The following is a 56,344-nucleotide window of genomic DNA, read 5'->3' on the forward strand; positions in this document are numbered from 1 at the left end:
CCTCCGCGCGCAGTTCCTCCGCTTCCGTCTCGTCTCCGGCCGCCACCACGTCGCGGTAGTGCGCGGCCAGGTCGGCCCGGTAGGTCAGCAGCTCGGTTTGCGTCTCCGAGGGCTTCTCGCGGGTGATCACCGGCTCTTCGGTCAGGTGCCAGCCTTCCCGGCACTGGGTCTGCCGCAGCGCCTTCGCCTTCCGCGCGCAGGGCAGGCACACCGATTCCACCGTTGAGCCGCACGGGACGGGGACGTAGCGGACTTCGCCGGTTTCGGTGTCGCCGACCTCCATCGTGAACGGCCGGGTACACACCCCATACTTCTCCGCCGTGGCCTTCACGACCTCTGCCGACAACGCTCCGCGGATTCGCCCGACCGGGTTGGCCGGCGGGGCCTGCACCTGCGGATCTTCGGTTATGGTGGTCATGCCGACCTCCCTTCGCCCGTGCGTCGATCGGCCAGGCTGATCACCTGGGCGCCGCCGTTGGTGACGTAGTGCTCCAGCTGCTTGATCGTCTGATCGGGCACCCACCCCGCCCGCACACGCAGGGGCTCGCGGATGCCTTCGCCCCACACGTAGCCGACACCGGCCGCCGACTCCGGGATGCGGTTGGCCCACGCGCCACGTTCGTATGCGCCGTCACCGAGGACCATCGGGACCTGTGTCTTGGAGGTGAGCCGCATGGCGATGCGCCGGGGCAGCAGCTCTCGCACCGGCACCGTGTCCTTGGTCGGTTCCTGGACATATCCGCGCACGGTGAAGCCGAGCGCCCGGCCCTGCGTGGTCAGGATCGCCAGCTTCTCCACGATAAGATCGCGGGTTTTGCGGTCGGTGTACTTCGTCAGCGCGCCGATCTCATCGAACTCCAGCAGCTCGACCGGATACTCCGTAGAGATCGACACCTCCCGCGTGTTCCCGGCAAAGACGCGCTTGCGGTTCTCCAGCTCCTCCAACAGCGCGTCGAGGACGTCGAGGGCCTCTTTTCCGGACTGGCCGTAGCGGGCGAAGATCCCGCGCCCGTAGGACAGCTCCATAGCCTTCGGGTCAATCCCCGACACCCGGATAACCCCGGCCCGGATCGCCGACGCGGCCGCCACCAGCGGGCACCACATGACCGAGTTCTTGCCCGACCCGGTAGCCCCGGCGACGAGGGTGTGCGACCCGGTACCGACCAGCGGGAGCCGCCACGGCTTGCCGTACTCCGTCGCTCCGGCGAACACCGCCCGCAGATCCACCCCGGTCCCGTCGACGGCGACCAGGTCCGGCACCGGCAGACACGTCACCGGTGAGGCCAGCAGATCCCGGCGCATGAAGTCGATCGACACCACGTCGGGCTCGAGTTCTCGAATCTGGCAGCGGGTGACCTTCCGGGCCACCGCCAGCGCGCGGGCCGCCTGGTCAAACTCCTCCGGGGTCTGGCCGGCCACCAGCCGCACCCGCACCTCATCCCACGAGGCACCGGACCGCACCGAAAGCAACTGGGGCACCGCGACCGCGTCCGAGCGGTTCTCACTGCGCGACACCGAGTTACGCCGACGCCCGACCAGGGAGACCGTCACGTCGACCGGCACCGACGCATCCCGGACTACCAACCCGCAGGCGGTCAGCCAGCCGCCGAGCTTCTGTCCGTAGAGCGCCCAGCGCAGCCACCACGAGCGCACCCACCGCCCGCACCACTGGTCATAGCCGACCGCGTCCAGCCGCCACCAGACGAGCTGGACCAGGCCCAACATCCCGACCGCGACAGTAAGCGAGACCCAGCCCAGCCAGTTCCACCACGCCCAGACCGCCACCAAGGTCAGGCAGGTTCGCCAGCGGGTGACCAGTTGCCGAACAATCCAGACCACCGCCCGCAGCAGCCCCCACAGGGCCACCGCCACGAACGCGAGCGCGGCCAGTAGCTCCGCCATCCGCGCAAGGGCGTGACCGACCTTGGCCAGCACCCACAGCAGCACCGCCAGGCCGCCGCCGACGAGCGTCGTCATCATCACCGCGTGTGCGTCCATCAGCGGCCACCTCGCACACCAGCGGTCGGCAGCGTCAGGACCAGCGGCAACATCCCCAGGCACGGGGCGCAGCGATCCTCACCCGGCAGCAGCCGAGCGAACTTCTTACATTCTGTGCAGCGCATCCGGGTGACCCCGGTTGACTGCCGTTGGTTGTCATCATTTATCGTTTGCATTGTTCGCTGACTCCAGTGGACAGACGCGGAACCGGCCCGTAAAGGTTTCCAGGCCCAGGTGGGCCGGTTCTGCGTGTGAATGAGAGACATTTTTGGCACGCAGGGACGCGTTTTATCTAACACGCGTCCCCACGTGCGAAGCTGTTGCCGATATTGAGTTAGTGCGCCGTGTTCAGTTCTCCGGCGTACTCACTTCCCCGCTCTCCGTCTCGCCTGTGCTGTAGTCGTTCTTCCACTCTGGACGCTTCGTCAGCCGCTCCACGCAACGCAACTGAATCCCATGATTGGCCAGGGCCTCCCACTTGTGATCCGGGTCCGTCTCCGACATGGACTTGAACATCCGCGCGTTGTGCCGATGGAACTCCACCCATGTCTCAACCGGCGCATTCCGCCCCGGCATCCGCGCGAAGATATCCATCTGCGCATCGCGCAATTTCACCGGATACAGCGGAGTTTTCGCCGCCGAACCGCGCTTGCCGTTCCCGCTCATCCCCTTTCGTCACCTGACTCTTCTTGCTCGACCTCGGCCACCACCCAGCCGAACAACTGCTCACGCGGGATGTCCAGCACATCCGCCAGCCGCATGATCGTCGGCACCCGACGCACCGGCCGCGAACCCGCCTCCACCCCGCCGACGAACGACGGCGAAAAGCCCGACCGGTCCGCGACGTCGTACTGCTTCCAGCCCCGGCGATCACGCACGCGCCGCAGCAAGACACCCACCGGCACGAACACCCCGGCGTCGACGTCGTCGAACCGAACCGGCTCCAGCTCCGCCATCACGCACCCCGCCCACGACGCGGCCGGATAGGAGCCGGGTGCAACCGCCGACCCTGCACAGGCACCGCCCGCAGACCAGTCGCCGTCTGCTCCGCACTCCCCTCCGCGATCGGCTGGCCGGCCAAAATCGCCCACTCCTGCGCAGCGTCACTCATCGCTTCCGACGCAGCGGCCAGCGCCGCCAACGCCCACCACTCCAATCCCGGCACCGTCGACAGCTCATGCCACAAGCGGGCAACCCGCCGCGCGGCAAACGACACCTTCTCCGCCAAGTCCCACCGCGACGGATCAGCCACCGCCTCCCGGTACGCCATGTGGTACGCGGCATAGGCAATTTGCCATTCGTCATTCAGCCGCGAGTACACCGCCGGGTCCGGCTCGTTCCCAGTAGCCACTTTCAGCACCCCTAGGCCGCCTTCGAGCCATCAGCGCTACCCGCCGACGAACCCGAGTTCGACCGCGATGACTTCCCCGCCGTCCCAGACCCGGCGGCCGCGAAACCGGTCGCCCGGTACACGTAGGTCTGGTACTTGAACTCACCCTGACCGCCGACGCGCGGTTCCGCGGTCAAGCCCTCCAACTCGATCGGCCGCATCCCCGGCAGTACCTCCGCCGTCGTCGGCACCGGCTGCACGTCTGCCAGCAAGATCAGCTCGAACGAAGCCCGCTTCGCTCGGCTCTCGCCAAGGTCGGTCACGGCGACCTTCCACTGACGCTTGCCCGTCTGCTCATCTACGTTCTGCCGGGCAACCTGCCCCTTCGCCATCGCCTCGCGAGACTGGTACTCCGTGTCCGCTCGAACCTCACCCGTCATCACAAGACCCTGAGGAAACGCCTGGTCAAACGCGATTTCGAACCGAAAACCCTTATCGATTGCCACTGTGATCACCTCGTCACTACGTGTTGCCCGCCCAGTGCGAGCCCCTATCGCCACGATAGAGCTATCTCTATTAAGCCACGGCGCGTTACAGGTGTCAATAGAACCATCTCTAACCAACCCTCTAGACCGTCGTACGTCCCTAGCGATAGCGTTATTGGGGTTGACAGATGGAGGAGGACCACGTGAGCACCGGCTACCGCGAACTGGCGGCGATCCTGCGGGACGCCATCCAGCGCGGCGACTACCAGCCCGACTCGACCTTGCCCAAGCAAGACGAGCTGGCGGCCGAGTACGGGGTGAACGTCAACACCGTTCGCAAGGCAATCGGGGTCCTGGACGCCGAAGGTCTCGTAACGCCTATCCGCCGACGCGGCACCGTCGTCCGAGCACGGCCCCCGATGAAGCGGCTCGGCGCCGACCGCTACGCCAAGAGCAAGTGGAAGTACGGAGACGTGGTCGCGTTCATCGCCGACCGCGAGGCGTCGGGCCGCGAGTGGAAGCCGACCGACCAAACCCAGACGATCAACAAGGTCGAAGCCGATCCCGAAGTCGCCGAGGCCCTGGGGGTCATGGTCGGCTCCCCCGTCTACGAGCGCGCGCGGATCGTGAAGGACGCTGGCAAGCCCACACACACGCTGACCAGCTACTACCGGCCCGCCGACGTCGAGGGAACCCGCCTCGTCGACCCGACCCCAGGTCCCGCCGGCCGAGGTGGCGGATTCCTCGTCTTGACACTCCAGGGCCTGGAGCCCGACACCATGACCGAGACGTTCTACTCACGGATGCCGACGCCCGACGAGGTCGATCAGCTCGAACTACCGGCAGGTGAGCCGGTCATGATCTTGCAGCGACGCACCTTCACCGAAGACGGGCGAGTCGTCGAGTTCGCGCGTGGGGTACATGCGGCCAGCCGCTTCTCGTGGTCGTATACGTTCAAGATTCCCGACTGACCGGAGAAGCCATGCCCGAGCGAGCCGCGTCCCTGCCCGATTCCCTTCGCGCGGACGTCGAGACGCTCTGGGACTACCACGACATGCACCACGAACTGCGTCCGGCAGATGTCGGGATCGGTCTCGGCAGCCACGACCTCAGCGTTGCCACCTGCGCGGCCGACCTCTTCAAGACTGGCTTGTTCCCGCTGATCGTCTTCACCGGGGCGAACGCACCGACCACGATCGAGCGGTTCCCGCGCGGCGAAGCCGTGCACTACCGCGAGCACGCGATCGAGCTTGGAGTTCCAGCGAGCGCCATCATTGTTGAACCCAGGGCGCGGAACACCGGCGAGAACATCACCTTCACGCGCGAAGTCCTCGCCGACCACGGTGCAGATATTCGCTCCGTAGTTCTGATCTCCAGGCCGTACCAGCAGCGCCGCGCATACGCGACGTGTAAGAAGCTCTGGCCTGAAGTCGAGGTCACCTGCGCGTCGACGCCTATGCCGCTGGATAAGTACGTCGCCAGTATCGGAGACGTCGACCGCGTAATAAACATGCTCGTCGGCGACACTCAGCGAATTTCAGTCTATGCCAATAAAGGGTTTGCGATTCCTATGTCGGTCCCAGCCCCAGTTCAAGAAGCTTACGCTCGTTTAGTTTCGGCAGGATTCACACAGCGTCTCATCTGAGGCAGTAGGTAAATCTATAGCACTTCAAACAGCGAGTTCGCCCTGACCTGCCTGCTTAGCCCAATCGCTACGCGCTCGCGTCCTATCTCCACAGCTTGAAGTGATACCCCTTCCGACTGAATTGAAATAATCGATCCCACACGCGGGGCACCGTCGCCTACAGGTACCAGACATACGTGATCTCCGACAGAAACCGCGACATCCAACTTCTTGATAGCAACAGTAGAAGGCCCTAGCGTCACCTTTTCGTCCACCTCGCCCAGGTGCCGACAATCAAAAGTTCCAAATCTCTCAACGAAGTGAGCCTGCATAGCACAAATACAACGCTCGAAAAACGATCGAGCATCGTCTATCCATCCACACATCAGGTCCGCCCCCAGCAAGTTCTCCGGCACCTCCCCGTGGGCAATACTGTTTCGTTCCGAAACTAGCTTGTCGAGACGCGATGCCGCCGACTCACTACTGTCGCCAAATGGCGCTTTCATCCAACTGATTTTTGCCTCAGCAACCATCAATCGGTCACACCACTCACGAATAACATCGGACCATACATTGCGATCGATCGCCGTAAGGCGACTGAACTCGGCCCAGCGAACTGAATCGAGATGCGAGATCGCATCCTGAAAATTGCTATCTTTTCGCTCCGAAGTCGCCTGAGCCGAAAGATATGCCAGAGTACGCTTTTGATGAGCAGCCATAAGTTGCGGCGGCAGATCACCAGGAACGCCTGCCGCAACCTTCAGTGTTTGCAGCGAGGCATTTCCAAGCTTCGTAAAAGCGGCCTCAGTCGCCGCATACGCCAACAGAATCCAACTCGAATACAAGTTAACCCGATAGTCAACGTCACCACGAGGTATAGTCTCGAAAGATGCGTTGACATAGAGCTTCAATTGATCGAAGCGCTCAGCCGACGCGCGCCACGCTTCTTCAATATATCGATCGCCCACTTACGCCGCCATAAATGAGCGCAGATACTCTTCGAACAGGATTTCTCGGCGCATGACATCCGCGCGAGTCTGACCACGCAGATTGAAAACACTCGAATTCATTGAATAGAATCCAGCCAGGCCTTCCACGATAGCATCGCGTTTCCCGACAAGCACATCGGCATCGCCTAGAAGTCGCGAAAGTACATTCATACAAGCATCGTAGATAGACTTTGAAGGTACCGCCGTCCAACTCTCCCTACGAGTACGCCTAAAGGCTTTATCTCCAAAGATCTTTTCAGCCAAATCTAGCGTGCGCAGGAATATACTGCGAAGCTCCTCGATAACTTCTTCTTCAAATGTATTCGCGGCCTGCAAGTATTCATCAAGGTAATCCTTGATGCTCGACCTGTACTCGATCATCCTTTGCCTGTTGGCAAAGAACCTCAGAACTAATTCAACATCGGTCATATCGCGCCAAGCGGGAGGAATCTCAGCAGCCTCCCCTTGACTCCGATCAGCAATTTCCGCCAGACCGGCCTCTTCGATCTCGTCATACTCGTCACCGCTGGGCTGGTCCGAGTCGACTAGCGATTCGACATCGACGGGAATTTGCCACAATCTACGCAATGCCGGAGTACGAGCAAGCTCCTTGCAAAGCCTATTCATCGGTCCGTCATACAGGGCGTTTCGCAGCTCCTGAGGAGAAAGGTGGACGCCGCCCGTATTGATTCGACCGAAGACAAACCGCTTCAGAATATCCGGCTCTTCGGCACCGTGACTTGTTTCCTTGAGGAGGATAATCGACGACAAGTACCTACGGTTAATACCCGCTCGAATCTTCTTAGGCAATGCGTCGTAATTGAGGCCGTCGAGTTCCTTCCAGTACTCAAGGCCGGTCAATTCGAACTTGTTAGCGTAAAATTCTCGAACGGCAGTCATGCGCTGAAGACCGTCCATTACTTCATATTGATTATAGTCCCACTCGTAAAGAAACACCGGAGGAACTGGAACGTTCATAATAAATGACTCAATCAACCGACTCTGTTGCACCCTACTCCAGCGATGCCGACGCTGATAGTCGGGATCCAACTTGTAATTCCCCGAGTCAAGCAGGTCCGTAACCGACTCAAGAGGGTATCGAGCCTGCTCGGTGACGATACGAATCTCACCGCGCGAGTACTTCTCGTCGATTTCGTCGTCACTCGGCCGCTTCCCTGGTTCCGCTGGCGCGAGCTTCTCGCTGATCAGTTCGCCTTGCCTTAGCTCAGCACGCTGCCTCGTTACTAGCTGCTGAAACTCTGGTTCCCTGTCCGAAGCTTGCGGCACGACCGTGTCCTTCTAGTTGAGCGGCTATACACGGCTGAACTTACTCCCTAACTGCTACTCGGACCATCTGCATTTGCCGAATTTGGCTCTATGGGATCAAGGCGCCGCCTGCGGCGGCGCGCACAGATCACCTTGCGTACGTCGGGCGCTGCCCTTGGCGGACCGGCCTCCGCTCCGCTCTGGCCGGCCGCCGGGCGCGCCCGCCGAACAGCTCGGCACCGCACACGCGCCGCCGCCGACCTCCAACCCCATCGAGCACCGTCATCACCGTTCGGCATCGAGACTCGATGCGTCACGGTAGGGCGCTCATCGGGTGCTGCATCCAGACGTTCCACTCCTCGTACATGCCGAGGTCGCGTTCACGGTCGATGTCCACCAGGTCGAGCGCTCCGGGGACGACGTACCGGCCGGTCTGGGGAAAGGCCATGCCCGTCCATTGCTCCCATTGAGCGATGGTTCCGGACACAACCATGGACCGTGGGACAGGGGCCACGATGTTGGCCCCGAGACGTTGATGCGTGCGAATCCAGGGGTCCAGATGCAGCCCGTCCTCGCGGGTCCAACGCAGAAAATCCGCCATCGACGTCAGCGGATAGCTCGCCTTCAACGTCGGCCGCACCGGCACGATAACTCGTTGGAGACCGGCGTCCGCCGCGCGTTCGCGGAGAGCGGTCAGCACCTGTCCGGCCAGGCCGCCGCCCGAGTGGTCGGGCCGGACCGTGGCAGACATGATGCACAGCGTGTCAGGTTCCACCTGGCCTTCATATCCTGTCACCGCAGCAACGAGGGCACCGTCGTAACCGTCCGGGAGCGTGTCCGCTTCGCCGTCCCAGTGCAGCGTCACCGCGACCGCGCTGGCCAGCACCTCCCCATCGTCGACTAGGAGCACGTCGAACTCCGGAAAGTACTGTTCTGCGGCTTCACGGTGGGCGCCGGACACCGCATCGTGGAGAACGAACTCCGGCCACGCTGCACGCAACGACGCCACGGCGCCAGCTTTGAGATCACGATTCTCAGCGGTGGTGACGATCTTCAATTTCCGCACCAGCAGAGCCTAAACCGCTCCGCCGTCCCACGACGACGCACCTATTCAAGGCGGGCCGTTCCCTCGCAGGCGATCGTTTAACACCGGCCTACCGGCATCAAGAGCGCCTGACGGCGTCGCTGCGCGATGAGCTCCGCTCACTCTTGACACCGGCAGTCCGGTGCTAACCAGCGGCAGGGGCGAGGAAGACGGGGGCGGAGAGCCCACCGCGCAAGCCAGCCACAGAGAGGGTCGCGAAGATGCCAAGCCGACAGCTCAGCCCGAATCAGACGGCCCTGTTCAGCCCGTACCAACTCACCCTCTGGACCAAGCAGGCCCGCTCCGCCAGGCCGTCACCAGGCCGTCAGACGTCCGGACCAGACCGGACCCAACCGGACGCAACAAGCACAAAGCAGCAGGTCAACGGCACGTCACGCCGCCGACCCGCTGCTAGGTCGCGCAAGGTCGCAGAACGAGATCTTCTACCAGAAGGACGCGCAGGCGCTGGTGGCGTTCGCGAAGACGGTCCACCTGGGCATGCTGTCGTTCTGGGAGGCCGGCCGCGACGCCAACGCGTGCACCGGCGCGCTCTACAAGTGCACCAACGTGCCGCAGTCGAAGTACGAGTTCGCGAAGATCTTCGCCGGCTACACCGGCTGAGTCACCACCGGGCGGCGTCCGCGAGCAGTGCGTCCCGCACGGCCGCGGGCCCCGCGCGGCAGGGTTCCGCGCGGGTGACCGCGAACAGCGTGTTGATCGGCGGCTCCACCGGGTCCAGCAGCGCCACCAGGTCACCCGATGCCAGCTCGGCCGCGCACAGGTACCGCGGGAGCACGCTGACGCCGAACCCGGCCAGCACGCACGTCAGCACACCGCGCAGGTCCGGGACGACGACGGACGGCCCGGCGGGCGGCCGGACACCCAGCACCGAACGCCAGTACCGGCGGATGATCGGCAGGTCCTCGGCGTAGGCCACGAGCGGCGCCGTCCGCGGGTCGCCGTCGAAGCCGCGCTGGCCGACCAGGACGAACTCCTCGTCGGTCAGCGGTGTTGCCGTGAGGCCGCGGCCGCGCGGGCGGATCGTGGAGACGACCAGGTCGAACCGGCGCTGCGACAGGCCCGCCAGCAGGTCGTCGGCCAGGCCGAACGTCACCCGCAGCTTCAACCCGGAGGCGACCAGGCCGGCCAGCGCGGGCAGCACCCGCACCGTCGTCAGCTCGGCGGGCCCGGCCAGGTGCACCGGCGCCGCGAACGGGTCGTCGCCGACCGCCACCGCGGCCAGCGCGTCCACGTGCGGGGCGATCCGGGCCGCCAGCTCGTCGGCCGCCGACGTCGGGGTCACGCCCCGGGCGCGCCGCACGAACAGCTGCTGCCCGAGTTCCACTTCCAGGGCTCTGACCTGCGCGGTCACCGTCGGCTGGGACAAGCCCAGCGACGGTGCCGCACCGGTCAGCGAGCCCGCGCGGTGGACCGCGAGGAACGTCCGCAGCAGGTCGAGGTCCAGCTCAGTCCTCGATCAGCTCGATCGAGTCCACGACGTTCGGGTAGAACGCGACGTGGTCCTTGATCGGCGCGACCGCGTCGTACGGCTTCTCGTACGTCCAGATCGCGTTTTCGGCCTGCACGTCACCGACGTTCAGGCTGTAGTAGCTCGCGTCACCCTTGTACGGGCAGTAAGTCTCGTGGTCGGTCCGCTCCAGCACCTGGAAGTCGACGTCCGCCCGTGGGATGTACTGCGCCGCCGGGTAGTTCGACTCCTGCAGCGTCAGCGCGCTGCGGCTGTCGGCCACGACGCGCCCGCCCGCCTTGACCACCACGCGCGCCCTGGTCGGCTCGACGGTGATCGGGTGGTCCGGCCCCGGGACCAGCACCTTCTTCTCCGGCATGTCAGCTCCTCGAAAAGGTCGTGTACAGAGGAGCAGCACCCCGGGCCCGGCGGTTATTCCACCTCAGGGCAGGTAGTACATCGGGTTCGGCAGCTTGATCGGGCGCAGTGCGTAGCCGCCCTCGAGGTCGCTGAACTGGTCGCCGACGTTGAGGACGATCTTCGCGCCGGTCGCCTCGATGTGCGCGCGCGTACCCGACTTGTACTGGACCGTGTTGCAGGTCAGCCCGCACGGCAGGTAGTCCGGCGCGGTCACCTTCGGCTTGAAGAACGCGCCCGCCGGAGCCGGGTAGCCCTCGTTGGCCAGGTTCTTCAGCGACTGCGGGCCCTGGAACTCGTTGCGGCCGGTCAGGAAGTACACCTCGACGCCGTGCTGCGCGGCCCAGTTGGACAGCTCCAGCACCGGCTTGTTGGCGACGAACGTGCCGTTGTCGATGGCCTGCTGCTGCTTGACCGGGTCGAAGCCGAAGTCGTTGTCGGCCTCCCAGCCGAAGGTGACCTCGGAGGTGTCGTCGACGTCGAGCACGATCGCCGGGTTGGCGACCTTGCCGAGCTGCTGCTGCAGGTAGCGCTTCGCGTCGGCGACGACGTTCTTGGTGTCCTTCACGAACCGGCTCGTGTCGGAGTAGTGGTGCTTGCCCGCGGCGTCGAGGTAGTCGCCGTAGTAGGCCTTGACGTCGTTCTTGACCTGGCCGATGTTGGCCGGCTCCTTCGAGCGGGCCGCGGTGGCGTCGTCCGAGCCGGCCAGCGCCGTCGCCCCCGAGGCGATGGTGGCACCGATGGCCGCGGCGGCGGCGAGCTTGACGAGACCTGACCATTTTCCGGACACGGCGACCCTCCAGTGAAGACTTGACGACTCGGGGAACCTACGTCACGTTCACCCCGAGTTCCACCCCTCAAAAGTTTCCGTTCACCTCTCGGCGCGGCAGAGGAAAGCCACCGGAGACCGTCCGATCCGCGTGAGCACGACCGACGCTTCCGCGGCGCCCCGCGGTTTCAGCCGCCGCCGCAAGGCATCCGGATCGACGTCGAGGCCACGGACGAGGATCTCCAGCCGTCCGACGTCGTGCCGCTTGAGGACGCCTTTGAGCGCTTTCTCCGTGTAGGGCCCGTGCTCCAGGACGCGGAAGGCCCGCACGCCCGGCGGCGGGGTGTCACCGGTCAGGTACGCGATGCGTTCGTCCAGCTGCCACAGCCCGTGGCGGGCCGCGTAGTGGCGGACCAGCCCGGCCCGCACGACGGCGCCGTCGGGGTCGACGATCCACTCCCCCGGCTCCCGCGCGGGCAGCTCGTCCGGTTCCGCGTCGGTCACCGTCCACTGTGTCCCGTCCGAGCGCAGCACGGTGGCCCGCCGGGTGACGCCGGTGCCCAGCCCCCGCCAGAGGCAGGATTCCCGGACCTGGCCGTCGAGGGACACCAGCTCGACCTCGTCGGCCCACGGCGTGATCGCGAAGTCGAGGCCGGGCGCGCACTTCACCGACAGCGGACGCCCCGGGTACGCCTCGACCAGCCCGTCCAGCGGCGGGGCGAAGTCCGCGGGTTTCCACGCCCGGCGTCCCGCGGAGTCACGGCGGGCCGGGTCCGCGACGACGACGCCGTCGCGGCTGACCGGGCGCAGCGCGTCGGCCTGCGCGAGCCCGAACGCGACGCCGGCGGCGATCCCGTTGTGCCGCGCCATTTCCAGCCGCACCGGGTCCAGATCGGACCCGACCGCCCGCCGCGCGACCCGGGCGATCTCGACGAGGTCCGCGCCGACCGAGCACGTGACGTCGTGGACGTCGAGGCCCGCGAGCCGAGAGGCCCGGTGCCGCGCGACGAGCGAAGCGCTCGCCTGCTGGAGCGCGTCCGAGGTGAACAGCCAGTCCTCACCGGACAGCTTGCCGACGGCTTTCCGGCGCAGCAGCACGGTTTCCAGGACGGCGGCCGCGAACTCCTCACCGGCGATCCGGCGCACCTGGGCGACGGACGCGATGCGGTCGGTCAGCGGCAACGACGAAACCTCGGCGAGCGCCGCCTCACCCGCGTCGGAGCGCAGGTAGGCGACGTCGCCGAGGCTGAACGAATAGCCCACTCAGGACGGCCGCTTGGTCCCGGTGATCATCACGTTGTAGAACAGCTCGCGCGGGAGCACCTTCGACAGCAGCTTCTTGTCCACGGCGGACAGCCGCAGCCACAGCTTGTAGGCGAACAGCCGCCAGCGGACGGTCAGCTTCTCCTGCGGCACCGCGGCTTCGAACGTCCGGATCGGCCAGCCCGCGAGCGCGGCGGCGAACTCCTCGGTGACCGCGTGGACGTCCTGGGCGCCGGCACCGCGGGCCCACGACTCCAGCTCCGACGGGTCGAAGGTGTGGATGTCGACGACGGCTTCCAGCGCGGCGGCGCGCGAGGACTCGTCGAGCTCCTCCTGCGGACGGCGCCAGCCGCTCAGCGCGGGCAGCTTCGTCACCCGGGTCGTCAGGAACCAGGTGAACTGGCCGAGCTTGCGGGCGTAGAAGTCGCCGACCTTCGTCGGCTCGCCGGCGAAGACGAACCGGCCGCCCGGCTTGAGCACGCGCAGCACCTCGCGGAACGCCGCCTGGACGTCCGGGATGTGGTGCAGCACCGCGTGCCCGACGACGAGGTCGAACGTGTTGTCGTCGTACGGGATGCGCTCGGCGTCGGCGACCCGGCCGTCGACGTCGAGGCCGAGCTTCTCGGCGTTGCGCAGCGCGACCTGCACCATGCCGGGCGAAAGGTCGGTGACCGACCCCTTCTTGGCGACGCCGCCCTGCATCAGGTTCAACAGGAAGAAGCCGGTGCCACTGCCCAGCTCCATCGCGTGCTGGTAGGGCTGGCCGTCGTCACCCGCGACGGCGGTGAACACGTCGGTGGCGTAGGAGATGCAGCGCTCGTCGTACGAGATCGACCACTTCTCGTCGTAAGTGCCGGCTTCCCAGTCGTGGTACAGCACGTTCGCCAGCTTCGGGTCGGCGTAGGCCGCCTGGACCTCTTCGGCGGTGGCGTGCGGGTTCGGCGCCGGGTCGTTCACGTCGGTCAAGGCGTCATTTCCCTTCGAAAGTGGCCTTGCCGGGCCCGTTTTCGATGAACGACTTCATGCCGTTCTGCTGGTCTTCGGTCGCCCACAGCGCGGCGAACAGGTGCGATTCGAGCTTGAGCCCGTTCGCCAGATCGGTGTCGAGACCGCCGTCGATGGCCGCCTTCGCCGCGCGCAGCGCGATGGCCGGGCCGTTCGCGAACTGCGACGCCCACTTGTGCGCGGCCGCGTAGACGTCGTCGGGGGCGACGACCTCGTCGACGATGCCCAGGGAGAGGGCTTCTTCGGCCTTGACGAACCGTCCCGTGTAGACGATGTCCTTGGTCTTGCTCGGGCCGATCAGCCGGGCCAGGCGCTGGGTGCCGCCCGCGCCGGGGATGACGCCGAGCTGGATCTCGGGCTGGCCGACCTTGACGTTGTCGCCGGCGACGCGGCGGTCCGCGGTCAGCGCGAGCTCGAGGCCGCCGCCGAGGGCGTACCCGGTGATGGCGGCGACGACCGGCTTCGGGATGTTCGCGATGGCGGCCAGGGTCCCGGTGAGGGTGGCGCCGAACTTCGCGATCTCCGGGTAGCTGCGGCTGGCCATCTCCTTGATGTCCGCGCCGCCGGCGAAGGTCTTCTCGCCGCCGTAGAGGATCACCGCGCGGACGTCGTCCCGCTCGGAGACCTCCTTGGCCAGCTCGGCGAGTTCCGCGGTGACCTGGGCGTTCAGGGCGTTGACCGGCGGCCGGTCGAGCCGGATCGTGCCGACCCCGTCCTTGACCTCCAGGGTTACGAACTCTCCCACGCCCATCACTCCTCGTTGACGATCTGCCAGCAGGCTACCGGTCGGTAAGCGTCAGCTTAGCGACGGCGGGCGAAGAAGCGATCTCCGGAGCGCTCCAGCACCAGGTCCTGGTCGAACGTCTTCGACAGGTTTTCGCTGGTGATGACGTCGTCGACGAGCCCGGACACCACCGCGCGACCGTCGCGGAGCAGCAGCGCGTGGGTGAACCCCGGCGGGATCTCTTCGACGTGGTGGGTGACCAGCACCAAGGCCGGCGCGTCGGGGTCGAGGGCCAGGGACGACAGCCGCGCCACCAGGTCCTCGCGGCCGCCCAGGTCGAGCCCGGCGGCCGGCTCGTCGAGCAGCAGCATCTCCGGGTCGGTCATCAGCGAGCGGGCGATCAGCGCGCGCTTGCGCTCGCCCTCGGACAGCGTGCCGAAGGTGCGCTCGGCGAGGTGGCCGATGCCCATCGCGTCCAGCAGTTCGGTCGCGCGGGCGGTGTCGAGGGTGTCGTATTCCTCACGCCAGCGGCCGAGCACCGCGTACCCGGCGCTGACCACGACGTCCTTGACCAGCTCGTCGCCCGGCACGCGCTGGGCGATGGCCGCCGAGGTGAAGCCGATGCGCGGGCGCAGGTCGAAGATGTTGACCCGGCCGATCCGCTCGCCGAGCAGGTCGACCTCGCCGGTGGTCGGGTGCAGCTCGGCCGCGGCGAGGCGCAGCAGGGTGGTCTTGCCCGCGCCGTTCGGCCCGAGCACCACCCAGCGTTCGTCCAGTTCCACGGCCCAGTCGAGGTCGGCGAGGAGGTCGTTGGTCCCCCGGCGGACGCCGACACCGGCCATCCGGACCACGAGGTCGTCAAGTTCGCTGGGCTGGATCGGCTCGCTCACGAGGCCCATTCTGTCTGCCGTCGCGCGCGCGTGCGCACCCGCCCGGGCGAGACGGCGAACCGGCTGGTCGGAGCGTGTCCACGACGTGGAACGGCGCACGCCGGAAGTGCTGTGGACCACGCTCCTGTGGCAGGATCGCGCCATGTCCGCCGACGCGCCCGTGACCCCGGTGACCCGGGGCTCGTTCTGGCGCCGTCGCGCGATCGACCTGCTCCTCGTGGCTTCGGCCGGGTGTACGCGAGCGCCGCTCCGCTGATCCCACGCGCCTTCGCGGCGTGTGCGGCCGAGCCGCGCTGCCCCGCGTCCCGATCACCTTCGCGTCCGAGGAGCACCCGCGTTGACCACTTCGATCACCCGTCCCGCCGTCGAGATCCACCCGCAGCTGACCGATCCGCTGCTGCCCGGGCTGCTGCACCCGTCTCGGCTGCTGTGGACCCCGCGCGAGCTGGCGGAGCTGACCGCCACCGTGGCCACCGAGCTGACCGCGAGCGTCCAGCACATCCTGCGCTTCGACGAAGACCGCCGCTGGTGGGCCCGGCTGGCCCTGACCGACGGCGTCGAGCTGTGGCTGCTGTCGTGGCTGCCCGGCCAGCACACCAGGCCGCACGACCACGGCGGCGCGTCGGGCTCGTTCACCGTCCTGCAGGGCGAGCTGGGCGAGGAGTACCGCTACCCCGGCGGCCCGGTCCGGCGGCGCACGCACGTCGCCGGCGAGGGCATCGGCTTCGGCGCCGGCCGCGCCCACCAGGTCACCGGGATCGGCGACGGGCCCGCGGCGAGCGTCCACGCGTACTCGCCGCCGCTGGTACCGACGCGGGAGTACGCGACGCTCGCCGACGTCCCGGCCGAAATCCCGCCGCTGCCGGTTATCGTCGGCGGATGAGCGCGATCGATTCGTTCCTGGAGCAGGCCCGGTCCGGATTGGACCGGGTCGGCCCCGCCCGGGCCCGCGAGCTGCAGGAGGCGGGCGCACTGCTCGTCGACATCCGCCCCTTCGCGAACCGGCAGGCCGAGGGCGAGATCCCGGGTTCGGTGGTCGTCGAGCGGATCCACCTGGAGTGGCGGCTGGCACCGGACAGCGACTGGCGGCTGCCCGGCGTGACGGCCGACTCGACCGTCGTCGTGCTGTGCAACGAGGGCTACTCGTCCAGCCTGGCGGCGGCGGACCTGCAACGGCTGGGCCTGCCGAACGCGACCGACCTCGAGGGCGGCTTCCGCGCCTGGGCCACCGCCGGCCTGCCCGTGCAGACCGGCGGCAGCCCCGCGGTTCCCTAGGCGAGGGCGGGCGCGACCTTCTCGGCGAACAGGTCGATCCCGGACCGGTCGTACGCGGCTTCGGGGAAGTTGAAGATCGCGTACGACATGCCCAGCTCGCCCATCGCGGCGAGCTTTTCGGTGACCTGCTCGGGCGTTCCGGTGGTCGGGCTGTTCTCGAAGTTGCCGGCCCAGCGCGCGACGGCGTCGGCCTCGATGTACTTGGCGAGGTGGGACTTCAGCCAGGCCAGCTTGTCCTGGACGTCCTTCTCGGTCTCGCCGAGGACGATGTTGTGGTTGGCCGAGCGCACGATCGCGTCGAAGTCGGTGCCGACGTCCTTGCAGTGCTGCGCGAGGATCTCCGACTTGCGGGTGAAGGTCTCCGGGTCGGCGGCGAAGTTCGTGTACTTCGCGTACTTCGCGGCGATCCGCAGCGTCTTCTTCTCGCCACCACCGGCGATCCACAGCGGGAGGCCGCCTTCCTGCGGCGGCAACGGGCGCAGGATGGCGCCGTCCGTCTGGTAGTGCTTGCCGTCCAGCGTGGACGTGCCGGTGGTCCAGAGGTCGCGCATGATCTGCACCCCCTCGTCGAGCTGGCCGAGCCGGTCGCCGGCGCCGGGGAAGCCGTAGCCGTAGGCCCGCCATTCGTGCTCGTACCAGCCGGCGCCGATGCCCATCTCGACGCGGCCACCGGAGATGATGTCGGCCGTCGCGGCGACCTTCGCGAGGTAGGCGGGGTTCCGGTACCCCATGCACGTGCACATCTGCCCGAGCCGCACGGTGTCGGTCGCGGCGGCGAACGCCGACATCAGCGACCAGGCCTCGTGCGTGGCCTCCTCGGTCGGGACCGGCACGGTGTGGAAGTGGTCGTAGACCCAGATCGATTCGAAGGGCCCGGCTTCCGCGTGTTTCGCGAGGCCGAGCATGGTCTTCCAGTGGTCCGCGGGATCGATGCCGGCCAGGTCCAGCCGCCAGCCCTGCGGGACGAACATTCCGAAGCGCATGCCCCACAACTTAGCCCTGCTCAGCAGTCACCGCCCCGCGATTTCCGGCACGCGGGCCCCCGGGAGACCAACGGCCGGCCGCAGGTGCCTTCCTGCCCTCCCGGTCACGACGTAAGGCCATGGCGGGCGGCCGCGACCGGGCGCGATCGTGGGTACCGACTGCCACGCGAGATGGGGTGGGCACCATGACCGAGCCACACGACGTTCCGCGCCGGTACCGGCACCGCGATCACACCTGGGTGCTGGGGGCGTGGGTCCTGCCGCTGGCGGTCGCCGCGGCGCTGACCGCGGTGAGCGGCGGCCTGCTGGCGATCACGCTGCCGGTGGCACTGGTCGTCGGCATCGTGGCGACCGTGCTGCACCTGCGCGACCGGGCGTGACCGGCGCGGGTCAGGCCAGGACGACGCGCGCCAGTTCGGCCGGGGCCGCCAGCAGGCCGTGCTTCGGGAGCACCCGCACCGTGTAGCCGATCGAGCCCGGCCGCGGCAGCTTCAGCCGCGCCGCGAACGCGCCGATGCCGTCCGCCGTCATCGGGACCGTGACCGTGTCGCGCAGCTCGTCGTCGTCGCCGACCTGCCCGACCACCGCCTGGATGTCCACTTCGGACGGATCGAGCCCGGCCAGGTCGATGCGCGCCCGGATCGTCACCTCCGTGCCGACGACCAGCGGCTCGGTCGCCTCCACCAGCAGCTCCGAGTCGAAGATCCGCAGCCGCGGCCACGACACCTCGAGCTTGGTGCGGTAGTCCGCCAGCGACAGCGCACCGCGGTAGCCGTCGCCGGTCGCCGCCGCGACCATCCGCGACGCCGGCAGGTAGCCGTTGTCGACGTACTCGCGGACCATCCGGGACGCCTGGACCCGTGGGCCGAGCGTTTCCAGCGTGTGCCACACCATCGACAGCCAGCCGGTGGGCACGCCGTCGGGGGAACGGTCGTAGAACAGCGGCGCGATCTGCTGGCCGAGCAGCTCGTACAGCGCCGCGGCCTCCAGGTCGTCGCGGCGCAGCGGGTCGGTGACGCCGTCCGCGGTCGGGATCGCCCAGCCGTTGCTGCCGTCGTAGCACTCGTCCCACCAGCCGTCGCGGATCGACAGGTTGAGGCCGCCGTTGAGCGCCGACTTCATGCCCGACGTCCCGCACGCCTCCAGGGGCCGCACCGGGTTGTTCAGCCAGACGTCGCAGCCGCGGTAGAGGTACCGGGCCATCGACATGCCGTAGTCCGGCAGGAAGACGATCCGGTGCCGCACGTCCGCGCCGTCGACGAACCGGACGATCTGCTGGATCAGCTGCTTGCCGTTCTCGTCGGCCGGGTGCGACTTCCCGGCGACGACGACCTGGATCGGGCGGTCTTCGTCGAGCAGCAGCGTGCGCAGCCGCTCGGGGTCGCGCAGCATCAGCGTCAGCCGCTTGTACGTCGGGACGCGGCGGGCGAACCCGACGGTCAGCACGTCCGGGTCGAACACCGAGTCCACCCAGCCCAGCTCCAGCGGCGACGCGCCGCGCTGCAGCCAGGCCGCGCGCACCCGGCGCCGCACCTCGAAGACCAGCTTCTCGCGCAGCTCGCGCCGCAGGCCCCACAGCTGCGCGTCGGAGACGCCGTCGCGCAGCGGCCCGTCGCCGGTGTCGAGGCCCCATTCGCGCCCGAGCAGCGTGCTCAGCTCACGGGCCACCCACGTCGGGCCGTGCACGCCGTTGGTCACCGACGAGATCGGGACCTCGTCGTGGTCGAACCCGGGCCACAGCCGGGAGAACATCTTCCGCGTGACGCGCCCGTGCAGCTGGGAGACGCCGTTCGCGCGCTGCGCCAGCCGCAGGCCCATGTGCGCCATGTTGAACAGGCCGGGGTTGTCCTCGGCACCGAGCGCGAGCACGCGCCGCGGGTCGATGTCGGGCACCAGCCTGCCGTCGGCGAAGTAGCGCTGCACCAGGTCCACCGGGAACCGGTCGATGCCCGCGCTGACCGGGGTGTGCGTGGTGAACAGCGTCCCGGCGCGGACCGCGGGCATGGCCTCGTCGAACGCGAGGCCGTCGGCCTGCACGATTTCGCGGGCGCGTTCGAGGCCCAGGAACCCCGCGTGCCCCTCGTTCGTGTGAAACACCATCGGCTGCGGGTGGCCGGTGATCTCGCAGTACTTGCGGACCGCGCGGAACCCGCCGATGCCGGCCAGGATCTCCTGCCGCAGCCGGTGGTCGGCGTCGCCGCCGTAGAGCCGGTCGGTGACGCCGCGCAGGTCGTCGTCGTTGGCCTCGGTGTCGGTGTCGAGCAGCAGCAGCGGCACCCGCCCGACGCGGGCCTGCCAGATCTGCGCGCACAGCTCGCGCCCGCCCGGCATCGCCACGCCGATCAGCACCGGGCGGCCACCGACGGTCAGCAGCTCGAGGGGGAACGCGTTCGGGTCGATCACGGGGTAGTGCTCGACCTGCCAGCCGTCGAGCGAGAGCGACTGCCGGAAGTAGCCGTTGCGGTAGAGCAGCCCGACGCCGACCATCGGCACGCCCAGGTCGGACGCGGCCTTGAGGTGGTCGCCGGCCAGCACGCCGAGACCGCCGGAGTAGTTCGGCAGCGCCTCGGTGACGCCGAACTCCATGGAGAAGTAGGCGACCGCCGGTGGCAGGTCCGCGTCGTCGCGCTGCTGGTACCAGCGCGGCTCGGACAGGTAGTTCTCCAGGTCCTCGGCCGCGGCCCGGGCGCGGCCGAGGAAGTCGTCGTCGACGGCGAGCTCGTCCAGCCGCGACGGCGGCAGCGCGGTGAGCATCCGCAGCGGGTCGCGCACGGCGTCGAACAGCTCGGCGTCCATCGAGGCGAACAGGTCGCGCGTCGGCGGGTGCCACGTCCAGCGCAGGTTGGTGGCCAGTGCGCCCAGGCCGGACAGGGACTCCGGGAGACTGGCGCGGACGGTGAACCGGCGGACTGCACGCATGGGAAGCGACGATATCGGGCCGGGGCCCGGCCTGCGCAGGGAGTAGTTCGGGGATAACGTGCACGCTCCGCGTATGCCCTGGGTATGGTCCTGCCCGTCGGGTACCGGGTGGGCACGAGAGCGAGTGAACAGATGATCCCAGGGGGAGGACGGCGCGCGCTGGTCGCGTTGCTGGCCGTCGCGGCGGTGGCCGTGAGCGGGTGCACCGGCAAGGGCGGCGCGAGCGGGGACCCGGCCAAGGACACCGGCGCCGGGTCGGTCGCCGGGCTGCCGGTGACGCACTTCGAGAGCGGCCTGAAGCCGGACGCGCCCGCGCCGGGCGTCGACGTCAAGAACGCCGACGGCGGCGAGGACGACAAGCTCGCCACCGCCGCGATCGACGACGTCCAGACCTACTGGGGCGAGATGCTGCCGGCCAACTTCGGCCAGCAGTTCGAACCGGTGAAGTCGCTGCTGTCCTACGACTCGCAGACCGACACCGAGAAGACCGGCTGCGGCAGCGTGAAGAAGCTCGTCAACGCGTTCTACTGCTCGGTCGACGACTCGGTGGCGTGGGACCGCGGCGTACTGCTGCCGATGCTGCGCCAGCGGTTCGGGCCGATGTCGGTGGTCGTCGTGCTGGCGCACGAGTTCGGCCACGCCGTCCAGTTCCGGCTCGGCGACAAGGCCGGGATCTCCAAGACCACCCCGACCGTGGTGAAGGAGCAGCAGGCCGACTGCTTCGCGGGCGGCTACTTCCGCTGGGTCGCCGAGGACAAGAGCAAGTTCTACCGGGTGTCGACGTCCGAAGGCCTGAACCAGGTGATGGCGGCGATGTTCCTGATCCGCGACCAGGCGGGCACCAGCGGCGCGGACCGCGGCGCGCACGGCACGGCGTTCGACCGCACCTTCGCGTTCCAGACCGGGTTCGAGAAGGGCCCGAAGGAGTGCGCGGCGATGAACGACCAGAACGTCAAGGCGCGGCTGACCGAGCGCCCGTTCGACAAGGGCGACACCGGCAAGGGCGACGCGAAGTTCAACGACCAGGCCGTCGAGCTGCTGAAGAAGAGCCTCGACGAGGCCTTCAAGGGCGCCGGCGTGGCCGCGCCGGAGATCGCCGACGGCGGCAGCTGCCAGACGACGCCGCCGGCGTCGTACTGCCCGGGCGACAACACGGTGAGCATCGACCTCGCGAAGCTGTCCGACCTGGCGCAGCCGATCGACCGCCAGGCCGAGATGCAGGGCGAGGACCCGGGCGGCATGGGTGACTTCGCGGCGTTTTCAGAGGTCGCTTCGCGGTACGCGCTGGGCATCCAGAAGGGCGTCGGCGCGTCGATCGACAACGCGAACGCGGGGCTGCGCACGGCGTGCCTGGTGGGCGCGTGGGCGGCGTTCACGAACCGGCCGGGCGACCTCCGGCTCTCGGCGGGCGACCTCGACGAGGCGATCGCGGACCTGCTGCAGCCGGAGAGCCTGATCTCCGCCGACGTCAACGGGAAGCGCCCGGACAGCGGTTTCGACCGGGTCGAGTCCCTGCGCCGCGGGTACCTCGAAGGCTCGTCGGTCTGCTCGAAGCAGTACGCCTGAGTCACCTGAAAGCCGTGAAGGCCTCCTTACCGGCTCTTATGGCCGGCAAGGAGGCCTTCACGGCTTTTGCTCAGAAGAGGGCGGAAGCGAGGTCGCGGCGGGCCTTCATGACGCGGTCGTCGGCCGGGTCGAAGAGGTCGAACAGCGCCACCAGGTGCTCCCGGACCTTGTTCCGGTCGTCGCCCGCCGTCCGGCGGACCGTGTCGATCAGGCGCTTGAAGCCCGCCTCCACGTTGTTCTCCGCGATCTCCAGGTCGGCCGCGTCGAGCTGGGCCGCCAGGTCGGACGGGTCCGCGTCGGCCTTCGCGCGCGCCTCCGGGTCGGCGTTCTCCGCACGGGCGGTGAACTTGACCTGGGCCAGGGCGTTCTTCGCCAGCTCGTTCGCCGGCTCGACGTCGAGGATGCGCTCGTACGCGGCCTGCGCGGCGGCGAAGTCACCCCGCTCGAAGGCTTCCTCCGCCTCGGTGAAGCGCGGGTCCTCGGGCTCCTCGACCGGGCCGCCGCCGTTGGCCTCGGCCTCGCGGATCGCCGGCAGCTTGTCGCGCAGGGCCTCGAGCAGCGCGTTGATCCACTTGCGGATCTCGGGCTCGGGCAGCGCGCCGGAGAAGGCGTCGACCGGCTGGCCGGCGCCGATGGCGACGATCGTCGGGATGGACTGAGCACCGAACAGCTGCGCGATGCGCGGGTTCGCGTCGACGTCGACCTTCGCGACGACCCAGGCGCCGCCGGACTCGGCGGCCATCCGCTCCAGCACCGGGGACAGCTGCTTGCACGGGCCGCACCACTCGGCCCACAGGTCGACGATCACCAGCTGGCGCAGGGAGCGCTCCACGACCTCGGCCTGGAAGGTGGCCTCGGTGACATCGATCACGGCCTCGGACGAACCCGGGGCGGGCGGCGGCGGGCCGTCGCCACCGGCCGGGCCGGCGGGCGGGGCCGGCTGCCTCTGCGCCGATTCGGCGCGGGCCTTGAGCGCGGACAGGTCCACCGCGCCGGAAAGGGCGGCGGACAGGGCCGCTGACTTCGCTGCAGATCCGCGTGGTTGTGTCACGCTTCCATCCTGGCACGCGCGCCGGAGCGTTTCACCGGGTGCCCGGCCCGTCCGCTTGGCAGGACGGCGCCGCTGGGGCAGGCTCGGCCGGGTGCACATCCGGCGAGACGTGAAGGTGGGCCTGTCGATCGCGGCCGCCGTCGCCTGGATCGGCGCGGTGACGCTGCTCATCGTGCACGAACCGGCCCCGGGCGCCGCTTCGCCCGCCGAGCTGCGCGACCGGCTCGCCGCGGCGCTCACCGGGCACGACGCCGACGCCTTCGCCGGCCTGCTCGACTACCCGGGGTCCGGCGGGGACGACTTCGCGAAGGACTACGTCACGGTGCTGGCGGACCACGGCGTCCACGACGTGCGCGTGGAGCTGGGCCCGGACGCCGCGGCACCCGCTCACGCCACGGTGACGGGCGCGACGGGCGACGGCCGGCCGTTCAGCTACCCGCTGACGGTGACGACCGAAGACGGCCGCTGGACGGTCGCCTTCACCCCGCCCCTCCCCTGACCCCGCGCCCCAAGGCGGCCTTGGTTGCGCTCAACGCACCGAAGGGCCCCTTGGGTGCGTTCAACGCACCGAAGGGCCCCTTGGGTGCGTTCAACGCACCGAAGGCCACCTTGGGGCGCTGGGGGTCAGGAGTCGCGGAGGTGGGCTTCGATGCGGTCCACCTTGGCCTCGAGCTGGTCGGTGAAGCCCGGCCGGATATCCGCTTTCAGGACCAGGCCGACGCGTGCCGAGCCCTCTCCGGCGGCCTCGACCGCGCGCTTCACGACGTCCATCACTTCGTCCCACTCGCCCTCGACGTTGGTGAACATCGCATTGGTCGAGTTGGGCAGCCCGGAGTCGCGGACCACCTTCACCGCGCGGGCGACGGCTTCGCTGACTCCGCCGTCGGGCTCCCCGCCGGACGGGCTCACGCTGAACGCGACGATCATGTCGGAAGTCCCTTCTTCGGTGTTCTTTCCGCCGGTCGTGCGACACTCGCCGGTACCCGCTGGTAACTTCGCGTGTCATGAACCGTCCGCTGCCGTTCGACCCGATCGCCCGCGCGGCACAGCTCTGGGAGGCCCGGATCGGGCCCTCCGGCACCATGGCCGCGGTCACCGGCGTGATGCGGGTCCAGCAGATCATCCAGTCCGCGGTGGACGGCGCGCTCAAGCCGCACGGCCTGACCTTCGCCCGGTACGAAGCGCTGGTGCTGCTCACCTTCGCCCGCAGCGCCAGCCTGCCGATGCGGGTGATGGGCGAGCGGCTCCAGCTGCACCCCACCAGTGTCACCAACATAGTCGACCGGCTGGAGCGCGACGGGCTCGTGAAGCGCGTTCCGCACCCGACGGACCGGCGCACGACGCTCGTCGAGATCACCGACGAGGGCCGCAAGCGCCGCGAGTCCGCCACCGTCGCCGTCAACGACATCGGCTTCGGGCTGACCGGGCTCACCGAACGGCAGACCGAGCAGCTCACGGACCTGCTGACGAAGGTGCGCCGCGCGGCCGGCGACTTCACGGAATAGCAGAAAGGCCCGCACCGGAGTGCGGGCCTTTCTCACCTACCGGGATCAGACGGCGACCGGCTCCTGGACCTGGAACAGGCCGACACCGCCGTGGGACAGCCGCTGCGGGCCGTCGAGCTTGCCGTTGCGCAGCGCCCACTTCTCGAACAGCCACGTGAACAGCGGCGGGATGCTCGCGAGCAGGGCGAGGACCAGCGTCTTCGGGCGCCAGCCGAGCGGCTTCGCCACGGACAGGGAGACGACCACGTAGAGGACGAAGATCACGCCGTGCACCATGCCGATGACGGGCACGCCGCCCTCGCCGGAGGAGTGCACGACGTACTTGAGGAACATCCCGACAAGCAGCGCCGCCCAGGAAAGGGCTTCGGCGACTGCGGCCACGCGGAACACTAGAGCGGCCTTGCTGGACACTTCTTCCTCCTGTGGGGTCTCACCACGTTGGTCGTGACACGAGAAAACGTCCGACGCACCGTCCAAGGCGGACTGCCTGTGGACGTCAACGGCGCTGTCGGACGTGCTGATACCAGTGTGAGGCGTGACGGCCCTCACGGGAACACCGGGGCCCGTGACGATGCTCACGGCCGTGGTCCACTGTGGTCTGAACCACGGCCGTGAGCGTCCGGCTACTCCGCGCAGGGCGAAACCGGTGCGGACGACGGTGATGTCGCCCACGTCGCCTTCGCGGGGTCGGTGGTGAGGCCGAAGTCGAGCGTCGTGCCACGCTTCAGCTGGTCCACGTTGACGTACACGCGATCACTCGGCTTCGAGCCGACCTCGAGACCCGACACGTACTGCAGCTTCGAGCCGTCCGCGCCCGGCGCCTTGATCGTGATGTCGCGCCCGTTCTGCAGGTGCAGCACGGACTTCGCGAACCGCGGCGAGTTCAGCACGAAGTTCCCAGTCCCTGGGACGGCCGGGTAGAGACCCAGCGCGCTGAAGACGTACCAGGCCGACATGGTGCCGAGGTCGTCGTTCCCGGTGACGCCGTTGGGCGCGTTGGTGAACAGCGTGTGCGCCGCGCGCACGACCGTCGACGTCTTCGCCGGCTGGCCGGTGAGCGCGTACATCCACGGCGAGTGCAGGTCCGGTTCGTTGTTGGGGTTGTAGCGGAACTGGTCGTAGTAGTCGTACGGGCCGACGACCCAGTTCTCGCGGACCGCCGTCGCGGGGTTCTTCACCAGTTCGTCGTAGGCGAAGAAGTCGTCGAGGCGCTTCCCGGTGGCCGCCGGGCCGCCCATCCGCTGCTCCAGCCCGGGGACGTCCTGCTGCACCAGCCACTGGTACTGCCAGGCCGTGCCCTCGTGGAAGCCGTCCTGGCTCTGCGGGCTGTACGGCTTGTCCGCGGGGGAGAACCAGGCGCCGCCCGCGACCTTCGGCCGGAAGAAGCCGGTGAAGCCGCGGTCGGTCTGCGTTTCGTCCCACAGCGTCCGGTAGGTCCGGCCCTTCGCGGCCAGCGCCGCCGCGTCGTCCTTCTTGCCGAGTGCCGCGGCCATGACCGACAGCGAACAGTCACCGAGCGCGTACTCCAGGGTGGCCGACGCGCCGTGGTTCGGGTCGGTGTCCTGCCCCTTCTTCGGGAAGTCCGGGTCGTACTGGACGAACCCGTCGGCCTGGTAGCTCGCGTTGCCGGAGCGGCCCTGGAACGGCGACGACGCGGGCGGGATCTCCCGCGAGTTCTGCAGCAGCGCCTGGTAGGCGTGCAGCTCGTTGCCCGACAGCGCACCGAAGCGCCAGAGGTCGACCAGGAACGGCGTGACCGGGTCGCCGGTCATCGTGTTCGTCTCCTGGCTCGCGTACGCCCACCGCGGCAGCCAGCCGCCCTGGTCGTGGATGGCGAGGATGCTCTTGGCGATGTCCTTCGCGCGGTCCGGCCGCAACAGCGCCAGGAGCTGGTTCTGCGTGCGGTAGGTGTCCCACAGCGAGAAGAAGTCGTAGTACGTCCAGCCGACCGCGCGGTGGATCTTCTTGTCGAAGCCGTAGTAGCGGCCGTCGGCGTCGTTCGCGGTCAGCGGCTGCAGCAGCGCGTGGTACAGCGAGGTGTAGAAGACCGTGCGGTCGTCGGTCGTGCCACCCTTGATGTCCACTGTGGACAACTCGTGGCGCCAGGTGCGCTGGGCCGCGTCCTTGGCCGCGTCGAACGACCGGATCTTCTCCGACGCGAGGTTGACCCGCGCGCCCTGCGCGTCCACCTGCGAGATCGCCGTTGTGGCCGTGACCTGCCCGCCGCCCGCGAAGGTCAGCCACGCGCCGCGCAGGCCCGCACCGCCGCTCGACTCTTTGCTGCCCGGCGTGCCGCCGGTCGGCGACCACGTGCCCGAGGCCTTGAAGGGCTTGTCGAACTTCGTCGTGAAGTACGTCGTGTAGGCCTTGCCACCGCAGAACGCCTGCGACTCCACGGTTCCTTCGACGGTCCGGTCGTCGACGACCCGGATGCTGCTGCCCGTCACCGGTTCCTTGTCGTTGGCCTGCCCGACGTTGACGAAGACGTTGGCGTCACCGGGTTTGGTGAAGGTGTACCGCTCGACGCCGGCGCGGGTCGCCGCGGTCGTCTCGACGTCGACGCCGCCGTAGCCGGTCAGGTGGACCTTGTAGTAGCCGGGCTTGCCGACCTCGCCGTCGTGGGTGAACGGCGCCGCGTACTGCTTCTGGTCGAAAGTGGACGGCTTCGTCGTGTCGAACGCCTTGCCGGGGCCCACTTCGCCGGTCGTCGGCAGCGTCGAAACGAGACCGCCCTGCTCCCAGCAGCCCGCGCCGGAGAGGAAGAAGTGCCCGAAGCCGCGGATGGCCGTGTCGGTGTAGCGGTAGCCGGCGTAGTGCGAGGTGATCGGGCTGACCTGCGTCATCCCGAACGGCGCCGAGGCGCCGGGGAAGGTGTTCCCTTCGTCCTGCGTGCCGATGAACGTGTTGACGGCGTCGAGGGCGTCGCCGCCGGACGCTTCCGCGACGACGGGACTCACCCCCGTCGCCACCACGGCGAGCGTCAAAGCGCCCGCCAGGACCTTGCTCTTCACTGAGCCTCCTGGGAAAGCCGTGAATGGCACATTGAGGGACTTGAAGTCCCTCAATGTGCCATTCACGGAATTGAACTAGGCGCCGATGCCGATGGCGAACACGTGCAGTGCGCCGCCGCTGACGTTGGCCGGCAGCGTCACGCTCGCCACCGTCTTGCCCGCGTCGAGGGTGATCGGGTTGGTGCCGAACACCATCGTGCGGATCTGCTGCGGGTCGCTGCCCGCGGCGTTGCGGTACGGCGTCGACAGCACGATCCGGTTGCCGAACGCCGGCTGGGCGCCGCCGCCACCGAGGGTCCAGTCGGAGAACCCGATGGTCGCGGTCGACTTGCTGCCGTCGGTGTAGGTGATCGTCAGCGTGCCGGACGCGTTGCCGTTGGACGCCGAGCCGAGCAGCGCCAGGCGGCCGGAACCGGACACGTTCACCGTCTGGCCGTTCGCGACCGCGTTGTCGGGGTCGCCGACCGGGAACGACGGCCAGGTGAACTTGATGCCGTCACTGGTCACCGCGGCGCCCGGGGTGGCGCCGGCCGCGGCCAGCGCGTCGGCCGAGTAGCTCCAGCCGCCGCCGTCGAAGTTGGCCGCCGACGAGTCGGAGTCCGGCGAAATCCCGGCGTTGTCGACCGTGGCGAGCCAGCTGTTCGGCTGGGCCACCAGCACCGTCAGCACCGCTTGCGTCGAGGCCACGCCCGGCGCCGAGAACGTCACCGGGATGCGACGGGCGCCGTCGGCCAGCCCCGCCGGAACCGAAACCGTCAGGTCGGCGTGCGCCTTGCCGCCCGCCGGGACGGCGATGCTGCCCGTCGCCGGGGTCAGCGTGATCCCGTCGACGCTGCCCGCGGTGTAGGTCCAGGTCCGGGCGGTACCGGAGAGGTCCTGGACCCCCACCGACGCCTTGGACGTCGACCCCGCGGGCGTCACCGCACGGGCCGGGTCCACAAAGGACAGGCTCGGCTTCTCCTGCTCGCGGAACGACGGCGGTGCGTCGGCCGCCGCGCTGCCCCACGAGGTCGCCGTGGCGGAGCGGGTGTAGTCGAGCGTGCCGCCGCCGGAGATCAGCGCCTCCGGCAGCCACGCCTTCGCAGCCGCGCCGCCGTTGACCTTCAGGCTGCCCACGTAGTCGCCGGTGCCCGGCGCGTTGACGGTGATCTTCTTGCCCGCGCCGGTGGTGAGCACGGCGTGCTCGAAGCGCGGGGTGACGAGCAGCGTCTCGGCGCGGCCCGGGATCTCCGGGTAGAGGCCGAGCGCGGACCAGACGTACCAGGCCGACATCTGGCCGAGGTCGTCGTTGCCGATCAGGCCCTCGGGACGCGGGTTGTACAGCTCGTCCATCGAGCGGTGCACGATCGACTGGGTCTTGGCCGGGGCGCCCGCGTAGGAGTAGACGTACGGCGCGTTGGAGTTCGGCTCGTTGCCCATGAAGGCGTACGGCTCCTGCGTGCCCGCGTTCAGCTGGGTGAAGAAGGTGTCCAGCCGGGACTGGGTCGCGGTGTTCCCGCCGAACGCCGTCACGACGCCGCCGAGGTCGTAGGGCACCATCCACTCGTACTGCGCGCCGTTGCCCTCGACCCAGCCCTGCGAGCTGGCGGGGTCGTAGCTGCCGGCGAACGAGCCGTCCGCGTTGCGCGGCTGCAGGTGCCCGGTCCCCGGGTTGTAGAGGTTCTGCCAGTTCTGCGCGCGCTTCATGAACGTCGTGTACGTCGCGCTGTCCCCGAGCCGCTTCGCGAACTCGGCGATGGAGAAGTCGGCGCTGGTGTACTCGAGCGTGTCCGCGCCGGCGCCGGGCACGTAACCCAGCTTCTGGTAGTCGTCCAGGCCCGGCCGCTCGGTGTAGCCCTGCGTCGGCTGGGTGGCGCCCTTGATCATGAGCAGCAACGCCTTCCGGGCGTCGAAGTCCCGCGCGCCGAACGCGTACGCGCTGGACACGATGATGTGGTACGGGTCGCCGTTCATGACACCGGTGTAGTCGTTGGCCACCGTCCAGCGGTCCCACGAACCGCCCTGCTCGGCGTAGGCCATCATCGACCGGACGATGTCCGACGTCTCCTTCGGGTCGATCGTCGCCAGGAGCGGGATCTCCGAGCGGTAGATGTCCCAGCCGGAGAAGTTCGTGTACATCGCGTGACCCTTGTCGGCCTGGTGGATCCGGCCGTCGAAACCGATGTACTGCCCGTTGGCGTCGGAGAAGACGTTCGGCTGGATCAGCGAGTGGTACAGCGACGTGTAGAACGTCGTCAGGTCGGCGTCGGAACCACCGGTGACGGCGATCTTGCCGAGCTGGTCGTTCCACGCCTTGCGTGCGCCGGCGGCCACGGTGTCGAACGACTTCTTCGTGTTCTCGGCCTTGAGGTTGGCCTTCGCACCGTCGACGGACACGAAGGACAGTCCGACCTGGACGTTCACCTGCGCGCCGGTGAGGTTGGCGAAGGTGACGTACCCGCCGCTGCCCGGGCCGGACACGGTGGTGTCCTGCTGCTTGGCCTTGGCCGGGCGCGCGAGGGACGCGTCGACGCCGTTGGGCTGGGCGACCTTTGCCCTGGCCCCACCGGTTTCGGCGGACTTGCCCGGCGTCACGGCGCCGTTCTTCCACGTGCCGATCGATTCGAACGGCGTGTCGAACTTCGCGGAGAAGTAGACGCGGTAGCTGTTCTTCGCCCCGCAGAAGCGGCCGCTCGTGGCCCAGCCGCTGATGGTGTCCTTGCCGATGGTGATCGACGCGTCGTCGGTGCCGTTGACCGAGCCGGACGTGTTCACCAGCAGCGTCGAGGACGCGCCGGCCGGGTAGGTCAGCCGCGCCGAACCCGTGCGCTGGGTCGCGCTCAGCTCGACCTTCGCGCCGCTGTCGAGGGTGACGTCGTAGGCGCCCGCGGTCGCGTGTTCGTTGGCGTGCGAGAACTTCGACGTGTAGTGCGCCGGGTCGGTCGCCGGAGAAGTCGTCACTTCGCCGACATAAGGGATGAACGGGATGTCTTGATAGGTAGAGCAGCCCGCGCCCGAAAGGTGCGTCAGGCTGAACCCGGTCAGGGCGTTGTCGTCGTAGAAGTACCCGCCGGGCTGGGACTTGACCGTGTCCGGGCTCCACTGGACCATGCCGAACGGCGCGACCGCGCCCGGGAACGTGTTGCCGGCACCGCCCCCGGTGCCGTGGTCGGCGCCGCCGGGACGGGTGCCGACGAAGGGGTTGACCCACTTCGCGAAATCCGTCGCCTGGGCCGCCGCGGCGGGCACAGCGGGAGCCACCGCTGCCGTCACCGCCAAAGTCAGGAACGCCAAACCGGCTCTGAAGCGCGCTCGCGCCATCGCCATCGCCTCTCCACCTCATCAGCGCGACCGGAAACGGTGCAATGACAACCTTGTCGCGCAGTCGGTCGAACCGGGCCACCTTGGGCAGCGCCTCACCAGACAGTCAAGGGTGCCGTCAAGACCTGTCCACTTCGGGACAGCATGATCAGCCGTCTGACCTACGACCTCAGTAGCCGAATCGGCACAATCCGCGCGCAGACCGTTGACAACCCACCGGAGGGTGGCGTTCAATCCCGGTCACTATGACAACGTTGTCTCCTCCCGGCCGGGACCGCGACGGCGCCCCGCGCACCGCGAGCAGGCGGGCCACGATGAGTGACGTGGCCCGGCTGGCGGGCGTGAGCATCAAGACCGTCTCGCGCGTGGTCAACGACGAACCGGCGGTGCACCCGGACACCGCCGAGCGGGTCATGGCGGCCATCGAGCAGCTGGGGTTCCGGCGCAACCTGGGGGCGCGCAACCTGCGCCGCGGGTCGACGACCGGCACCATCGGGCTGATCGTCGAGGACGTCGGCAACCCCTTCTACTCCGAGCTGAACCGCGCGGTGGAACGCATCGCGACGTCGTTCGGCCGCCAGGTGCTCACCGGCTCGTCCGAGGAGAACTCCGACCGCGAGCGCGAGCTCGTGCTGGAGTTCTGCGCGCGGCGGGTGGACGGCATCCTCGTCGTCCCGGCCGGCCTGCAGCACGGCTACCTGGTGCCGGAGATGCGCGCGGGGACGCCGGTGGTGTTCATCGACCGGCCGGCCGGCGACATCGTGGCCGACACCGTGCTGGTGGACAACCTCGGCGGCACCATCGAGGCGGTCACCCACCTGGCGAAGCACGGCCACCGGCGGATCGCGTTCCTCGGCGACAGCCCGGACATCTTCACCGCGGCCGAGCGCCTGCGCGGGTTCCGCGAGGGCTGCGTCCGCAACGGCATCTCCTACGACGAGTCGCTGGTCTCCATGCGGACGCCGACGCAGGAGGGCATCGGCGACGCGGTGAAGCGGCTGCTGCACGGCCCGGACGCGGCGACCGCGGTGATCGCGGGCAACAACCGGGTCGCGGTGCACCTGCTGCGGGCCCTGGCCCACGCCGAGTACCGCCCGGCGATGGTCGGCTTCGACGACTTCGAGCTGGCGGACCTGCTCGACCCGCCGGTCACCGTCGTCGCGCACGACGTGAGCGCCCTCGGCCACGCCGCGGCCGAGCTGCTCTTCGCGCGCGTCCAAGGAGATCAGTCCCCGCCCAGAAAGGTAGTCCTGCCCGTGCATCTCGTCGCCCGCGGTTCCGGTGAGGTCGCCCCGTGACCCTCGAACCCATCCGGCTCCCGGCCAACCAGCCGCCGCAGTTCTACCGCGGGGGCGACGCCATCGCCGCGCTGCGCGGGGCGTCGTCGGACAAGAAGTTCGGCCCGGAGGACTGGGTCGCCTCGATGAGCACCATGTTCGGCCAGGAGACCAACGGCCTGACCCGGCTCCCGGACGGCGCCTGGCTGCGTGACGCCGTCGTGGCGAACCCGAACGGCTGGCTCGGCGCGAAGCACGTCGAGGCGCTCGGGACGTCCACCGGGCTGCTGGTCAAGCTGCTCGACGCGGGCCAGCGGCTGCCCGTGCACTTCCACCCGGACGACGCGTTCGCGAAGCGACACTTCGACTCGCACTTCGGCAAGACCGAGGCGTGGATCGTGGTCGGCACCTACGGCGACGACCCGCGCGTGTACCCGGGCTTCAAGGAGACGCTGTCGAAGGACACCGTCTCCGAGTGGACGCGGGAACAGGACGTGCCGTCGATGCTGGGCGCGCTGAACAGCGTCCCGGTGACCGCCGGCGACACGGTCTACATCCCGGCCGGGCTGCCGCACGCGATCGGCGAGGGCGTGTTCGTCGTCGAGCTGCAGCAGCCGACGGACTTCTCGCTCACCATCGAGTGGCGTGACTTCCTGGCGTCGCCGGAGAAGGGCCACCTCGGGATCGGCTTCGACACGGCCATCGAGGCGCTGGACACCTCCGGCTGGGACGCCGGGCGCCTGGAGACCATCATCAAGCGCACCGCGGGCGACAGCGCGCCCACCGTGGACCTGCTGGCCGGCGGATCGGAGCGGTTCTTCCGAGCCGAGCAGCTGCGTACGGACAAGACGACAACGTTGTCACTCGACCCGTCGTTCGCGGTGCTCGTCGTCCTCGACGGCGAAGGCACCCTGCGCACCGAGCACGGCGGCGAGCACGCGCTGGCGAAGGGCGACACCTACGTCGTGCCGTTCGACGCCGGCCAGACCGAGCTGTCCGGCACGGCGACGGTGATCCGCTGCCGGCCGCCGGCGCCGGAAGAGAGGCACGGATGAGCGAAATCCTGCTGGAAGCGGTCGACCTGACGAAGCGCTACGGGTCGGTCGAAGCCTTGCGCGGAGCGGCTTTCCAGGCCCGCGCGGGCGAGGTGACGGCGCTGATCGGCGACAACGGCGCCGGCAAGTCCACCTTGGTCAAGTGCCTCTCGGGCGCGGAGCAGCCGACGTCGGGGAAGATCCTCCTCGACGGCGCCGAGGTGCACTTCGACTCGCCGACCACCGCCCGGCGGCTGGGCATCGAGACCGTCTACCAGGACCTGGCCGTCGCCCCCGAGCTGGACCCGGCCGCGAACCTGTTCCTGGGCCGCGAAATCCACCGCAAGGGCATCCTCGGCAAGCTCGGCATGCTCGACAAGGCCGAGATGCGGCGCCGTGCCGTCGAGGAGTTCCAGCGCCTCGGCGTGACGCTGCAGAGCACCGACGTCCCGATCGGCTCGCTGTCGGGCGGGCAGCGCCAGAGCGTCGCGGTCGCGCGTTCGGTCGTGTGGGCGTCGAAGGTCGTGTTCATGGACGAGCCGACCGCGGCCCTCGGTGTCGTGCAGCGCGAGCGCGTGCTCGACGTCATCAAGAAGGTGCGCGACAAGGGCATCGCCGTCGTGCTGATCAGCCACAACATGCCCGAGGTGCTGTCGGTCGCCGACCGCGTCGAGGTGCTGCGGCTCGGCAAGCGCGTCGCCCGGTTCACCGGGCCGGACACGAAGCTCGAGGACCTCGTCGCCGCGATGACCGGCGCACTCGTGCAGGAGGAGGCCGCGTGACCGTGTCCACTCCCCCGAAGGACATCCAGGAGACACCGGAAGCCGGCTTCGGCAAGCGCCCGCTGGGCAAGCGCCTGGTCGGTGCCAACACGTTCTGGATCGCGCTGGTGCTGGTGGCGCTGATCATCGTGTTCAGCGCGATCGCCCCCGGGGAGTTCGCGACGCTGTTCACCTTCCAGACGCTGCTCATCGAGACCGCGGTGCTGCTCGTGCTGTCGGTCGGGATGACGTTCGTGATCATCACCTCCGGCATCGACCTGTCCGTCGGGTCGGTGCTGATCTTCGCCGGCATGGTCGCGGGCAAGGTGATGGAGGCGATGTCCGGCGGCAACGCGTCGAGCGCCGGCTGGGGCGTCATCGTCGTCGGCCTGATCGCCGCGGTCGTCGCCGGGACGGTCTGGGGGCTGATCAACGGCTTCCTCATCGCGGTGGCGGGGATCCCGCCGCTGATCGTCACGCTCGGCACCATGGGTGCGGCGCTCGGCGCGGCCTACCTGCTCAACAACGGGTCGGACGTGCGCAGCGTGCCCGTCGTGCTCAACCAGACCCTCGGCTACGGCACCTCGTTCGGCGTGGTGCCGAACCTGGTCATCGTCGCCGTGGTGATCACGCTGATCGGCGCGTGGCTGCTGCACACCACCAAGTTCGGCCGGTACACCTACGCGGTCGGGTCCAACGCCGAAGGCGCGCGGCGCGCCGGCATCGGCGTCACGGCGCACCTGCTGAAGGTGTACACGCTGACGGGCTTCCTGGCCGGGATCGCCGGGTTCCTCTCGCTGGCGTACTACGCGTCGACCACGATCTCGGCGCACACCACCGACAACCTCAACGCGATCGCCGCGGTCGTGATGGGCGGGACGAGCCTCTTCGGCGGCGTCGGCACGGTGCTGGGCACGGTGATCGGCGTGTTCATCCCGGCGGTGCTGAAGAAGGGCTTCAACATCACCCACGTCCAGGACTTCTGGCAGATGATCGCCGTCGGCGCGGTGCTCATCGCCGCCGTCTGGTTCGACCAGCGGCGCCGCCGCCGTCGCAACTCCCGCTGAATCCCCCTGAGTACAAAGAGGTGCTTATGAAGCTGACCAAGACTCTCACCGCCATGGGTGCCGTGGTCTCCGCCGCGGCCCTGCTCACCGCGTGCGGGTCCGGCACGGTGGGGCAGACCGGGTCCGGCGGCAGCCAGGCCGGCTCGGCCGGTTCCAAGAAGCTGGCGCTCATACCGGGCGTGCAGGCCGAGCCGTTCTACATCTCGCTGCAGTGCGGCGCGCAGGCCGAGGCGAAGAAGCTGGGCTACGAGCTGACCACGCAGGCCCCCCAGAAGTTCGACGCGGCGATGCAGACCCAGCTCGTCAACGCCCTCGGCTCGAACCCGCCGGCGGCACTGCTCATCGCCCCGACCGACGACACCGCGATGCTCGCGCCGATCCAGCAGGTCAAGGCGCGCGGCGCGAAGATCGTCGAGGTCGACACCTCGCTCAAGGACACGAGCGTGGCCGCGTCGTCCGTCTCCTCCGACAACGCCTCGGGCGGCAAGCTCGCGGCCCAGACGATGGCCAAGCTCGCGAACGGCAAGAGCGGCTCGGTGCTGGTGCTCGACACGATCGCCGGCACGTCGACCACGGCGGCCCGCGCGAAGGGCTTCGAGGACGAGCTGAAGAACACCCCGAACCTGAAGTCGATCGGCGTCCAGTTCACCCAGAACGAGCCCGACCAGGCGGCTTCGAAGGTGACGGCGGCGCTGTCGTCGACCCCGGACCTGATCGGCGTCTTCGCGACCAACCTCAACACCGGTGAGGGCGCGGCGACCGGCCTGCGCAACGCGGGCAAGGTCGGCGCGGTGAACCTGATCGGCTTCGACGCCAGCCCGTCCGAGGTCGAGGGCCTCAAGAACGGCCAGTACCAGGCCCTGATCGCCCAGGACCCGGCCTCGATCGGCACCCAGGGCGTCCAGCAGGCCGTGGCGGCCGTCGAGGGCAAGCCGGTGACGCGGAACCTGACCGCGGAGCTGCACTCGATCACCAAGGCGGACATGGACGCGAACTCGCAGTACTTCTACAAGCAGTCCTGCTGATCCCCTCATCCAGCGGCGGGGCCGTGCCGAGACCCGGCACGGTTCCGCCGCTTTCACCTTCTGTCCGTCAGCTCCTCCGGTGATGGTTGTCAATCCGCTCACCAGGCGATTTCACCAACGCCGATCGCTCACTGCCGGTCATCGCGGCCCGGGCGCCGCTCACCGCACAGCCGGTTCCCCTGTCCGGGTGGCCCGCGTCACACTCATCTGCACATGCATCGGCACATGCATGATCGCAGGGAGGGTGCGATGAACTACGAGCGGCCGGCGGCACACCGGACGATTCTCGCCGTGGACGTCGAGGGCTACGGCGACCAGCGCAGGACCACCCCACACCGCCTGGCGTTGCGCGAAGGGCTGTACCGGGCGCTGTTCCGGGCCTTCGACGACACCGGCGTCCCGTGGTGGCACTGCCGGAGAGAGGACTGCGGAGACGGCGTCTTCGTCCTCGTCCCGGCGGAGATCCCCAAAGGACCCTTCGTCGAGTTCCTGCCCAACGCCCTCGCCGTGGCGCTGCACCGGCACAACCTGACCCACCACGCCGAGGCCCGGATCCGGCTGCGGATGGCGCTGCACGCGGGCGAAGTCGCCTTCGACGACTTCGGCGTCACCGCGCCGGCGATCAACCAGACGTTCCGGCTCCTGGAGGCCGCACCGCTGAAGGAAGCGCTCCGGGGGTCACGCGGGGTGCTGGCGCTGATCACGTCAGCGTGGTTCTTCGACGAGGTCGTCCGGCACAGCGACGGGCTCGACCCGACGACGTTCCGGCCGGTGCCGGTGGCGGTCAAGGAGACCCGCACGACCGGCTGGATCTCGCTGCCGGACCGGCCGTACCCGGCCGACGCGAGCCTGCTGGGCCGGGAGCGCGCCCCGGTCACCGCGCTCCACGACTACCGCACCTGGCGCCGCTTCCGCCGCCACGCCCAGGTGCTGGCCGACCACGACGACCCCGCGTAGCCGTAGGATCTGGTGCCCTGGACACCGTCGCCGAGGGGAGGCCCGATGACCGTGCACCTGCGCCCGGCCTCCCGTGCCGACCCGCTGCCGGTGCTCGCCGCCGCCCGCCGGATCACCGACGACCTGCGCGACGGCCTCGCCGGCACCCGGGCCCGCCGCGCCGCGCACGGCCTGCGCCGCCTGTTCGGCTTCCCGGGGCTCGGCCTCACCGACCTGTCCGGCTCGCTGCTGTGGTCGGGGCGGCCGGGGCCGGACACGGTCGTCGCGACGGTGCTCGACGGCGTGCTCCACTCCGAGGAAGCCGGCTCCGCGGCGGACGTCCTCGTGCTGCCGTTGCACGTCCACGACGAACTGGCCGGGGCGCTGCTGGTCGTCGGCGACGTCCGGGACGCCGTCGCCGGCCAGGCCGCCGACCTGGTCGTGCAGGCGTTGGAACGCGGGCGGCTGGAGGCGTCGGCGGACCAGGCGGCGCAGGCCGAACTGCGCGCGCTGCGGGCGGAGATGTCCCCGCACTTCGTCTACAACGCGCTGACCGTCATCGCGTCGCTGGTGCGCTCGGACCCCGACCGCGCCCGCGACCTCATGCTCGACTTCGCCGACTACACGCGCTACAGCCTGGCGCGGCACGGCGAGTACACGGTGGTGGCCGAGGAGTTCCGCGCGATCGAGACGTACCTCGCGCTGCAGCGGGCGGTGCTCGGCGAACGGCTGCGCGTCCAGGTGCGGGTCGCCCCGGAGATCCTCGCCGTCGCGGTCCCGTACCTCGTACTGGAGCCGTTGGTGGAGAACGCGATCCGGCACGGCATCGAGCCGCGGTCGGGCACCGGGCTGGTCCAGGTGCACGGCCAGGCGGAAGGGAACGACTGCGTGATCTTCGTCGAGGACGACGGGGTCGGCATGGACCCCAAGCGAGCGGCGGACATCCTGGCCGGGCGCACCGGCGAGGACGATGCCGCAGGTATGGGATTGGCCAATGTGGACAGACGGCTGCGGGACGTCTACGGCGCCTGGTACGGGCTGACCGTCGAAACCGAAGTCGGTGCGGGTACCCGGGTGATCGTGCGGGTGCCGCGGTTCCAGCCGGGGGTGCTGCCGTGACCGGCCTGCGCGTCCTCGCCGTCGACGACCTGCCGCCCGCTTTGGACGAACTCTGCACCATGCTGCGCGATTCGCCCGAAGTCGGCGAAGTCGTCGGCGCGGCCGACGCGCTGAAGGCGTTGAAGCTGCTTCAGGCCGACCGTTTCGACGCGGTGTTCCTCGACATCTCGATGCCGGGCCTCGACGGTCTCGAGCTCGCGTCGCTGCTGGCGAAGCTGAGCGAACCGCCGGTGATCGTGTTCGTCACGGCCCACGACGGGCACGCGGTGACGGCGTACGGCATCGGCGCCGTCGACTACCTGCTGAAACCGGTCCGCGCCGAACGGCTTTCCGCGGCGCTCGCGAAGGTCGCGCGGATGGCGACGCCGTCGGGACGCCCGACGCCCGACGCGATGGCCGCGCTCCCGGTGGAGTCCGGCGGGCGCACCCGGTACGTCCGCCGCGACGACGTCCTGTTCGTCGAGGCACACGGCGATTACGTCCGCCTCCACACCCGCGGCGGCGTGCACCTGGTGCGGATGCCGATCTCGCGACTCGAGGAATACTGGGAGGGCACCGGGTTCAGCCGGGTGCACCGCGGGTTCCTCCTGTCCGTCGGAGCGGTGCTGGAGCTGCGCAGCGACACCGCGGGCGGGCTCCTGGCCCACACTGAAGCCGGCGACGTCCCGGTCAGCCGCCGCCACGCCCGCGACCTGCGGGACAGGCTGCTCGAAGCCGCCCAGCGCGGCCAGCTCGGACCGGGCCCCCGATGAGCCGCCGCCCCGAAGCGGCCTGCCGCCAGGCCGGGCCCACGGCGAACCCCCCACCCGAAGCCGCCCGCCACCAGGCCGGGCCGCGATGAGCAAGATCCGCCGGGTCGCCGTCACCAGCCCGCAGACCCGCCTCGCCCACGCGCGGCGGCGCTCCCGCCACCGCTGGCGCCAGCCCCGCCTGCCCGTGGGTGACACCCAGCGCGCCACCACCCTCTACCGCGCACAACGCCGGCGCGGCGTCCCCGCCCTGGTGCTGATGTTCGCGCTGCTGCTCGGCCTGCCGGGCATCTTCGCGATCTTCCCCGGACTGGACACCGTGCGGCTGCTGGGAATCCCGGTGTCCTGGCTGATGATCGCGGTCCTGCCGTACCCGGCGATGGCCGTACTGGCCCGCTGGCAGCTGCGCCGCGCCGAGCGCCTCGAGGATGACCCATGACCAAAGCGCCCCAATGTGGCGTTGGTTGCGTCCCACGCACCCAATGTGGCGTTCGGTGCGTCCCACGCACCGAACGCCACATTGGGGCGCTCGCAGGCGGAGCGCGCTAGTGGGCGTCGCGCTCGCCGTCGCGCCGGTCGTGCTCGTGACGCTGCTCATCGGCGTCCGCGGGGTCGCCGCCATGCGCACCACGTCGGACTTCCTCGTGGCGTCCCGGCGGATCTCGCCCCTGGTGAACTCGGCCGCGGTTTCCGGTGAATACCTGTCGGCGGCGTCCTTCCTCGGCGTCGCCGGGCTCGTCGTCAAGGACGGCATCGGGGCGCTCTGGTACCCCGTCGGCTTCACCGCCGGCTACATCGCGATGCTCGTGCTGGTCGCCGCCCCGATGCGGCGCTCGGGCGCGCTGACCGTCCCCGACTTCGCCGAAGCCCGGCTCAACTCCCCCGCGCTGCGCCGCCTCGCCGCCGTCGTCGTGCTGGTGATCGGCACCATCTACGTCGTCCCGCAGTTCCGCACCGCCGGCCTGGTGCTCACCGCGGTCGGCCACACGCCGTACTGGGTCGGCGTCGTGCTGGCCGGCGCCGCGGTCAGCGTCACCCTGGCCCTCGGCGGCATGCGCGCGGCGACGTACGTCCAGGCGTTCCAGTTCGTGCTGAAACTCCTGCTGTTCCTCATCCCGGCCATCTGGCTGGTGCTGCAGGCCGGCGCGGTCAACCGCACCGACGCCCTCAACCCGGTCGAGTTCACCCACTTCACCCGCGAGACGCCGGTCAAGTTCGAAGTCGACGTCACGATGGAGATCCGCGAGCCGACCACCGTCCGCCGCAACGGCGTCGCGGAAACCCTGCCGCCGGGCGAGTTCACCGCACACAGCCAGGACGAGGTCGTGTTCGGCGCGGGCACCGCGGTCCCGGCGGTCCGCGGCGGAGCTCCGCTCGGCGGGCACGACTGGCAGCGCCCGCTGCTCGACCTCGGCGACCAGGGCTACCCGCTGCTCGGCACGTGGGCCGTGCTCGTCGCGACCATGCTCGGCACGATGGGCCTGCCGCACGTGCTCATGCGCTTCCACACCAGCCCCGACGGCCGCGCCGCGCGCCGGACCGCCGCGATCACGGTCGCGCTGCTCGGCGTCTTCTACCTCTTCCCCGGCGTCTACGGCGTCCTCGGCCGCGTCCTCGTTCCCGGGCTGTACCTGTCGGGCGCGACCGACACCGTGGTCGTCGCGCTGCCGTACCAGGTGGACAGCGGCTGGGCCGGCGGCCTCTTCACGGCGTTGCTGACCGCGGGCGCGTTCGCCGCGTTCCTGGCGACGTCGCTCGGCCTGCTGCTGGTGATGTCCGGCGCGATCGCGCACGACCTCGTCCCCGGCGGGCTGCGGCGGCTGCGGATCGCCGTGTTCGGCGTCGCCGGCGTGATGGTGCTGCTGGCGCTGCGTTCGGCGGAGCTCGACGCCGGGGTGCTCGTCACGTGGGGCTTCACCGTGGCCGCGTCGACGTTCTGCCCGCTGCTCGTGCTCGGCATCTGGTGGCCGCGGCTGACCGCGGCCGGCGGGATCGCCGGGGTGCTGACGGGGCTCGTCGCCTCGTCCGGCTCGATCTTGTTCGCGCTGGCCGGGCCGCCGCTGCGCGGCTGGGTGGCGATCTTGGTGCAGCAACCGGCACCCTGGTCGGTACCGCTGGCGTTCGGCGTAATGGCGCTGGTCTCCCTGCGGGGCAGGCCACCCGCCTGGTCGACGGCGGCGATGTTGCGCCTGCATCTCGACGAACCCCGTTCGACGGGACCTCGCGACCGTTCGTCAACCGTTCGTCGTCTGGCCCGGCTGTTGAGCCGCTGAATCTTCACGCGAGACTCACACGTCCCTACGGTGTCGCAGGTCACTTTCCGCAACGTCGCAGGGAGCAGCGATGAGCACGACGGACACCGGCGGCGGGCCCCCGGACACGTCAGAGACCATCTGGGAACGCGCGCACGAAAGCACCGAGTTCCGCGAGCTGCGCAGCCGGCTGCGGCGGTTCGTCTTCCCGATGACCGCGGTGTTCCTCCTCTGGTACCTGCTCTACGTGCTCCTCGCGGACTACGCGCACGGCTTCATGAGCACCAAGGTGTTCGGCAACATCAACGTCGGCCTGATCTTCGGCCTGCTGCAGTTCGTCTCGACGTTCGTCATCACCGGCCTCTACGTCCGGTACGCGAACCGGAAGCTGGACCCGGTCGCGGAGAAGATCCGTGAGGACATCGAAGGCGACTCTGCGAAGGAGCAGGCATGACGACGACCATCGCCGCGGGAGTGGAAGGCAGCAACCCGCTCCTCAACATCCTCATCTTCGCCGCCTTCGTCGTCGTCACGCTGGTGATCGTGTTCAGGGCCAGCCGCAACACGAAGACGGCATCCGACTACTACGCCGCCGGCCGCGCCTTCACCGGTCCCCAGAACGGCATCGCGATCTCGGGTGACTACCTTTCCGCGGCGTCGTTCCTCGGCATCGCGGGCGCGATCGCCATCAACGGGTACGACGGCTTCCTCTACTCCATCGGCTTCCTCGTCGCGTGGCTCGTCGCGCTGCTGCTGGTCGCGGAACTGCTGCGCAACACCGGCAAGTTCACGATGGGCGACGTGCTGGCGTTCCGCATGAAGCAGCGCCCGGTCCGGGCCGCGGCCGCGACGTCGACGCTGGCCGTGTCGTTCTTCTACCTGCTCGCGCAGATGGCCGGGGCCGGCGGTCTCGTCGCGCTGCTGCTCGGCGTCGAAGGCGGCGGCGCGCAGGCGCTCGTCATCGCCGTGGTCGGCGTGATCATGATCGCCTACGTCCTGATCGGCGGCATGAAGGGCACCACCTGGGTGCAGATCATCAAGGCCGCGCTGCTGATCATCGGCGCGCTCGTGATCACCCTGTGGGTGCTCGGCAAGTACAACTTCAACTTCTCCAGCCTCCTGCAGGCCGCCGTCGACAAGGCGGGCAAGGCCGGGGAGACGCTGCTCGGCCCGGGCAAGCAGTACGGCGCCACCGGAACGTCCAAGCTGGACTTCTTCTCCCTCGGCATCGCGCTGGTGCTCGGTACTGCGGGTCTGCCGCACGTCCTGATGCGCTTCTACACGGTGCCGACCGCTCGCGACGCGCGTCGCTCGGTGGTCTGGGCGATCGTGCTGATCGGCGTGTTCTACCTGTTCACGCTGGTCCTCGGCTACGGCGCGGGTGCGCTGGTCGGGCCGGACACGATCAAGAAGGCGCCGGGCGGGGTCAACTCCGCGGCCCCGCTGCTCGCGCTCGAACTGGGCGGGCCGGTGCTGCTGGGCCTGATCTCCGCGGTCGCGTTCGCGACGATCCTCGCGGTGGTCGCCGGCCTGACGATCACGGCGTCCGCGTCCTTCGCCCACGACGTCTACGCGAACGTCGTCAAGCGCGGCAAGACGTCGCCGGACTCCGAGGTCAAGGTCGCCCGGATCACCGCGGTGGTGATCGGCGCCCTCGCGATCGGCGGCGGCATCCTGGCCAACGGGCAGAACGTGGCGTTCCTGGTGGCGCTGGCCTTCGCGGTGGCGGCATCGGCGAACCTGCCGACGATCCTCTACTCGCTGTTCTGGAAGCGGTTCAACACCCAGGGTGCGCTGTGGTCGATCTACGGCGGCCTGGCCATCACGATCGTGCTGATCGTGTTCTCCCCGGCGGTGTCCGGGAAGAGCACGTCGATGATCAAGACCGTCGACTTCGCCTGGTTCCCGCTGAGCAACCCCGGCATCGTCTCGATCCCGGCCGCGTTCATCCTGGGCTGGCTGGGCACGGTCCTGTCCAAGGAGCACGACGAGAAGAAGTACGCCGAGATGGAGGTCCGTTCCCTGACCGGCGCGGGCGCCGAGAAGGCCGTCGTCCACTAGAGGCGCTTTTCGGCAGGCGCCACGACACCGAAGGCCGCCGCGAGGGTGTTCCCGATCCCCTCGCGGCGGCCTTCGGCCATCAGTACGGCAGTTTCCCCTCGGCGACACCCGCGACGGCCGCTTCGAACTGCGTGCGGACGTACTGCCAGAGCCCGCCGCCGAGCGAAATCCTCGCCACCCCCAGTTCGGCGAGGCCGTCCAAGCCCGGGCTGCCCGGCCACGCGGGCGCGTTGACGGCGCCGCCGGCCCCCTGCACGAACTCCGCGATCAGCTCGGGCGTGCGCAGGTGGATCGGGTAGACGCAGTCGGCGCCCGCCTCGAGGTAGGCCCTCGCCCGGGCGACGCCGTCGGCGAGGTGGTCCTTCGGATCCACCCCGCGGAAGGAGTCGACGCGGGCGTTGATCACCAGGCCGTCGCCCGCCGCCTCGCGCAGGGCGGCGATCCGCTCCGCCTGCTCGGCGACCGGCCGTACCTCGCCCGTGGCGTGGTCGGTGTCCTCGAAGTTGCAGCCGACGGCGCCGGCGTCGAGCAGCCGGCCCGCCAGCTCGTTGCCGGAGAGGCCGTAGCCCGACTCGGCGTCGACCGTCACGGGGACGCTCACGGCCTTCGCGATGCGCTTCGCCGCGGCGAACATCTCCCCGGCCGGGGCCTTTTCGCCGTCGGGGAAGCCGAGCGCGGCGGCCACGGCGACCGAGCTGGTCGCCACGGCCGGGAACCCGGCGGCCTCGACGAGCTTGGCCGTGTCGGCGTCCCACGCGTTCGGCAGGACCAGGGGCTTGCCGGGGACGTGCAGCGCCTTGAGCGCGGCGGCCGTCACGCGTCGCGCTTCGGGAGCGGCGTGTGGCTGGTGATCGTCATCCGGTTCCAGCTGTTGATCGCGATGACCTCCCACGCGACCGCGCGGTACTGCTCCTCGGTGAACACCCGCGCCGCCTCTTCGTAGACGTCGTCGGGCACGGTCTGGGTCGCGGACAGCCTGGTCATCGCCTCGGTGAGGGCGAGGGCGGCCTGCTCCTGCTCGGTGAAGAGATCCGTCTCGCGCCAGCCGTCGAGCACGAACAGCCGCCGCGGCGACTCGCCCAGCTCCAGCGCGTCGCGCGAGTGCATGTCGAGGCAGTACGCGCAGCCGTTGATCTGGGACGCGCGGGTCTTGACCAGTTCGAGGAGCTTGGGGTCGAGGCCGGCGTTCGCCCCGGCCTTGTTGACCTCGGCCTGCAGGGTGGCCATCGCCTGGTAGAGCTCGGGCGCCTGCCCGAGTCCGATTCGCTTCGTCATGGTTTCCACGCTAGCCCGAACTGGTCCACGGGTATGGTCCAGTCACATGGCTGATTCGTGGTCCAGTTCCGGGATCGACGTCCACCTCGACTGGCTGCCCTCGACCGGCCGGAGCGGCCTCGCGGCGGCGATCCGCGCGGCCATCCGCGAGGGCCGGTGGCAGGCGGGCGCGCCGGTGCCCTCGACCCGTTCCCTGGCGCACGACCTGGGCGTCGCCCGCGGCACGGTGACGCGGGTGTACGCCGATCTGGCCGCCGAGGGGTACCTGCGCACGGCCCAGGGCGCGCCGACCCGCGTGGCGACGGCGGGATCGCTGCCCCAGTCCGCGCCGCGGCAGGCGCCCCGCGACCCGGCGCCGCGCTGGGACCTGCGGCCGGGGCGCCCGGACCTGACGGCGTTCCCGCGGCAGGCCTGGATCACGGCCACCCGCCGCGCCCTGCTGCGGACCCCGGCGGCGGCGTTCGGCTACGAGTCGGAACTGGGCGCGCCCGAGCTGCGGGCCACGCTCGCCGGCTACCTCGCCCGGGCCCGCGGGGTGGTCGCCGACCCGGCGCGGATCGTGGTGTGCCACGGGTATTCGCACGCCATCGCCGTGCTGTCCCGGGCCCTTTCCGAGCTGGGCACCGGCGAAATGGCGTTCGAGAACCCGTCGCTGGCCATGTACCGCTCGATCGCGGCTGCGCAGGGCCAGCGGGTCGTCGGCGTTCCGGTCGACGAACACGGGCTCGATGTGTCCGCTTTGGACAGTCCCGCGGTGGTCGTGACGGCGGCGCACCAGTACCCCACCGGCGTCACGCTGGCCCCGCCCCGGCGGGCGGCCCTGACCCGCTGGGCGACCGAGTCGGGGGCGTTCGTGCTGGAGGACGACTACGACGGGGAGTTCCGCTTCGACCGCCAGCAGGTCGGGGCGCTGCAGGCGCTGGCGCCGGAGCGGGTGGTGTACGCGGGAACGGCGAGCAAGACGCTGGCCCCGGCCCTGCGGCTGGCGTGGCTGGTGCTGCCACGGACGCTCGTGGAGCCGGTCCGCGCGGCGATGGCCGACAGCGGCTCGCGCCCGGCGGTGCTGAACCAGCTGGCCCTGGCCGAGCTGATCGACTCGGGCGCGTACGACCGGCACGTCCGCCGCAGCCGCGCCGAGTACCGCTCCCGCCGCGCTCGCCTGCTGGCGGCGTTGCCGGACTCGGTGCGCCCGCAGGGCATCGCGGCCGGCCTGCACCTGCTGCTGATCCTCCCGCCGGACGGCCCGTCGGAGGCGACGGCCCTGGCGGCCTGCCGCCGCCGCGCGATCGGCATCGAGGGCTTGGACGGCTACTGGATGGACGCCGGCCGCCCGGGCGGCCTGATCGTCGGCTACGCGGCGACGCCGAAGCACGCGTTCACCGGCGCCACCCAGACTCTGGTGGAAGCCCTCTGGGAAATCACCGCCTGACGATCACGCGTGTCGACCCCCCAATCACGCGTGTCGACCCCCTAATCACGCGAGTCGACCCTTCAATCACGCGAGTCGACCTCCCCATCACACGAGATTCCCGAGCGGGCCACCCCCGAGCCGGGAGGTGGCCCGCGGTCGCCGTCAGAACCAGCAGTCGGGCCGGACGCGGAGCAGTTCCGTCCGCAGCACCGGCGTCCCGTCGACCGGTGCCGGATCGTCCGCGGTCGGCTGGATCCCGCCGGCGGCCACCTTGTCGAGCGTCTTCAGCCCTTCGGCCTCGACCGTGCCGAACACCGTGTAGTTCGGCCGCAGCGCGGAATCGCCGTACACGACGAAGAACTGCGAGCCGTTCGTGTCCGGCCCGGCGTTGGCCATCGCCAGCAACCCGCGCGCGTAGACCTTGCGCGCGCCGGTCGGGTCGGTCTGCGCCGGCGGCAGGTCCACCGGCAGCTCGTCCTTGTACTTGTAGCCCGGCCCGCCCTCGCCGGTCGCGCTCGGGTCGCCGCACTGCAGCACCTTCAACGTCGGGTACGCGGTCAGCCGGTGGCACACCGTGTGGTCGTAGAACCGGTGCCGCGCCAGGTGCAGGAAGCTCTGCACGGTGCACGGTGCCTTTGCGCGGTCCAGCCGCAGCGGCAGCGCACCCTGGCTGGTCGGGACGGCGACGTCGACCTTGCCGTGGCTCGGCGTGTGCCGCGGGTCGGGCGGGAGCGGCACCGGCCGCGCGGGCGGTTCGTCCGGCGTCTCGGTGTACTGGCACGGCCCGTGCGTCGTCTTCGGCGGCGGCGCGTCGGCCGCGGTGGCGACGCCGTTGCCTGCGACGAACAACGCGCCGGCCGCCAGCGCGGTGACGAGTGTCTTCTTCATCCTGCACGCCCTCCCAGTGATCGCCCGGTTCCGGAGCGCCCCGCAGTCTAGGGCGCGGCACCGACGGCAAGAACCGGCGAAAGTCGCCCATGTCAGCCGGTCGGGTGAACCTCGGCGGCCGAGCCCGGAAATTGTCGGACCCCTCAGCACGATGGTGATCACGCGGCAAATCCGCCGCACCCGAAGAGAGGGCGTCATGACATTCCGGCGAAGACCCCTTGCCGTGGCACGGTTTCTGCTCACGCGACTCGCGTCGGCGGTCCGGGCCGCACTACCCCCGCAGGTCCGCGATCAGCTCGTCGGCGGCGGCGAACGGATCGATCTCCCGCGCCACCACGCGCTCGGCCACCCCGGCGAGCCGTCCGCCGCCCCGCAGGTCCTCGAGCTCGGCCCGCAACCGGCGCACCGCGATGGCCTCGACTTCGTCGCGCGCCCGCGCGACCCGGCGCCGGGCCAGCTCGTCGTGCGCCACCAGCCAGTCGTGGTGCGCGGCCAGCGCCCGCACGACCTCGTCGATGCCCTCGCCCTTCGCCGCGACCGTCCGCACGATCGGCTGGCGCCAGCTCGCGCCCCGGATCTCGCGGCGCGCCAGCGAAATCATCTGCTTGAGGTCGTGCACCGTCGCGTCCGCGCCCTCGCGGTCGGCCTTGTTCACGACGAAGATGTCGGCGATCTCCAGCACCCCGGCCTTCGCGGCCTGGATGCCGTCGCCCATCCCCGGTGCGAGCAGCACCACCGTGGTGTCGGCCAGCTTCACGACGTCCACTTCGGACTGCCCGACGCCGACGGTCTCGATCAGCACGACGTCGAAGCCGGCGGCGTCGAGCACGCGCACCGCCTGCGGGGTCGCCCACGACAGCCCGCCGAGGTGACCGCGCGTGGCCATCGAGCGGATGAACACGCCGGGGTCGGTGGCGTGCTCGGTCATCCGGATCCGGTCGCCGAGCAGCGCGCCGCCGGAAAACGGCGAAGACGGGTCGATCGCGAGCACCCCGACCCGCTTGCCCTCCGCGCGCAGCGCGGTGAGCAGCGCCGACGTCGAAGTCGACTTGCCGACGCCGGGTGGCCCGGTGAGCCCGACGACCCGGGCCCGCCCGGTGTGCGGGGTCAGCGCCCGGGCGATCTCGGCGACGCGGGGGTGGGCGTCCTCGACGAGCGACAGCAGCCGCGCGACGGCACGGGGCTGCCCGTCCCGCGCGCGGCCGACCAGGTCGTCGAGGTCGAGTGCACCGGCCACTTACGCGGACGGCACCCGCAGCAGGAGGGCGTCGCCCTGGCCGCCGCCACCGCACAGCGCGGCCGCGCCGAGCCCGCCACCGCGGCGGCGCAGCTCGTGGATCAGGTGCACGGCGAGCCGGGCCCCGGAGGCGCCGATCGGGTGGCCGAGCGCGATGGCCCCGCCGTTGACGTTGACCTTCTCCGGGTCGAGGCCGAGCTTCTCGGTGGAGACGAGCCCGACCGCGGCGAAGGCCTCGTTGATCTCGACGAGGTCGAGCGCGTCGGCGGTGAGGTTCGCCTTCGCCAGCGCGGCGAGGATGGCGTTCGACGGCTGCTCGTGCAGGCTGGCGTCCGGGCCGGCGACGACACCGTGCGCGCCGATCTCGGCGATCGGCGTGAGGCCGAGCTCCTCGGCCTTCGCCTTGCTGGCCACGACGACCGCGGCGGCACCGTCGGAGATCTGCGAGGCGGAGCCCGCGGTGATGGTGCCGTCGGAGGCGAAGGCGGGGCGCAGCTTGGCGAGGCTTTCGGCGGTGGTGTCGGCGCGGACGCCCTCGTCGGTGTCGAAGACGACCGGGTCGCCCTTGCGCTGCGGGATGGACACCGGCGCGATCTCGTCGGCGAAGTAGCCGTTCTTGATCGCCTCGGCCGCACGCTGGTGCGAGCGGGCGGAGAACGCGTCCTGCTGCTCGCGGGTGACGCCGTAGCGGGAGTTGTACTTCTCCGTCGAGGAGCCCATGGCGACCTGGTCGAAGGCGCAGAAGAGCCCGTCATAGGCCATGTGGTCCACGAGCGTGGTGTCGCCGTACTTGAAGCCGGAGCGCGACTTGGGCAGCAGGTGCGGTGCCTGGGTCATCGACTCTTGGCCGCCGGCGACGACGAGGTCGAACTCGCCGGCGCGGATCAGCTGGTCGGCGAGCGCGATGGCGTCGAGGCCGGAGAGGCAGACCTTGTTGATCGTCAGGGCGGGCACGCTCATCGGGATGCCGGCGGCGACCGCGGCCTGGCGGGCCGGGATCTGGCCGGCGCCCGCGGTCAGCACCTGGCCCATGATCGTGTACTGCACCGCGTCCGGGGCGACCCCGGCGCGTTCGAGGGCCGCCTTGATCGCGACCCCGCCCAGCTGTGCCCCCGTGAAGTCCTTGAGGGATCCGAGCAAGCGCCCGATCGGCGTACGGGCGGCACCCAGGATCACGGAACCGGACACGGCGTCCTCCAAGCGTCGGCGCATGGGCAGTTTTTCCGACCATACCCGGAGGGCGGCCTTCTTGATGGAGCCAGTGTGAGGCGGGGCACGCGACGATTCTGGCCGGACGCCATGCCCCGGCCGCCTATCCTGCCCCCATGAATGACGCCCTGCGGCCGTTCGTGACGGCCATCGACCACGTCGGCATCGCGGTCCCGGACCTGGACGCGGCCATCGAGTTCCACCGCGCGCACTTCGGCCTGGAAGTGGCGCACGAGGAGGTGAACGAGGAGCAGGGAGTGCGGGAGGCGATGCTGCGCGCGCCCGGCACGGCGGGCACGGAGACCCAGATCCAGCTGCTGGCCCCGCTGCGTGACGACTCGGCGATCGGCAAGTTCCTGGCCAGGAGCGGCCCGGGGCTGCAGCAGCTGGCGTACCGGGTGTCCGATGTGGACGCGGCGTCGGCGGCACTGCGCGAGCAGGGCCTGCGCCTGCTGTACGAGGCGGCGAAGCGCGGAACGTCGAACAGCCGGGTGAACTTCATCCACCCGAAAGACGCGGGCGGCGTCCTGGTGGAGCTGGTGGAGCCGGCCAAGGACGACGCGACGCACTGAGGCGGACCCGTTCCGGCGCACCGACTCCGGCGCACGTGACCCGCACGCCGGTGACAACCGCGGCCCTCAGGCCGGCATCGTCGCGACCCGGCAACGCCGAGGCCGGCCACTCACCCACGCGTCGGGGCCGCCCGTCCGGGCCGAAGCCACGGGCGAGCGTCCCCGGCGTCGGCTAGGCCGGCGCCGTCTTCGAAACGAGGGCGTCGGCGATGAACGTCAGCTCGCCGTCGAACTCGGCGGGCAGGTCGTCGTCCGCGTGGCGGGCCGTGGCGTGCCGGTGGCTGACCGCGCGGGCCAGCAGGCCCGATGCGTGGTCGACGTCGGCCGTGGGCAGGCCGCCGGCCGTCGCCGCCAGGATCACCGCGCGGACCTGGCGCACCAGCACCTGGAACCGCTCGTGGAGGGCGTCGCGGACGACGTGGTGGGTGTCGGCTTCGCGCCACAGGAGGTGCGAGAGCCCGAGCGACCGGCTGAAGCGGTGGTCGAGTTCGCGGACGAGCCGCCGCAGGCTGCCCACGAGGTCGCCGGGGACGACGACCACGGCCGGCTCGATGCGCTCGTCGGGCAGCCGCTCGACGAGCGCGGTGAGCAGGTCCGCCTTGTGCCGGAAGTAGTAGTGCACCAGCCCCTTCGGCACCCCGGCCCGCTCGGCGATGCGCGAGGTCGGGGTGGCGTCGAAGCCGGACTCGGCGAAGAGCGCCTCAGCGGCGCAGAGGATGCGCTCCTTCGCCGAATCCTCGGTCATGCGGGTGCCTCCTGGTCCGTCAGTGCTGTCCTGCCGTGCGGTGCGCGGCGCTCGCGACCGGCATCGCTGCCGCGCCGGCGATGACCGTCAGCACCCCGGCGATCCAGGACGTCCAGGACGCGCCGTTGAACTCGCTGTATCCCATCACCCACGGCGCGATGAAGAGCAACACGCCGAGCGCGACCTGGATGCCTTCGCCGTAGACCATGCCCGGCATCGCCAGCGAGACCAGGCCGTCGAGTGCGACCAAGGCGCCCAAGATGACCATCGTCCACATCGCGGCCGTGTTCGTGCTCAGCCAAAGGGGTGAAAGAGCGGCGACCGCTCCGATGACGACTTCGGCCCAGTCATGGGGCCTGGTCCACGCGCGTGCAGAGACTTCACTCATTCGTGCTCACCTCCGTCGGTGAAACTGCTGGTCGGGTGGCTGTACCCACAATTGATGGTCCCCTTGACTGGCCAGCCGGTCAAGGGACTTCCGTCACAGTTTCGACGTGTAATCGTGCCGCTCGTCTCGTACAGTTGTGCACCAGAGTTACCGGCGAGTAATTTCTGCCGCCAACGCCGTTGACCCCCATCCCGCGGAGGAACCGATGACGCAGCTCGGCGAGATTCAGCAGGCCATCCTGAACGGCGAGTCCGCCACCGTCGGCTCGTTGCCCGTGCCCGAGAGCTACCGCGGGGTGACCGTGCACGCCGACGAGGTCGACATGTTCGAGGGCCTCGAGAGCCGGGACAAGGACCCGCGCAAGTCGCTGCACGTCGACGACGTCCCCGTCCCCGAACTGGGTCCGGGCGAGGCGCTGGTCGCGGTGATGGCGAGCGCCATCAACTACAACACCGTGTGGACGTCGATCTTCGAGCCGATCCCCACGTTCAAGTTCCTGAGGAAGTACGGGAAGCTCTCGCCGCTGGCCAAGCGGCACGACCTGCCCTACCACGTCGTCGGGTCCGACCTGTCCGGTGTCGTGCTGCGCACCGGCGTCGGCGTGCACACCTGGAAGCCGGGCGACGAGGTCGTCGCGCACTGCCTGAACGTCGAGCTCGAAAGCCCGGACGGGCACAACGACACGATGCTCGACACCGAGCAGCGGATCTGGGGCTTCGAAACGAACTTCGGCGGCCTCGCCGAGATCGCGCTGGTCAAGGCCAACCAGCTGATGCCGAAGCCGGACCACCTGACCTGGGAGGAAGCCGCCTCCCCCGGCCTGGTCAACTCCACCGCCTACCGCCAGCTGGTCTCGCGCAACGGCGCGGACATGAAGCAGGGCGACGTCGTGCTGATCTGGGGCGCCTCGGGCGGCCTCGGCTCCTACGCGACGCAGTACGCGCTGAACGGCGGCGCCATCCCGGTGTGCGTCGTCTCCAGCCCGGAGAAGGCCGCGATCTGCCGGAAGCTCGGCGCGGAGCTGATCATCGACCGCAGCGCCGAGGCCTACAAGTTCTGGAAGAGCGACACCGAGCAGGACCCGAAGGAGTGGCAGCGCTTCGGCGCGAAGATCCGCGAGCTGACCGGCGGCGACGACCCGGACATCGTGTTCGAGCACCCGGGCCGGGAGACGTTCGGCGCGTCGGTCTACGCCGCGCGCAAGGGCGGCACGATCGTCACGTGCGCGTCGACCTCGGGGTACATGCACCAGTACGACAACCGCTACCTGTGGATGAACCTGAAGCGGATCATCGGCTCCCACTTCGCGAACTACCGCGAGTCCTGGGAGGCGAACCGGCTGATCTCGAAGGGGCTGATCCACCCGACGCTGTCGAAGACGTACCCGCTCGAAGAGACCGGGCAGGCCGCGCTGGACGTGCACCGCAACGCCCACCAGGGCAAGGTCGGCGTGCTCGCGCTCGCCCCGCAGGAAGGCCTCGGCGTCCGCGACGAGGAGAAGCGCGCGAAGCACATCGAGGGGATCAACGCCTTCCGCGGCGCCTGATCCACGACGACGCCGGGGGCGGCTCCCGCTCCCGGCGTCGGAATCCCCCGGGATACGGCCGGATCCGGCAAGATCCCTTCGCCGCATCACACGGCACGTTCGGCGCACCGCACGGGTGCTCACCCTTCCGTGACCCGGCTGCGACTACGGTAGGCGCATGAGCCTTGGCGATGAACGGGAGCTTGTGCCGCTGGGAGCCGGCTTCGACGTGGCGAAGCGGGGATACAGCCGAGCGCAGGTCGACGAGCACCTCGAACGGCTGGACGCCGACCTGAAGATGCTCACCGCGGATCGGGACGCCGCCATCGCACAGGCCGGTGACCTGGCCCGGCAGCTGGAGATCGCGCGCGGCGAGATCGCGGACCTGCGCGGGCAGGTCGACCGGCTGGCGCAGCCGCCGACGAGCGTCGAAGGCCTGTCCGAGCGGCTGCAGCGGATGCTGCGCCTCGCGCAGGACGAATCGGCCGACACGCGCGCTCGCGCCGAAGCCGAGGCCGGGCACATCCGGGCCAAGGCCGAAACGGACGCGAGCGCCATGCGTGCCCGCTACGAGCAGCTGCTCACCGAGCTCGACCTGCGCCGCAAGGAGATGGAGGCGGAGCACCGCAAGGTGCTGGAGGACGCCCGCGCGCAGGCCAAGGAGATCACCGACAAGGCCGAGGCGGAGCGCACGCGGCTCGACACCGAGTCGGCGGACCGGCGCACCAAGGTCGAAGAGGACTTCGAGATCGCGATGGCCTCGCGCCGCACCGAGGCGATGCGCGTGCTGGCCGAGCAGGAGGCGGCGAGCAAGGCCGAGGCCGCCCGCCGCGTCCAGGAAGCGACGCAGGACGCCGCCGACATCCGCGCGAAGGTCCTCGAAGAGGAGAAGGCCGCGAAGGCCGACATCGACCGCCGTCAGCGGGAGTCGGTCGCGGAGGCGAACAAGCGCCGCCAGGACTCGATCACCGAGGCGAACGCCCGGCTCGCGGAGGCCGCCGACGAGGCGCGGCGCCGCGTGACGACGGCGACCGAGGAGTCGAACCGGCGGATCACCCAGGCCAACGAGCGCGTCGACGCCCTGCGCAAGGTACGCGGCGGGCTGGCCGAGCAGGTCCGCGCGGCGCGGGCGGTGCTGGCCGAGGCGCACACCGTCCTCGGTGACGAGGTCAAGGTGCCCGCGGACGTCACGGCCGACCTGAAGGCCGAAGACCTGAAGGCGGACAAGCCGGCGGCCGACACCGGGAAGACGACGCCGGTGGGCGACGTCGAGGAGACCATCCGGATCAAGGCGTCCGACGTCCCGAAACCGCAGCCGGCCGCCAAGCAGCCGACCCCCAAGCAGGCGGCCAAGCCCGCGCCGAAGCCGACTCCGCGGCCAAGCGGAGCGCAGAAAGCGACTGGCGAGTAACCTTCCACCCGACACGGGCGCGGACGAGCCTGCGCGGTCGGTACCGACGGGCTATCGTCCCTGCTCACGCGGGATCACCTGGAGGTTTGCGCATGGGTGCGGCATATCGGACCGTGGTGGTGGGCACGGACGGCTCGGAGTCCTCGTTCGCGGCGGTGGACCGCGCGGCGGCGGTGGCCGGCGACGCGGGCGCCACGCTCGTCATCGCGTGTGCGTTCTACCCGGCCAGCAAGTCCGACGTCGACAAGGCCCAGGACGTCCTCGGCGACGAGGCGTACCAGGTCGTCGGCTCGGCCCCGGCCGAGGACACCCTGCAGTCGGCGCGGGACCGGGCGGTGCGGGCCGGCGCGGAGAAGATCGACACGATCGCGGTGAAGGGCGACCCGGTCGACTCGCTGCGCAAGGTCGTGCACGAGCGCGAGGCCGACCTGCTCGTGGTCGGCAACCGCGGGCTGAACACGATCGCCGGCCGGATCCTGGGCTCGGTGCCGGCGGAGGTGGCGCGCAAGTCCGGCGTGGACGTGCTGATCGTCCACACGACCTGAGCTCGTGACGGATTCGAGCGAAGAGCTCCAGCAACGGCTCGAACGCGTCCTGCTCGGCGGCCGGCGGAAGTACACGCGGCTCGAAGTGGCCGAAAAGGCCGGCGTGCCCGAAGAACGGTCACGCCGGCTTTGGCGCGCCCTGGGGTTCGCGACGGTGGGCGACGACGAGGTCGTCTTCACCGACGCGGACGTCGAGGCGATGCGGACGGCGGACCAGCTCGTCCAGTCGGGGCTGATCGATCCGAGCATCGAGGTGTCGGTGACGCGCGCGCTCGGCCAGCACCTGTCGCGGCTGGCCGAGTGGCAGGTCGACATGCTCTGGGAGCTGATCAAGGAGCAGCCGGAGCTGGGACGCAGCGAGCGCCAGGTGGCCCGCCTGGTCGACCGGCTGCTGCCGGAGCTCGAGCAGGTGCAGAACTTCGTCTGGCGCCGGCACCTGGCGGCGTACGCGGGCCGGGCGTTCGCGGCGCCGGACGAGAACCTGGAGGCGCGCACCGAAGTGGTCGGGTTCGTCGACATGGTCGGCTACACGCGCCTGACCCGCCAGATCGACGAGGAGGAGCTGAGCCGGGTGCTCGACGCGTTCGAGCTGCTCGCGGCGGAGACGATCGCCGAGCACCACGGCCGCGTGGTGAAGATGATCGGCGACGAGGTCCTGTTCGTGGCGGACGCGGCGGTCGACGCGGCGGAGATCGCCCTGGCACTGACGGAGCGGACGTCGGCGGACGAGAGCCTCCCCGCGGTCCGCGCGGGGATGGCTTCGGGCCGGATCTTGTCGCGCTTCGGCGACGTGTACGGATCGGTGGTCAACCTGGCGGCCCGCCTGACGTCGGTGGCCCGCCCGGGCACGATCCTGGTGGACCGGGAGCTGGCTTCGCAGCTTTCGGAGGAGAAGGCGTACGAGCTGCGGCCGCGTCGACCGGTGACGGTCCGCGGCTACAACCGCCTCCGCCCGGCGGCGCTGCGGCGGGCCGCCGAGGCGCCGGCGGGGATGTTCGCGAGCTCGCAGCAGCTGGCGGCGGAGATGCTGGGTCTCACGGACCCGGCTGCCGGGCCGGCCGCCGAGGAGGAGGCCGAGGCGCGCCCCCGTCGCCGGCGGCGAGGGCGCATCCGCTGACCAGGCGTCAGGCGTCGAAGTCGACCGTGATCGTCTCCGAGACCGGGTAGGACTGGCACGTCAGCACGAAGCCCGCCTCGACCTCGGCCTCCTCCAACGCGAAGTTGCGCCGCAGATCGACCTTGCCGTCCGTCACCCGGGCCCGGCACGTGCCGCACACCCCGCCCTTGCAGGCGAACGGCAGGTCCGGCCGGAAACGCTGGGCGCCGTCCAGCACCGAGGAAGACCGCGGCAGCGTCATCGTGCTCGCGCGGCCGTCCAGGACCACCTTCACCTCGGACGACTCCCCCGCGACCGACGGGTCCTCGTGCGTCACCGGCGCAGGCGGCGTGTCGACGTAGAACAGCTCCTGGTGGATCCGCGCGCGGGGCACCTCCAGGGACGCCAGCAGCTCCTGCGCGCCCGTCACCATCTCGAACGGCCCGCACAGCCACCAGTGGTCCACCGAGGACACCGGGATCAGCGTGTCGAACAGCGTCCGCAGCTTCGGCACGTCCAGGCGCCCGGTGAACAGCTCCGCCTCGCGCGGCTCGCGCGACAGCACGTGGATCAGCTCCAGCCGCGACGGCGCCCGGTCCTTCAGGTCCGCCAGCTCGTCCGCGAACATCACCGTGTCCGTTCGGCGGTTTCCGTACAGCACCGTCACCGTCGCGTCCGGTGTCGCCAGCAGCGACGACACGATCGACAGCACCGGCGTGATGCCCGAACCCGCCGCGATCAGGACGTGGTGGCCGCCTTCCGACAGGTCCGGGGTGAACGACCCGGTGGGCGTGGCCACCTCGATCGTGTCCCCCGGGCGGACCTCGTTCACCAGCCAG

The 56,344-nt window shown here is 69.8% G+C and carries 58 protein-coding genes (2 of these 58 cut by a window edge); 27 read left to right on the forward strand and 31 right to left on the reverse strand.

The features are described from left to right. The 6 genes from QRX60_RS02685 to QRX60_RS02710 all read right to left on the reverse strand — a co-directional run. Window positions 1-418: the start of a replication initiator gene (locus tag QRX60_RS02685; RefSeq protein ID WP_285999209.1), read on the reverse strand. 1,229 nt of this gene lie to the left of the window's left edge; 418 of the gene's 1,647 nt are visible here — the first part of the coding sequence; it begins with the start codon at window positions 416-418; its stop codon lies off the left edge, out of view. Beyond that, complete coding sequence (locus tag QRX60_RS02690; RefSeq protein ID WP_285999210.1) at window positions 415-1,998, reverse strand: FtsK/SpoIIIE domain-containing protein; 1,584 nt, start codon at window positions 1,996-1,998, stop codon at window positions 415-417. The genes QRX60_RS02685 and QRX60_RS02690 overlap by 4 nt, the downstream gene beginning before the upstream one ends. Window positions 1,999-2,346: 348 nt before the next feature. Next, on the reverse strand, window positions 2,347-2,664 hold the full coding sequence (locus QRX60_RS02695) for an AMED_5909 family protein (protein ID WP_285999211.1): 318 nt from the start codon (window positions 2,662-2,664) through the stop codon (window positions 2,347-2,349). Further along, window positions 2,661-2,954: a helix-turn-helix domain-containing protein gene (locus tag QRX60_RS02700; protein ID WP_285999212.1), complete on the reverse strand. Its 294-nt coding sequence runs from the start codon at window positions 2,952-2,954 to the stop codon at window positions 2,661-2,663. The genes QRX60_RS02695 and QRX60_RS02700 overlap by 4 nt, the downstream gene beginning before the upstream one ends. Further along, on the reverse strand, window positions 2,954-3,358 hold the full coding sequence (locus QRX60_RS02705; protein WP_285999213.1) for a hypothetical protein: 405 nt from the start codon (window positions 3,356-3,358) through the stop codon (window positions 2,954-2,956). The genes QRX60_RS02700 and QRX60_RS02705 overlap by 1 nt, the downstream gene beginning before the upstream one ends. Window positions 3,359-3,360: 2 nt before the next feature. Continuing rightward, on the reverse strand, window positions 3,361-3,834 hold the full coding sequence (locus tag QRX60_RS02710; RefSeq protein WP_285999214.1) for a hypothetical protein: 474 nt from the start codon (window positions 3,832-3,834) through the stop codon (window positions 3,361-3,363). Between the two features lie 182 nt (window positions 3,835-4,016). On the opposite strand from QRX60_RS02710, the gene QRX60_RS02715 reads away from it, so the two are divergent. Both QRX60_RS02715 and QRX60_RS02720 read left to right on the forward strand, forming a co-directional pair. Then, entirely contained in the window at window positions 4,017-4,784 is a 768-nt protein-coding gene (locus QRX60_RS02715) for a GntR family transcriptional regulator (RefSeq protein ID WP_285999215.1), read from the forward strand. Window positions 4,785-4,795: 11 nt separating this feature from the next. Beyond that, complete coding sequence (locus QRX60_RS02720) at window positions 4,796-5,458, forward strand: YdcF family protein (RefSeq protein ID WP_285999216.1); 663 nt, start codon at window positions 4,796-4,798, stop codon at window positions 5,456-5,458. 14 nt (window positions 5,459-5,472) lie between these two features. Here QRX60_RS02720 and QRX60_RS02725 read toward each other — a convergent pair whose 3' ends face one another. From QRX60_RS02725 to QRX60_RS02735, 3 genes are all read right to left on the reverse strand, one after another. Then, on the reverse strand, window positions 5,473-6,405 hold the full coding sequence (locus tag QRX60_RS02725; protein WP_285999217.1) for an MAE_28990/MAE_18760 family HEPN-like nuclease: 933 nt from the start codon (window positions 6,403-6,405) through the stop codon (window positions 5,473-5,475). Then, window positions 6,406-7,713 carry a DUF262 domain-containing protein gene (locus QRX60_RS02730; RefSeq protein WP_285999218.1) on the reverse strand — a complete coding sequence of 436 codons (1,308 nt, stop codon included), beginning with the start codon at window positions 7,711-7,713 and terminating at the stop codon, window positions 6,406-6,408. A 292-nt stretch (window positions 7,714-8,005) separates the two neighbouring features. Further along, entirely contained in the window at window positions 8,006-8,758 is a 753-nt protein-coding gene (locus QRX60_RS02735) for a GNAT family N-acetyltransferase (protein ID WP_285999219.1), read from the reverse strand. Between the two features lie 486 nt (window positions 8,759-9,244). Between QRX60_RS02735 and QRX60_RS02740 the strand changes: the two genes are divergently transcribed. Next, window positions 9,245-9,397 (forward strand): hypothetical protein, encoded by a 153-nt coding sequence (locus QRX60_RS02740; RefSeq protein WP_285999220.1) that lies wholly within the window; start codon window positions 9,245-9,247, stop codon window positions 9,395-9,397. Window position 9,398: 1 nt separating this feature from the next. Here the strand turns inward: QRX60_RS02740 and QRX60_RS02745 are convergent, their stop codons facing one another. From QRX60_RS02745 to QRX60_RS02775, 7 genes are all read right to left on the reverse strand, one after another. Next, window positions 9,399-10,241: a LysR family transcriptional regulator gene (locus QRX60_RS02745; RefSeq protein ID WP_286003479.1), complete on the reverse strand. Its 843-nt coding sequence runs from the start codon at window positions 10,239-10,241 to the stop codon at window positions 9,399-9,401. Window position 10,242: 1 nt separating this feature from the next. Then, the gene (locus tag QRX60_RS02750; protein ID WP_285999221.1) at window positions 10,243-10,623 is read right to left on the reverse strand and encodes a DUF427 domain-containing protein; all 381 of its coding nucleotides are present in this window, start codon (window positions 10,621-10,623) and stop codon (window positions 10,243-10,245) included. A 63-nt stretch (window positions 10,624-10,686) separates the two neighbouring features. After that, window positions 10,687-11,451, reverse strand: coding sequence for an HAD family acid phosphatase (locus tag QRX60_RS02755; RefSeq protein ID WP_285999222.1), 765 nt, complete (start codon window positions 11,449-11,451; stop codon window positions 10,687-10,689). Between the two features lie 81 nt (window positions 11,452-11,532). Beyond that, window positions 11,533-12,693, reverse strand: a complete 1,161-nt coding sequence (locus tag QRX60_RS02760; protein ID WP_285999223.1) for a class I SAM-dependent methyltransferase — start codon at window positions 12,691-12,693, stop codon at window positions 11,533-11,535. Then, complete coding sequence (locus tag QRX60_RS02765; protein WP_285999224.1) at window positions 12,694-13,659, reverse strand: class I SAM-dependent methyltransferase; 966 nt, start codon at window positions 13,657-13,659, stop codon at window positions 12,694-12,696. A 4-nt stretch (window positions 13,660-13,663) separates the two neighbouring features. Beyond that, window positions 13,664-14,443, reverse strand: a complete 780-nt coding sequence (locus tag QRX60_RS02770) for an enoyl-CoA hydratase/isomerase family protein (protein WP_285999225.1) — start codon at window positions 14,441-14,443, stop codon at window positions 13,664-13,666. Window positions 14,444-14,499: 56 nt separating this feature from the next. Then, window positions 14,500-15,321 (reverse strand): ABC transporter ATP-binding protein, encoded by an 822-nt coding sequence (locus tag QRX60_RS02775; RefSeq protein WP_285999226.1) that lies wholly within the window; start codon window positions 15,319-15,321, stop codon window positions 14,500-14,502. 328 nt (window positions 15,322-15,649) lie between these two features. Here QRX60_RS02775 and QRX60_RS02780 point away from each other — a divergent pair, with 328 nt between their 5' ends. Further along, window positions 15,650-16,195, forward strand: a complete 546-nt coding sequence (locus tag QRX60_RS02780) for a cysteine dioxygenase (RefSeq protein WP_285999227.1) — start codon at window positions 15,650-15,652, stop codon at window positions 16,193-16,195. Beyond that, window positions 16,192-16,587, forward strand: coding sequence for a rhodanese-like domain-containing protein (locus tag QRX60_RS02785; RefSeq protein WP_285999228.1), 396 nt, complete (start codon window positions 16,192-16,194; stop codon window positions 16,585-16,587). Before QRX60_RS02780 ends, QRX60_RS02785 begins: the two co-directional genes overlap by 4 nt. Here the strand turns inward: QRX60_RS02785 and QRX60_RS02790 are convergent. Continuing rightward, window positions 16,584-17,570, reverse strand: a complete 987-nt coding sequence (locus QRX60_RS02790; protein ID WP_285999229.1) for an LLM class F420-dependent oxidoreductase — start codon at window positions 17,568-17,570, stop codon at window positions 16,584-16,586. The genes QRX60_RS02785 and QRX60_RS02790 overlap by 4 nt on opposite strands. A gap of 185 nt (window positions 17,571-17,755) precedes the next feature. Here QRX60_RS02790 and QRX60_RS02795 point away from each other — a divergent pair, with 185 nt between their 5' ends. After that, on the forward strand, window positions 17,756-17,950 hold the full coding sequence (locus QRX60_RS02795) for a hypothetical protein (protein ID WP_285999230.1): 195 nt from the start codon (window positions 17,756-17,758) through the stop codon (window positions 17,948-17,950). Between the two features lie 10 nt (window positions 17,951-17,960). On the opposite strand, the gene glgP is transcribed toward QRX60_RS02795, so the two are convergent. Continuing rightward, a complete protein-coding gene (gene glgP / locus QRX60_RS02800; RefSeq protein ID WP_285999231.1) occupies window positions 17,961-20,489 on the reverse strand; it encodes an alpha-glucan family phosphorylase in 2,529 nt (842 codons plus the stop codon). Window positions 20,490-20,621: 132 nt separating this feature from the next. Between glgP and QRX60_RS02805 the strand changes: the two genes are divergently transcribed. Then, entirely contained in the window at window positions 20,622-22,055 is a 1,434-nt protein-coding gene (locus tag QRX60_RS02805; protein ID WP_285999232.1) for a neutral zinc metallopeptidase, read from the forward strand. A 70-nt stretch (window positions 22,056-22,125) separates the two neighbouring features. Here QRX60_RS02805 and QRX60_RS02810 read toward each other — a convergent pair whose 3' ends face one another. Then, on the reverse strand, window positions 22,126-23,106 hold the full coding sequence (locus tag QRX60_RS02810) for a tetratricopeptide repeat protein (RefSeq protein ID WP_285999233.1): 981 nt from the start codon (window positions 23,104-23,106) through the stop codon (window positions 22,126-22,128). A gap of 91 nt (window positions 23,107-23,197) precedes the next feature. Between QRX60_RS02810 and QRX60_RS02815 the strand changes: the two genes are divergently transcribed. Beyond that, window positions 23,198-23,605 carry a hypothetical protein gene (locus tag QRX60_RS02815; protein ID WP_285999234.1) on the forward strand — a complete coding sequence of 136 codons (408 nt, stop codon included), beginning with the start codon at window positions 23,198-23,200 and terminating at the stop codon, window positions 23,603-23,605. Window positions 23,606-23,730: 125 nt separating this feature from the next. Here the strand turns inward: QRX60_RS02815 and QRX60_RS02820 are convergent, their stop codons facing one another. Further along, entirely contained in the window at window positions 23,731-24,033 is a 303-nt protein-coding gene (locus tag QRX60_RS02820; RefSeq protein WP_285999235.1) for a thiamine-binding protein, read from the reverse strand. A gap of 77 nt (window positions 24,034-24,110) precedes the next feature. Here QRX60_RS02820 and QRX60_RS02825 point away from each other — a divergent pair, with 77 nt between their 5' ends. Continuing rightward, window positions 24,111-24,611, forward strand: a complete 501-nt coding sequence (locus QRX60_RS02825; protein WP_284743139.1) for a MarR family winged helix-turn-helix transcriptional regulator — start codon at window positions 24,111-24,113, stop codon at window positions 24,609-24,611. Window positions 24,612-24,656: 45 nt separating this feature from the next. Here QRX60_RS02825 and QRX60_RS02830 read toward each other — a convergent pair whose 3' ends face one another. The 3 genes from QRX60_RS02830 to QRX60_RS02840 form a co-directional block, all read right to left on the reverse strand. Then, a complete protein-coding gene (locus tag QRX60_RS02830; RefSeq protein ID WP_285999236.1) occupies window positions 24,657-25,022 on the reverse strand; it encodes a DUF3817 domain-containing protein in 366 nt (121 codons plus the stop codon). A gap of 212 nt (window positions 25,023-25,234) precedes the next feature. Then, window positions 25,235-27,622 (reverse strand): GH92 family glycosyl hydrolase, encoded by a 2,388-nt coding sequence (locus QRX60_RS02835; RefSeq protein WP_285999237.1) that lies wholly within the window; start codon window positions 27,620-27,622, stop codon window positions 25,235-25,237. A 75-nt stretch (window positions 27,623-27,697) separates the two neighbouring features. Continuing rightward, entirely contained in the window at window positions 27,698-30,928 is a 3,231-nt protein-coding gene (locus QRX60_RS02840; protein WP_408630200.1) for a GH92 family glycosyl hydrolase, read from the reverse strand. Between the two features lie 308 nt (window positions 30,929-31,236). Here QRX60_RS02840 and QRX60_RS02845 point away from each other — a divergent pair, with 308 nt between their 5' ends. The 12 genes from QRX60_RS02845 (at window position 31,237) to QRX60_RS02900 (ending at window position 43,203) form a co-directional block, all read left to right on the forward strand. Next, the gene (locus QRX60_RS02845; RefSeq protein ID WP_086673103.1) at window positions 31,237-32,220 is read left to right on the forward strand and encodes a LacI family DNA-binding transcriptional regulator; all 984 of its coding nucleotides are present in this window, start codon (window positions 31,237-31,239) and stop codon (window positions 32,218-32,220) included. Then, a complete protein-coding gene (locus QRX60_RS02850) occupies window positions 32,217-33,254 on the forward strand; it encodes a class I mannose-6-phosphate isomerase (protein WP_285999238.1) in 1,038 nt (345 codons plus the stop codon). Before QRX60_RS02845 ends, QRX60_RS02850 begins: the two co-directional genes overlap by 4 nt. Beyond that, window positions 33,251-34,015 carry an ATP-binding cassette domain-containing protein gene (locus tag QRX60_RS02855; protein WP_285999239.1) on the forward strand — a complete coding sequence of 255 codons (765 nt, stop codon included), beginning with the start codon at window positions 33,251-33,253 and terminating at the stop codon, window positions 34,013-34,015. The genes QRX60_RS02850 and QRX60_RS02855 overlap by 4 nt, the downstream gene beginning before the upstream one ends. Then, a complete protein-coding gene (locus QRX60_RS02860) occupies window positions 34,012-35,061 on the forward strand; it encodes an ABC transporter permease (RefSeq protein WP_285999240.1) in 1,050 nt (349 codons plus the stop codon). The genes QRX60_RS02855 and QRX60_RS02860 overlap by 4 nt, the downstream gene beginning before the upstream one ends. Before the next feature lie 26 nt (window positions 35,062-35,087). Further along, a complete protein-coding gene (locus tag QRX60_RS02865; protein ID WP_285999241.1) occupies window positions 35,088-36,086 on the forward strand; it encodes an ABC transporter substrate-binding protein in 999 nt (332 codons plus the stop codon). Window positions 36,087-36,335: 249 nt separating this feature from the next. Then, a complete protein-coding gene (locus QRX60_RS02870; RefSeq protein WP_285999242.1) occupies window positions 36,336-37,043 on the forward strand; it encodes a hypothetical protein in 708 nt (235 codons plus the stop codon). Between the two features lie 45 nt (window positions 37,044-37,088). Beyond that, window positions 37,089-38,141, forward strand: a complete 1,053-nt coding sequence (locus QRX60_RS02875; RefSeq protein WP_285999243.1) for a sensor histidine kinase — start codon at window positions 37,089-37,091, stop codon at window positions 38,139-38,141. Beyond that, window positions 38,138-38,893 carry a LytR/AlgR family response regulator transcription factor gene (locus QRX60_RS02880; protein WP_285999244.1) on the forward strand — a complete coding sequence of 252 codons (756 nt, stop codon included), beginning with the start codon at window positions 38,138-38,140 and terminating at the stop codon, window positions 38,891-38,893. Before QRX60_RS02875 ends, QRX60_RS02880 begins: the two co-directional genes overlap by 4 nt. An 85-nt stretch (window positions 38,894-38,978) precedes the next feature. Then, window positions 38,979-39,329: a hypothetical protein gene (locus QRX60_RS02885; RefSeq protein WP_285999245.1), complete on the forward strand. Its 351-nt coding sequence runs from the start codon at window positions 38,979-38,981 to the stop codon at window positions 39,327-39,329. A 109-nt stretch (window positions 39,330-39,438) separates the two neighbouring features. Beyond that, complete coding sequence (locus QRX60_RS02890; protein WP_285999246.1) at window positions 39,439-41,163, forward strand: sodium/solute symporter; 1,725 nt, start codon at window positions 39,439-39,441, stop codon at window positions 41,161-41,163. Between the two features lie 70 nt (window positions 41,164-41,233). Further along, window positions 41,234-41,596, forward strand: a complete 363-nt coding sequence (locus QRX60_RS02895; protein ID WP_013223484.1) for a DUF485 domain-containing protein — start codon at window positions 41,234-41,236, stop codon at window positions 41,594-41,596. Next, a complete protein-coding gene (locus QRX60_RS02900; protein ID WP_285999247.1) occupies window positions 41,593-43,203 on the forward strand; it encodes a solute symporter family protein in 1,611 nt (536 codons plus the stop codon). The genes QRX60_RS02895 and QRX60_RS02900 overlap by 4 nt, the downstream gene beginning before the upstream one ends. 79 nt (window positions 43,204-43,282) lie before the next feature. Here QRX60_RS02900 and QRX60_RS02905 read toward each other — a convergent pair whose 3' ends face one another. Then, the gene (locus QRX60_RS02905) at window positions 43,283-44,020 is read right to left on the reverse strand and encodes an isocitrate lyase/PEP mutase family protein (RefSeq protein WP_285999248.1); all 738 of its coding nucleotides are present in this window, start codon (window positions 44,018-44,020) and stop codon (window positions 43,283-43,285) included. Beyond that, window positions 44,017-44,478, reverse strand: coding sequence for a carboxymuconolactone decarboxylase family protein (locus QRX60_RS02910; RefSeq protein ID WP_285999249.1), 462 nt, complete (start codon window positions 44,476-44,478; stop codon window positions 44,017-44,019). Before QRX60_RS02910 ends, QRX60_RS02905 begins: the two co-directional genes overlap by 4 nt. A gap of 46 nt (window positions 44,479-44,524) precedes the next feature. Between QRX60_RS02910 and pdxR the strand changes: the two genes are divergently transcribed. Beyond that, window positions 44,525-45,907: a MocR-like pyridoxine biosynthesis transcription factor PdxR gene (gene pdxR / locus QRX60_RS02915; RefSeq protein WP_285999250.1), complete on the forward strand. Its 1,383-nt coding sequence runs from the start codon at window positions 44,525-44,527 to the stop codon at window positions 45,905-45,907. Window positions 45,908-46,051: 144 nt separating this feature from the next. Here pdxR and QRX60_RS02920 read toward each other — a convergent pair whose 3' ends face one another. The 3 genes from QRX60_RS02920 to QRX60_RS02930 all read right to left on the reverse strand — a co-directional run bounded on the left by QRX60_RS02920 (window position 46,052) and on the right by QRX60_RS02930 (window position 49,202). After that, a complete protein-coding gene (locus tag QRX60_RS02920; protein ID WP_285999251.1) occupies window positions 46,052-46,777 on the reverse strand; it encodes a peptidylprolyl isomerase in 726 nt (241 codons plus the stop codon). A 271-nt stretch (window positions 46,778-47,048) separates the two neighbouring features. Continuing rightward, complete coding sequence (meaB, locus tag QRX60_RS02925; protein ID WP_285999252.1) at window positions 47,049-48,014, reverse strand: methylmalonyl Co-A mutase-associated GTPase MeaB; 966 nt, start codon at window positions 48,012-48,014, stop codon at window positions 47,049-47,051. Then, a complete protein-coding gene (locus QRX60_RS02930) occupies window positions 48,015-49,202 on the reverse strand; it encodes an acetyl-CoA C-acetyltransferase (RefSeq protein ID WP_286003481.1) in 1,188 nt (395 codons plus the stop codon). Window positions 49,203-49,339: 137 nt separating this feature from the next. Between QRX60_RS02930 and mce the strand changes: the two genes are divergently transcribed. Beyond that, window positions 49,340-49,795 carry a methylmalonyl-CoA epimerase gene (gene mce / locus QRX60_RS02935; protein ID WP_285999253.1) on the forward strand — a complete coding sequence of 152 codons (456 nt, stop codon included), beginning with the start codon at window positions 49,340-49,342 and terminating at the stop codon, window positions 49,793-49,795. Between the two features lie 172 nt (window positions 49,796-49,967). Here mce and QRX60_RS02940 read toward each other — a convergent pair whose 3' ends face one another. Together QRX60_RS02940 and QRX60_RS02945 are read right to left on the reverse strand one after the other, a co-directional pair. After that, the gene (locus QRX60_RS02940; protein ID WP_285999254.1) at window positions 49,968-50,540 is read right to left on the reverse strand and encodes a TetR/AcrR family transcriptional regulator; all 573 of its coding nucleotides are present in this window, start codon (window positions 50,538-50,540) and stop codon (window positions 49,968-49,970) included. A 19-nt stretch (window positions 50,541-50,559) separates the two neighbouring features. Next, window positions 50,560-50,928: an SPW repeat protein gene (locus QRX60_RS02945; protein WP_285999255.1), complete on the reverse strand. Its 369-nt coding sequence runs from the start codon at window positions 50,926-50,928 to the stop codon at window positions 50,560-50,562. A gap of 205 nt (window positions 50,929-51,133) precedes the next feature. Here QRX60_RS02945 and ccrA point away from each other — a divergent pair, with 205 nt between their 5' ends. The 4 genes from ccrA to QRX60_RS02965 all read left to right on the forward strand — a co-directional run bounded on the left by ccrA (window position 51,134) and on the right by QRX60_RS02965 (window position 55,526). After that, on the forward strand, window positions 51,134-52,474 hold the full coding sequence (gene ccrA / locus QRX60_RS02950) for a crotonyl-CoA carboxylase/reductase (RefSeq protein WP_285999256.1): 1,341 nt from the start codon (window positions 51,134-51,136) through the stop codon (window positions 52,472-52,474). A gap of 157 nt (window positions 52,475-52,631) precedes the next feature. Further along, window positions 52,632-53,864 (forward strand): chromosome segregation protein, encoded by a 1,233-nt coding sequence (locus tag QRX60_RS02955; RefSeq protein ID WP_456298883.1) that lies wholly within the window; start codon window positions 52,632-52,634, stop codon window positions 53,862-53,864. A gap of 92 nt (window positions 53,865-53,956) precedes the next feature. Next, window positions 53,957-54,409: a universal stress protein gene (locus QRX60_RS02960; protein WP_285999257.1), complete on the forward strand. Its 453-nt coding sequence runs from the start codon at window positions 53,957-53,959 to the stop codon at window positions 54,407-54,409. Window positions 54,410-54,413: 4 nt separating this feature from the next. After that, complete coding sequence (locus QRX60_RS02965) at window positions 54,414-55,526, forward strand: adenylate/guanylate cyclase domain-containing protein (RefSeq protein WP_285999258.1); 1,113 nt, start codon at window positions 54,414-54,416, stop codon at window positions 55,524-55,526. Between the two features lie 7 nt (window positions 55,527-55,533). Here QRX60_RS02965 and paaE read toward each other — a convergent pair whose 3' ends face one another. Then, window positions 55,534-56,344: the 3' portion of a 1,2-phenylacetyl-CoA epoxidase subunit PaaE gene (gene paaE / locus QRX60_RS02970; protein WP_285999259.1), read on the reverse strand. Its footprint extends 239 nt past the window's final position; the window shows 811 of its 1,050 coding nt (coding positions 240-1,050); the start codon falls outside the window, past its right edge — the gene reads right to left on this strand; its stop codon occupies window positions 55,534-55,536.

This window comes from Amycolatopsis mongoliensis (assembly GCF_030285665.1).
Lineage (GTDB): Bacteria > Actinomycetota > Actinomycetes > Mycobacteriales > Pseudonocardiaceae > Amycolatopsis > Amycolatopsis mongoliensis.

Bases quoted from the DNA above. Each gene is read 5' to 3' on its own strand.
- QRX60_RS02910 (WP_285999249.1), bottom strand. From the start codon at position 44,478: ATGACGAAGCGAATCGGACTCGGGCAGGCGCCCGAGCTCTACCAGGCG.
- QRX60_RS02785 (WP_285999228.1), top strand. From the start codon at position 16,192: ATGAGCGCGATCGATTCGTTCCTGGAGCAGGCCCGGTCCGGATTGGAC.
- QRX60_RS02700 (WP_285999212.1), bottom strand. From the start codon at position 2,954: ATGGCGGAGCTGGAGCCGGTTCGGTTCGACGACGTCGACGCCGGGGTG.
- QRX60_RS02690 (WP_285999210.1), bottom strand. From the start codon at position 1,998: ATGGACGCACACGCGGTGATGATGACGACGCTCGTCGGCGGCGGCCTG.
- QRX60_RS02895 (WP_013223484.1), top strand. From the start codon at position 41,234: ATGAGCACGACGGACACCGGCGGCGGGCCCCCGGACACGTCAGAGACC.
- QRX60_RS02885 (WP_285999245.1), top strand. From the start codon at position 38,979: ATGAGCAAGATCCGCCGGGTCGCCGTCACCAGCCCGCAGACCCGCCTC.
- pdxR (WP_285999250.1), top strand. From the start codon at position 44,525: ATGGCTGATTCGTGGTCCAGTTCCGGGATCGACGTCCACCTCGACTGG.
- QRX60_RS02855 (WP_285999239.1), top strand. From the start codon at position 33,251: ATGAGCGAAATCCTGCTGGAAGCGGTCGACCTGACGAAGCGCTACGGG.
- QRX60_RS02775 (WP_285999226.1), bottom strand. From the start codon at position 15,321: ATGGGCCTCGTGAGCGAGCCGATCCAGCCCAGCGAACTTGACGACCTC.
- QRX60_RS02720 (WP_285999216.1), top strand. From the start codon at position 4,796: ATGCCCGAGCGAGCCGCGTCCCTGCCCGATTCCCTTCGCGCGGACGTC.
- mce (WP_285999253.1), top strand. From the start codon at position 49,340: ATGAATGACGCCCTGCGGCCGTTCGTGACGGCCATCGACCACGTCGGC.
- QRX60_RS02920 (WP_285999251.1), bottom strand. From the start codon at position 46,777: ATGAAGAAGACACTCGTCACCGCGCTGGCGGCCGGCGCGTTGTTCGTC.
- QRX60_RS02955 (WP_456298883.1), top strand. From the start codon at position 52,632: ATGAGCCTTGGCGATGAACGGGAGCTTGTGCCGCTGGGAGCCGGCTTC.
- QRX60_RS02750 (WP_285999221.1), bottom strand. From the start codon at position 10,623: ATGCCGGAGAAGAAGGTGCTGGTCCCGGGGCCGGACCACCCGATCACC.
- QRX60_RS02960 (WP_285999257.1), top strand. From the start codon at position 53,957: ATGGGTGCGGCATATCGGACCGTGGTGGTGGGCACGGACGGCTCGGAG.
- QRX60_RS02875 (WP_285999243.1), top strand. From the start codon at position 37,089: ATGACCGTGCACCTGCGCCCGGCCTCCCGTGCCGACCCGCTGCCGGTG.
- QRX60_RS02865 (WP_285999241.1), top strand. From the start codon at position 35,088: ATGAAGCTGACCAAGACTCTCACCGCCATGGGTGCCGTGGTCTCCGCC.
- QRX60_RS02870 (WP_285999242.1), top strand. From the start codon at position 36,336: ATGAACTACGAGCGGCCGGCGGCACACCGGACGATTCTCGCCGTGGAC.
- QRX60_RS02795 (WP_285999230.1), top strand. From the start codon at position 17,756: ATGACCGAGCCACACGACGTTCCGCGCCGGTACCGGCACCGCGATCAC.
- glgP (WP_285999231.1), bottom strand. From the start codon at position 20,489: ATGCGTGCAGTCCGCCGGTTCACCGTCCGCGCCAGTCTCCCGGAGTCC.
- QRX60_RS02940 (WP_285999254.1), bottom strand. From the start codon at position 50,540: ATGACCGAGGATTCGGCGAAGGAGCGCATCCTCTGCGCCGCTGAGGCG.
- QRX60_RS02840 (WP_408630200.1), bottom strand. From the start codon at position 30,928: ATGGCGATGGCGCGAGCGCGCTTCAGAGCCGGTTTGGCGTTCCTGACT.
- QRX60_RS02825 (WP_284743139.1), top strand. From the start codon at position 24,111: ATGAACCGTCCGCTGCCGTTCGACCCGATCGCCCGCGCGGCACAGCTC.
- QRX60_RS02945 (WP_285999255.1), bottom strand. From the start codon at position 50,928: ATGAGTGAAGTCTCTGCACGCGCGTGGACCAGGCCCCATGACTGGGCC.
- QRX60_RS02845 (WP_086673103.1), top strand. From the start codon at position 31,237: ATGAGTGACGTGGCCCGGCTGGCGGGCGTGAGCATCAAGACCGTCTCG.
- QRX60_RS02900 (WP_285999247.1), top strand. From the start codon at position 41,593: ATGACGACGACCATCGCCGCGGGAGTGGAAGGCAGCAACCCGCTCCTC.
- ccrA (WP_285999256.1), top strand. From the start codon at position 51,134: ATGACGCAGCTCGGCGAGATTCAGCAGGCCATCCTGAACGGCGAGTCC.
- QRX60_RS02805 (WP_285999232.1), top strand. From the start codon at position 20,622: ATGATCCCAGGGGGAGGACGGCGCGCGCTGGTCGCGTTGCTGGCCGTC.
- QRX60_RS02790 (WP_285999229.1), bottom strand. From the start codon at position 17,570: ATGCGCTTCGGAATGTTCGTCCCGCAGGGCTGGCGGCTGGACCTGGCC.
- QRX60_RS02695 (WP_285999211.1), bottom strand. From the start codon at position 2,664: ATGAGCGGGAACGGCAAGCGCGGTTCGGCGGCGAAAACTCCGCTGTAT.
- QRX60_RS02820 (WP_285999235.1), bottom strand. From the start codon at position 24,033: ATGATCGTCGCGTTCAGCGTGAGCCCGTCCGGCGGGGAGCCCGACGGC.